This is a genomic window from Microvirga sp. (assembly GCF_014699075.1).
Lineage (GTDB): Bacteria > Pseudomonadota > Alphaproteobacteria > Rhizobiales > Beijerinckiaceae > Microvirga.
The window spans coordinates 399,715-456,236 of the sequence record NZ_JACXAB010000003.1; the positions used below are offsets into that span (position 1 = coordinate 399,715).

Genomic DNA, 56,522 nt, shown 5'->3' on the forward strand with positions numbered 1-56,522 from the left:
CACGAGGCATCAACACCGAAGCGGAAGAGAGCAACTCTCTTCCGCCGCCTCTTGGTGTCAACAGCGGCAATCCTCTACTGAAGGTTACGGGGCAACAATGACGGTCTCTGCCATCGCGGCACTCGCCGCCAGCGCAAGCTTCATCGTGGCTGTTTCGTGGGCGGGGGCGATGGATCTGGTCACCATGAAGATCCGCAACAGCCTCGTTCTTATCCTGTTTGGGCTTTATGCGCTCCTGGCTCCGCTCGCCGGCTGGTCGCTGACAGAGATCGGGCTGAGCGCTGCCGTTGCCGGCGCTGTGCTGGTCTGCACATTCACCTTCTTCGCGTTTGGGTGGATCGGAGGCGGCGATGCCAAACTGGCTCCCGTGGTCGCCTTATGGTTGGGTGCGGATTACGCCCCCGTCTATCTGATCTGCTCCGCGCTTTTCGGCGGCGTCCTGACACTCGCCATTCTTCAATTTCGCGCAATGCTGCTCCCTGCGTTCTGTCTCAACATAGATTGGGTGACGCGACTGCACGACAGGAAAACCGGTGTTCCGTACGGGGTGGCGATTGCCGCTGCGGCACTCTTCGTGTTTCCGAGCACGCCTTGGTCGAACCTCATCTTCTGAAAGGCGTAGCTGCCTTGACCCTATCAGCCCATGATCCGCGACAAGGCACAGTGGCATGCTCCGTATCGTCATACTCATGATTGCCGTCGGTTCCGGAGGACTTGCCGGGTGGCTCGCGCTCTCGATGCAAGCACCGGAAGTTGCCATGCCGGCGGCGGTGACGCTGCCCCCAACAATCCCCATGGAGGATGTCCTGGTCGCCTCGATCGACCTCCCGCAGGGCTATACGATCAACGACGGAAATCTTCGCTGGCAGAGTTGGCCACAGAACTCGGTTCCTCCAGGCTCCATCGACCGAAAGACCAAGCCAGAGGCATTGACAGAGTTCAAGGGAGCAGTCGTACGCAATTACCTCGGAGCAGGCGAACCCATCCGTGAGGAGAAGCTGGTCCGCGGATCATCCGGGCTGCTGGCTGCCCTCCTTCCAGCGGGCAAACGCGCTGTGGCGATCCGAGTGTCGGCGGAAAGCACAGCTGGCGGCTTCATCCTGCCCAACGATCGGGTTGATGTGCTCCAGACGCTCACACGACAGGCCGGCAACCAAAGCGAAAACCTTTCCCGCACACTCCTCACCAACATCCGCGTCCTGGCAGTGGACCAAAAAGCCGATGAAACAAAGAGCGACGCTGCCGTCGTCGGCAAGACCGTCACCCTCGAACTGAGCCCTGCTCAAGCCGAAACGGTCGCATCTGGGCAGGCGACCGGTGCCTTATCCCTTGCACTCCGCTCCGCGATCGACATTGGCGAAGCATCCGCGGCGAAGCATGAAGGCAGCGCCATCGTGAGAATACTGCGCGCAGGGCGCAGTGAACTTGTTCGGACACAGTAGGCTGCACCAACCTTTGGAAGAGCACCGTAAGAGTATGAGCTCGAAATGTCGGATATGACTTTGAACCCGTTGGCAGCGCTTCCCTCCGGCCCGCTGAACACATACTCGGACATCCACGCCCGTGCTGCCGTCCAACCCAATGAACCCCGGTCGCAGGCCACTCATCCCTTCCCTAAAATTGCAGACAACCTCTGCCGCATTCCTCGTGTCACAATCCATGCCTTTTGCGAAAGTCCCGATGTTGCCGCAGCTATGGAGCTCGCTGCAGCGGACCGCCGGATGTCGCGCGCCCACACATCTGTGCAGCTAGGAGGCATTGCTGCGGCTACTGCATTCTACCGGGAGGCTCCAACGCCTAACCTGATCCTCGTGGAGAGCCGATCGGCAGAGGCGGAATTTTGTTTTGAACTCGACAGACTTGCGGAAGTCTGTGACGCAGGTACCAGGGTGATGGCCGTTGGGTACACCAACGACATTGCGTTCTACCGAGAGATCATGACGCGCGGAGTCAGTGAGTACATCCTTGCTCCGGTTCAGCCCAATGCCGTGGTCGCGGCGGTCAGTGAGCTCTACGGCAAGACAACGTCAAGCAAGCTCGGACAAGTCTATGCCTTCATCGGCGCTAAAGGAGGAAGCGGATCATCCACGGTCGCTCACAATGTGGCCTGGTCCATGGCCCGGAGATCCAACCTGGATGTCATCATAGCCGACATGGATCTTCCATTTGGAACAGCTGCCCTCGACTTCGATGTCGATGGCGGGCCGGGCATCGCCGAGGCCCTTCAGGATCCACGGCGCATCGACGAGGTCCTGCTGGATCGGCTGCTGACGCAATGCGGTGATCATCTGAGCCTGCTCGCCGCGCCCGCGACGCTTGATCGCTCCTACGATCTGGACGAAGGTACCGTCGCAAGATTGATTGAGGTAGCCCAAGGCAGCGTGCCGTTCCTGGTTCTGGACATGCCACGGCAGTGGACAGCCTGGACGAAGAATACCCTCAACCTGGTCGATGAGGTCATCATCACGGCAACACCCGATCTCGCCAGTCTCAAAGTCACCAAGACCATCATCGACTCCCTGAAGCGGGCACGCCCGAGCGATCCGCCTCCCAAGATCGTTCTGAATCAGGTGGGAATGCCGAAACGACCTGAAATCAAGCCAAAAGCTTTTGCTGAGGCGGTGCAACTCGAACCGGATGCATGCATTCCATTCGACGCGCATTTGTTTGGAACGGCCGCCAATAACGGCCAGATGGTCGCTGAAGTGTCACCCAGAGCCGCAGCCGCAAAGTCATTCGCCGGGCTTGCGGAGATGCTAACGTCACGGCATCCCATAAAGGGCAGCAAGAGGACGCGCTTCAGCCTGGGGGCACTTTTCGAGAGGCTGAGGACCTGATGCGTCCTGAAACAATGCAGCGATCTCGCCGGTAACGCTATCGGGGGGCTGCCCCTAAGCCAAGGAGATCCTGCCGCTCCTTGATTTGCTCGCGCGCAGCATTGAAATGTGGGCCCTCATCTCCGACCGAAAGCACGGGCTTGCATGAGCCTGCGCACGAAAATGTCCTAACCGCCGCTCCGGAATAGAAGGTGGTGGTCTGGTAGCTGCTCGGGGTGACGCTGACAGTGGCGCTGAGAACCTCACGCCCACCCTCTCCCAAAACAATGAGATTGGTCACGCCCACAGCCTTCCCCGTCAGTACGATCGTGTGATCGTCATTCAACGTTCCATCGACAATACCTGGATTGCCGATGATGATCGTCCGTGCAGGCTCTGCGAATGCCAAGACTCTGGCAAAGTCGATCTTCACCCCGACTGTCGTGACGGTGCCATCCTTGACCCAGGCGACTTCCTCCGTCCCTCGCCCCTCTGCGCGCCGCATCTCATCCGCCATCACCTGCCCTGTGAAGCAGGTAAGCAGGAATGCAGCAATCGGAACAGGGATAATCTGGATAGTCGTCGGCATCCTGTACTCCCGGAGCGCTCACATCCTGCTTTGAATCCGTTAAATTTCCCCCTCAAGCAATTAGGCTGATTAGAGAAGACGGGAGCGGAGGCGTTCTAGGCCATCCGGCTGAATGGTTCGACGAGAGCCGCCCCCATACAATCGCAAGGCAAGGATCATCCAAACTCTGGTACTTGTCGCCGAAGCTGAAAGATTTGCAAGTGGCGCAAGTCGCGCATGGATGATCATACATCGAGGAACTGGGATGTTCGGCAAGAGGGGAGCAGACGAGCGGCTAAAGAGCCTGAAGGTCGCTCATGCTACGGCTTGGCCCGATAAACCAGAGAGCGCCTTGGCGGTCATGGCCGATCTGGCGATCGTTAACGTGGACACGAAGGGGCGCTTAACCAGCGCCCCCCCTGCTCAGTCTGCCCCCGCTGGTCAGCCGGCGGCGCGGAAGGACGAGCAGTATTACGCATTGAAAACTCAGGTCTTTGCCGCACTGATCGAAGCGATCGACGTGTCCCAGTTGGCCAAGATGGGTGCTCAGGAGTCTCGCGAGGCGATCGAAGACATCGTCAAGGATATCGTCACGGCCAAGAAGGTCGTGATGTCCATCGCCGAGCAGGACGCACTGCTCCAGGATATCTGCAACGACGTTCTCGGATATGGCCCTCTCGAACCTCTGCTGGCGCGCGACGACATTGCCGACATCATGGTGAATGGCGCCGACACCGTCTATATCGAGGTCGGGGGAAGGGTTCAGAAAACAGACATCCGCTTCCGCGACAACGCGCAGTTGCTCCATCTTTGTCAGAGGATCGTGAGTCAAGTTGGCCGCCGGGTCGATGAATCAAGTCCGATCTGCGACGCACGCTTGGCCGATGGATCCCGCGTCAACGTCATTGCCCCTCCGCTGGCCATCGATGGACCCACACTGACAATCAGAAAATTCAAGAAGGACAAGCTGACGCTCGACCAGCTGGTCAGGTTCGGCACCATTACGCAGGAAGGTGCGGAAGTTCTTCAGATTATCGGGCGTGTACGCTGCAATGTCATCGTATCGGGAGGCACCGGCTCAGGAAAGACGACATTGCTCAACTGCCTGACGCGCTACATCGAGGCGGGGGAAAGAATTGTCACCTGTGAGGACGCAGCCGAACTCCAGTTGCAGCAGCCGCACGTCGTACGACTTGAGACCCGTCCGCCCAACATCGAAGGCGAGGGCCAAGTCACTATGCGCGATCTTGTCAGGAATTGCCTTCGCATGCGGCCAGAACGCATCATTGTGGGCGAGGTCCGTGGCGCCGAAGCTTTCGATCTCCTGCAGGCCATGAACACGGGTCATGACGGCTCCATGGGAACCCTGCATGCGAACTCGCCACGGGAGGCTTTGAGCCGCATGGAATCGATGATCACCATGGGCGGATACTCGCTCCCTTCGAAGACAATTCGGGAAATGATCACCTCCTCCGTCGACGTGATCGTCCAGGCTGCCCGCCTGCGGGATGGCTCGCGCCGCATCACGCACATCACTGAAGTTCTCGGCTTGGAAGGCGACGTGATCATCACCCAGGATCTCTTCGTCTACGACATGATGGGCGAGGATGCACAAGGGAACATCCTGGGCAAGCATCGCTCCACGGGAGTGGGCCGTCCGCGGTTTTGGGATCGTGCCCGGTACTTCGGGGAGGAAAAGCGCCTCGCAGCCGCACTCGATGCAGCAGAGCAGTCTGTCCTTTAGGAGGAATGAGGGAGTGGAGCATGCTGGCACCTGAAACCCTTCCGATGGTCATAGCACTGCTGTCCGCACTCAGCGTCGGCGGGGCTGTTCTGTGCCTCGTGCCATCCCGGCTCATTGGGAAGCCGAACGCTTCGAGGCGCCTTCAGGCCATCACCGCACCCGATGGTTCTGCCGAACGGCGCGTCTATCCCGACGAGAGCAAGCGAAAGCGCATGATCGAGGCGACTCTGCGTGAGCTTGAGGACAAACAGAAGGTCAAGCAGGGAGCCAAACCGACTCTCACCGGGCGAATGCGCCAAGCCGGCTTGAAATGGAGCAGGAATGCCTATTACGGCATCTGTGCGGCCACGGGATTGACAACTCTCGTCGCTCTGCTCGGAGGACTGGGCATAAGCCTGTTTCCAGCCCTCGGGTTCGCAGCCGCGGGCGGCCTTCTGTTGCCGCACGTCTACGTCGATACTCAGCGTAAGTTCCGTCTCAAGAGATTTGCTGCAGAGTTCCCGAATGCGGTGGATGTCATCGTCCGCGGCGTGAAATCCGGCCTGCCTCTCGTCGACTGTCTCAAGATCATCTCTGTCGAGGCGCAGGAGCCTGTGCGCAGCGAGTTCAGGGTGATCCTAGAGGATCAGACTATGGGAATGCCGATGGATCAAGCAGTCCAGCGCCTCCCGGATCGGGTTCCTTTGCCGGAGACGGGTTTCTTCGCAATTGTCATCGCCCTGCAGAGTCGCACAGGCGGCAGCTTGTCGGAAACTCTGACGAACCTCTCGAAGGTTCTGCGGGAACGGAAGAAGATGCAGGCAAAGATCAGAGCGGTCAGCTCCGAGGCGAAATCCTCTGCCGCCATCATCGGCTCTCTCCCGATCGTTGTCGCCGTCCTGCTCTATCTCACGTCGCCGGATTATATCATCCTCTTGTTCACGACTTTCCTGGGAAAGATTGTCCTTGCCGCAAGCGCATTCTGGATGGGAATTGGAATGCTCGTGATGCGCAAGATGATCAACTTCGAGATCTAAGCTTCGCCATGGATATACGCACCTTGATCGGCAACACGGATGTGCTGATCGCCTGTTCCGCAGCCCTCTCGGTCTTTTCAGCTGCCTTGCTGGTGGCTTGGCCCTACATCGCGAAGGATCAGCTCAGCGCTCGGATGGCGCAGGTCAACAGCGAGCGTGAGGGGATCAGGGTGCGAGAGCGAAGCAGGCTCAACAGCCAACTCGGGACGCTCAGGCTCAAGCATGAGCCCAGGAAATTTTTTGCGAGCATTGTCGAGAAATTCAACCTTGCGAAGGAGGCCGAAAGCGGGGAGCTGGTGCGGGTGCTCCGCATGGCCGGTCACCGAGGCTATGGTGCTATCGTGACCTTCCTGGCAGCTCGGATGCTCGCGCCCGTCGCCATGCTCGTCCTAGCGGCCTTCTACATCTTCATTGTTCTTGATCTGCAGCACCCCCTGCTGGTCAAGATCATCCTGGTGCTGGCGGCAGCCTGGCTGGGATACTTTATGCCGCTCCTTTATCTCAAGAACAGGATCACGAAACGCCAGTCCGCGATCCGCAAGGCTTGGCCAGACACCCTCGACCTACTTCTGATCTGTATCGAGTGCGGGATGGGGATAGAAAGCGCCTTCAGAAAAGTCTCGGAAGAAATCGGATCCCAATGCCCGGAGCTTGCCGAGGAAATCAGTCTTACCACTGCCGAACTGTCGTATCTCCAGGATCGCCGCAAAGCCTATGAAAACCTCGGAGAACGCACTGGTCTCGACTGCGTTAAAAGTGTCGTCACGAGTCTGATCCAGTCAGAAAAGTACGGCACTCCCTTGAGCCAGTCGCTGCGTGTACTGGCGCAGGAAAACCGGGACATGCGCATGAGCGAAGCTGAGAAGAAGGCAGCATCGCTTCCGCCAAAGCTCACCGTGCCGATGATCGTATTCTTCCTGCCCGTGCTCTTTGGCGTCATCCTTACGCCTGCGTACATTCAGGTCACGAGCATCAACTAGGAGCGTGAGAGATGAGGTTCAGCCGAGCCGTCGCCGTTCTGCGCTTCAGCCTTCGCCGGGCGGCACTGACCATTGCTGGCACATTCAGAGCCTTCGCTCTCGACATGCGAGGCAATGTGGCGATCGTCACCGCTTTGGCATTCCCGACCTTGCTCGGCGCCGCGGGTCTGGGAATTGAGGTTTCCCATTGGTACCGCGTCCAGCGCGCCTTGCAGAACGCGGCCGATTCCGCGGCCATTGCCGCCGCAACCAATGGGAGCGCCACCTACGCGGCCGAAGGGCTCGCTGTGGCAGCCACATACGGCTTCGTCAATGGCGTGAACGGTACATCCGTCACACTCACGGACAAGGCGCCCTGCCCGGCTGGCGGATCGAACTGCTACGGCGTGACGATCACCCGCTCAGTCCCGCTTATTCTCTCACACCTTGTCGGCTACAGGGGCAACGTGACGGTCGAAATCGTCAAGGATGGCAAGTCCAGCAGCGCACGCCAGACCTCGCTGCAGGCACAATCCCTCGCCCTGAGGATACCCACCCCGCGAGCCTACTGCGTCCTCGCTCTGGGAAACGATGGAGCGAAATTCGACGACATCGTCGTCAACGGTGGATCGAAGTCCAATCTGACCAATTGCGGGATCATGTCCAACAACGATCTGACGTGCAATGGCAGCCATCAGATCGCTGATTATGCTGACTCCAGTTCGGGGGATCCATCGGGCTGCGGCCGGGCACCGAACAGGGGGCCGGTTCCGAGGCTCGGCGACCCATACTCTCACCTTGCCTCCAACATCCCTGCAAACCCATGCGGCAGTTATCCCGGAGAGCAATGGGGCTCAGTCCCGGCGATACCACCCGACGGCGTTTATACTGTCTGCGGAAACCTCAAACTTCTGGCGGATGTTGCCATAGGGTCCCGCCCCGGCGGCACTGTCATCGTCATATACAATGGTCAACTCGACACGGTCGGCCATACGTTTCGGGGAACCGACCTCACCGTCGTCTTTGCCGGGACCAATGGTCCTGGCTATAGCCATATCGTCACCGGCACCAACAAAGGGGGCATCGACATTACTGCGCCAAAGAGCGGCCCCTGGAAAGGGGTGGCGATCTACCAGGCTCCCAATCTCACGACCGGGGTAGATATTACGTCTGCTGGCAATGGCCCGACTTGGAATATCACAGGACTGGTATACCTGCCTCACGCGAGCGTCACTTTCAGCGGTGCGGTCAACAAGTCCAGCAGTGGCAATGCCTGCTTCAGTCTTGTCGTCGACAATCTGACTGTCAACGGGACCGGGATGATCCTGTCCAACGGGTCCGACTGTATCGACGCGGGCCTGGATCTGCCATCGTATCGACGCGGCCGCCTGGTCGGGTAAGGTATTTGCATGCCAAAGCGCAGATTTTCAAATTTCCGGACAATCTGCGCTGCCGAGCAGAACATCTGCGGAATGGGATCCCGTCGCGCTTCTCTCCGGGACTTCGTAGAATGTCACAGGGGTGCGGCTGGGATCGAGTTTGCTCTTGTGGCGAGCACCCTGTGCCTCCTGGTGCTGAACATATTTGATGTTGCAAACTACATCTATACGCGCATGCAAGTGGAAAATGCCGCCCAGATGGGCGCTCAGGCCGCTTGGAAAACGTGCGATCCGACGACGCTTCCAGCAACAAAGCTTTGTGCAGGACTAGGGACTGCCGTTACAGCGGCCGTGCAAAGCACCTCTCTCGGCAACACCGTCTCACTCCAATCCGGTGCTCTTTCCGAGGGTTACTACTGTCTCAATCCCTCCGGCGACCTGCAGCCTGTTGGAACGCTTGATGCCCGCCCTGTCGACTGCTCGGCAACATCCATGCCCAATCTACAGCCGGGAAATTATATCAAGGTCAGCGTCACCTATTCCTACAGGCCGCTGTTTTCGGGCCTCACCGTGGCGCGCTTCCTCGAGACCCCCGTCCAGAGCACCTCTTACATGAGACTGCTCTGATGAAGGCTCCCCTCTTGAAGCGTGTGACGGAGGATGAGAAGGGAGCGACAGCAATCGAATTCGCTCTCGTTGCGCCAGCGCTGCTGAGCTTGATAGTCGCTGTCATCAACGTGTCGCTGCTGGGACTGACATCGGCCAGTCTGCATTACGCAGTTGAAGAAGGGGCGCGGTGCGCTGCGGTCAGGCTGGTTTGCCCTGAGCCGAGAAGTCGCTATTTCGCTCCAGGTCCCGCTCCAGTCTTCACACTAACAAGTACAGTCTGCGGATCCTTGCTGAGCGCCACGGTCACGTTCAATCTCAATGCCGTGCTTATCCAGAAATCCATTCAGCTGTCTGCCAAGGCCTGCTATCCCTGAAGGTACAAAAATGAGGGGTGTCGGACATCGGGTGACCGCCGGAACTCCAGCCTTTGCGTGACGAAGTCCTCATTGGAGGTTAGACAGCGGCATGCCTCGCTTCAATTTCTCCCGTTCGGTGAAACCCGGCGACAGCGGGTCTCACAGCATCCCTGTGCCCCTTGCCTGGCCCCTCGTTAAGAACGCCCCGTGGGCGGTTTGGATAAGGGCGCGCCCCTGCAACGGCTGCCGCAGCCCGGTTGCTGACGCCAAAGTAGCGAAAGATCGCCGCCATGTGAATCTTCACAGTTCCTTCGCCGAGCTTGAGGGCAAGCGCTATTTCTTTGTTAGACTTACCCTGTACGAGAAGGTCGAGTACGTCTCTCTGTCTTGAGGTCAAAAGGTGCATTGAGGCGGTTTGGGGAGCACTTGGCTGAACATGAGCCGGTTCGTCGGCTTGCTCTTTCAATCCGGTCGGCCCAGGGGCGATCTCCGCGAGACATGATGGCACGTAGACCCCGCCTTCAAAAATGGTGCTCAGAGCCTTCACGAGGTCAGCAACGGGGAGGCTTCTCACGATATACCCATGGACGCCCGCCTCCAGGGCGAGGAGAATATCGCGCCGTAACGTCGACGCCGAGATGGCAGCAACACGTGTGTTAGGAAAACACTCTCGTATGGAGCGCAGATTGGTCGGCGTTTGCGCTCCCGGCATCGAGAGGTCCAACAGGGCGATCTCTACTGGTGCATTGTCAGTGAGACGCTCCAGCGCCTCGTCAAGCGACGATGCCTCCAGGACCTCCGAGAAGCCGAAGTGCCGGGTGAGAATTGCAGCTGCAGCAAGACGGAAATATGCGTCCTTGTCAGCAATGAGCCCTACGCGCTTGCCAGTACTCATTGAAATCTGCCCCAAAGGTATGTTGCTAGAGGTACTATGGTGTTCTGCGGTTAATTTCTTGTAAGCACTAAAGGCGAGAAATAGAACTGCACCTGGCTGTGGCTTTTGGGTCCGCGAGGTGCACCAGTCTTCGTGAACTCCTCGGGTGACGCCCGAGGATCCGCGAAGTAGGTAGGTGGCCAATTGACACGCCACAACTGTCTGCGCCGGCACTCACTGTGGGATCGCCTCCGTCACGCCATTAGCTTTGAGCTCGGCGGCCTTGCTCTGGTGTCGCCGCTCGGCGCGTGGGCCTTTGACCTGCTGGTGGCTGACATCACTGTGGTCAGGATTGCTTGTGCGATTATCGCAACGGTGTGGACGTACGCCTATAATTTAGCTTTCGACACTATCCTGCAGCGTCTGAGCGGCGGAACTCAAAAGAGCATCTCCGTTCGCGTCCTGCAGGCTGTCCTGTTTGAAGCCGGACTTCTGGCCATGCTGACGCCCCTCATGGCATGGTATCTGGGTATAAGCCTTCGCCATGCCTTCCTCATGGATGTCGTGTTTGCCCTTTTCTATGTTGTCTATGCGTTCCTGTTCAATTGGGCGTACGACCTGATTTTCAGCGCGTCTGCGTGGCATGAGTCGGTGAACTCAAAAGGCGCTTTCCCAAAGGAATATGCCACATCGGCTCGCAGTCTGGTTGAAAGGAAAGCCGGCCTGAGAAGGCATGATGTCGAGCACCAATCGGCGTGACGGCCCAGACTTGGGGCATTGAAAACTTGCTGGTGCCCTCACCCGATGACACCGCGTAGGACACCCTCCAATCCCCGCCAACATACCGCCTGATGCCAGCAGTCCACCCACGGCAGGATCCGGAGTCCCTCCCGTCTTACTTGCGTGGCACGATCTTGCCGGACAGCGTTCGCTTCCACAGGCTTGCCTTTCCAAACGGCAAGGGTCGCTTGGGCGCGTCCGCCCCAATGTGTCGGATCTTCTGGCGCTTGGCCCGTGCGGCGCGCCGGTGATCCTCTCGGGTCTTTTGAACAGCACAGGCCTGATGGGCCGGTCCTAGATTGGCGAAGTCGTCCGAACCCCCGAGTTCAAGCGCCCGGATATGCTCGACAATCCATCGCTCGCGCACCCCGTCGATCCTTCCGGAACATAGCACACATCGCCCCCCTGTCTTCTCCCACACCTTGAGCCTCCGATGCGGTGTCAACTTCTGCCGCACAGTGGTGCCCACATCGGTGCTGTCGACGAACGGCATCTGCCTGTCACTCGGCACGGTCGCAGGGAGAAGTCGGCTCCCCAAGTTGGTCCGGGCTGACCTCGGAGCCGAGCAGCGCTCTGGCTTGTTGTACGAGACGATCCCATTCACGACACACGCGCTGATAACGAGTGATGAGAAGGACCATCTCGTGCTCGCGTTGCAGATCCGTCGGCACCAGTCGCGCCTGCATACCAAGCGAAGCCACCGTTGGGATCTGGGTACGAACCGATTGGTGTTGAGGAACGACAGGCGCCTTGTGCCGCTGCTTCCGTGATGATCTCGTCATGGCAATCTCCTGCTCATGCATCTTAAACGTTATATCGTTTATAAAGTTCCCTTGGGTAAACCACCTGGGGATCAGGAGAGCGCCTATTAGAGCGTGGACGTGACCGACTAGCACCCGGGAAGGCCCACCAACTATGCATATTGCAGCACCGTATCAAACGACGATGGTGGCAGGCTCTTTCCCGGATTTGGCAGAACGAAGCCAATACTGAGCAGGTGCACACGCGTAGAAAAAGCTCGCTTCTAAGGTCCCTAAGGCTGAACACGTCAGCCATGTCGCTCCACATTTGCTTGATGTTGCGGGAGGACGCCTTGCGGAATAGAGATTGGTGGGCCCGGCAGGACTCGAACCTGCAACCAGACCGTTATGAGCGGCCGGCTCTAACCATTGAGCTACAGGCCCTTCCAAGGAAGGGATGCACCTTCTGGCCAAGAGAAAGCCCCTTGGCCATTCTGGAGCACGATGGGTGCCCTTTCACTGTTCCTGTAATACATCGCATCCCCCGTCAAGCCGGTTCTGCCATGACGGCCCTGTCCTGGCTGTCGCATGGACTGTTGCCAGACCGGCCCTTGATCCGCGCGAAATTCGACCATCTGTTCGGTATCCTGACCGGTGGAGGAAGAGATGGGGCTGCTTGTCGACGGGGTCTGGCAGGACCGGTGGTACGACACCACGAGTACGGGCGGCCGCTTCGTGCGGACGAACGCTGTCTTCCGTCACTGGATCACGGCAGATGGCTCCCCCGGCCCGACCGGCGAAGGTGGGTTCAAGGCCGAGAGCGGGCGCTATCACCTCTATGTGTCGCTAGCCTGCCCCTGGGCGCATCGCACCCTGATTATGCGCCGGCTCAAAGGGCTGGAGGCGATGATCGGCGTCTCCGTCGTGCACTGGCGCATGCTGGACCATGGCTGGACCTTCGAGGACGGTCCCGGCGTCGTCCCGGATCCCATCCATGGCTCCCGCTACCTGCATCAGGTCTACACCGCCGCCAAGCCCGACTATTCGGGGCGCGTGACGGTGCCGGTGCTCTGGGACAAGACGAACGGGACCATCGTCAGCAACGAATCCGCCGAGATCATCCGCATGATGAACGTGGCTTTCGACGGCATCGGGGCAAAGCCCGGCGACTACTATCCCGAGGATTTGCGCCCTGAGATCGACAGCCTCAATGCGCGCATCTACGATCATATCAACAATGGCGTTTACAAAGCCGGTTTCGCGACAACGCAGCCAGCTTATGAGGAGGCCGTGCGCCCGCTCTTCGAGGCGCTCGATGCACTCGACGAGCGCCTGTCCTCACGCCGCTATCTCTGCGGCAGCAGGCTCACCGAGGCCGACATCCGCCTCTTCACCACGCTGGTGCGTTTCGATCCGGTCTATGTCGGCCACTTCAAGTGCAACTTGCGCCGCATCGCAGACTATCCGCATCTCTCCGGCTACCTGCGTGACCTCTACCAGACGGACAGAATCGCCGAGACGGTGAACATGGCTCACATCAAGGGGCACTATTACGAGAGCCACGAAACCATCAACCCCACCGGCATCGTGCCGGCCGGGCCTGTCCTGGATCTCGATGCGCCGCACGGCCGCGAGCGGCTTCAGGGCCGGTAGACCTCAATGGCTTCGGCAAAGCCTTGCACTGCATGGGCGCCAAGCGGTGAAGGATCTCCCCACAGGTGCTCCACGAACGGCTTCGACATGAGCAGCGGCTCACCCAGCCGCTTGTTCAGTTCGGCGATGCGGCTTGCGAGATTCACGTCACGTCCGATCACGGTGAAGTCGAGTCGCTGGCCGGAACCGACATTGCCATAGGCAGCATCGCCATGATGCAGGGCAAAGCCCACGCTGATCGGCACGGGGAAGCGCCCCTCGCTGTTCGCCGCCTCGATACGGCGAAGCGCATTGACGGCGGCTGTGAGCGCCGATTGCGCCGCACCGCCCGTGTCGTCGCCCTTGTCTCGCACGATCGCCAGCACACCATCGCCCAGATATTTCAGCACCTCGCCGCCTTCGTCCTCAATGGGCGGCACGAGGCAGTCGAAATAGGTGTTCAGCAACTCGACGGCGCTCTCGGGACTGAGCGTCGAGGAGATATGCGTGTAGTCGCGCATGTCGGCGAACAGAATGGCCGAGCGGATGCGCGTGACCTGCCCGCGCTGGATCGTCCCGGAGAGGATCGCCTTGTGGGGGTCGTCGCCCACATAGATGCGCAACACCTGGTCGAGGCGATTGCTGGTTGCTCGCAACTCGGTGACGAGCGCGAAGGAGGGCATCACCATGCGCAGGATCGTGAGCGCGCGCTGGCCGAACCCGCCGGGTGTCCGGGTTGCGAATGAGATCGCGTTCTGGGCTCCATTCGTGAACAGGATCGGAACCGTGACGTATTGCCGGTAGCCCGCCTCCTTCAGCTCCGGGATGACCGCAAAGAGATCGTCGGCGGTCTCGTCCAAGTCCAGGATGAGCCATTCGCCCGTGCGGTTCACATAGGCGAAGGGACTTGCCTGGTAGACGGCTTCACGGCGGTCCCCGTGCGGCAGATAGCGCACGACCGTGCCCTCCTCCCGGGTCCAGAACCGGCCAATGCCCGCATATTCCGTATGGAGCGCCTCGATGGCCGAGACGGCCCGGTCGATGGGCAACCCCAGGTCGATCAGGCGGGTGAGGAAACCGGCCAGGACTTCGTTCGCATCCTCCATGCGGGCCGCGATGGTGACGAGCCAGTCCCGCAGGGCGACGACGCGCGACAGGCTCTCCGTGTCGAGGCTCTTGGCCATGGTCAGGAGATCGTCCGAGAGGTCTGTCGAGGGAGGCAGCGTCATAAGGCCAAGGTGTGTTGCCCCCGCCGAACCTTCAAGGCACAGGGAGGTATTCGCTGGAAAAAGCTGATATGCGCCTCGATCGGGCGATCATTTTGCGGGCAATCGTTTTGACACACGGCAGCCCTCGTACTAGAGCCGAACCATGGCAAGTATCGATACGCTTTTCGTCACTAAAGTCTACCGCGCCGAGCTGGCCGGCTCTAAAGCCGAACAGCGTAATGCCGAGCTTGAGGCCGCCTCCCTGTCGATCGCCGAGGACGACGAGGCCGGGCAGCGCTGGTGCGCCAAGCACGGCTATCCGGGCTATACGTCCTATGCGTCCCTCAACGACCTGCCTTGGCGAGTTCCGGTCTTCGGCGATCTCCTGAAGGAGATCGACAAGCATGTGGCGGCCTTTGCCAAGGAGCTGGAATACGACCTCCAGGGCCGCAAGCTCGTCATGGACAGCCTCTGGATCAACATCCTGCCGCCCGGCGGCATCCACACCTCGCACATCCACCCGCATTCGGTGATCAGCGGCACCTATTACGTCACGATCCCGGAGGGAGCGAGCGCCCTCAAGCTCGAGGATCCACGCCTCGGCTTTATGATGGCGGCCCCGCCCCGCAAGGCCAAGGCCAAGCCGGAGAATCGGCAGTTCGCCTACATGAAGCCCGCTCCCGGCACGGTGCTGCTGTGGGAAAGCTGGCTGCGCCATGAGGTGCCGTTGAACGAGGCGGAATCCGAGCGCATCAGCATCAGCTTCAACTATGCCTGGCAATAAGGGCAGCAGTCGAGAAATAGACGCCTCGTTTCCGGCGACACAGGCCCGGCTCCTGCGCTAGAACATCGTCATGCAACTGCTTCGTGACGACGACACTCTCTTTGCCGCCCTGATCGCCCGCGATCCTTCCTATGAAGGCTTCGCCTATGTGGGCGTGAAGACGACCGGCATCTTCTGCCGCCTGACCTGCCCGGCCCGCAAGCCGAAGCGCACGAATGTAATGTTCTTCGCCTGCAGAGACTCGGCCCAGGAGGCGGGCTTTCGTCCGTGCCTGCGCTGCAAGCCGCTCGACATCAAGCCGCCTGCGAGCGAGGCGCTCCAGACGCTCAGAGAGCGGATCAAGGCGGAGCCCGACAGACGGTGGAGCGCGGAAGACCTGAAGGCGCTGGGCTATGATCCCTCGACGGTGCGCCGCGCCTTCCAGCGCGAATACGGCGTCACCTTCGCGCAATATGCCCGGTCGCAGCGGCTGGGGCTTGCGGTCGGCACCTTGCAGCAGGGAGGCTCGGTGATGGATGCGCAGCTCGATGCCGGCTACGAATCCGGCAGCGGCTTTCGCGAGGCCATCAGCCGGCTCATCGGCGATGCGCCGGCACGCATGACGGCGCACCAGATCCTCACGGCGCAATGGCTCGATACCCCCATCGGCGCGATGCTGGCCGTGGTGGACGATGCGGGCGTTCACCTGCTCGAATTCGCCGAGCGCAAAGCGCTTCCCAATGAGATCAAGCGACTGCGCGAGCGTGTCGGGCCGATCCGCTTCGGCCATCACCCGATGCTCGACAGGCTTGCCGGTGAGATAGAGCAATACTTTTCAGGACAGCTGACGGCATTCACCGTGCCTGTCGTCCAGAAGGGCACGGCTTTCGAGGCCAATGTCTGGAATGCTCTGCAGCAAATTCCGGTTGGTCAGACCCGCAGCTACGGCGCACTCGCGCACGCGATGGAGCGCCCCAATGCAGTGCGTGCGGTGGCACGGGCGAACGGCGCCAATCAGGTGGCGATTATCGTCCCGTGTCATCGGGTGATCGGCGCCGACGGATCCATGACCGGCTACGGTGGAAAGATCTGGCGCAAGCAATGGCTGCTGAATCACGAGCAGCGCATGGCAACAGTACAACCATAGACCTGAGGTTAGAGATGCCTGATCAAGTCACGAAGGCGCAGGCGTTCAAGGCGCTGCACGTTCCGGGCGACCCGATCATCCTGTTCAATGTCTGGGATGCAGGCACGGCGAAAGCCGTTGCAGCCAGCGGTGCCAAGGCGCTCGCGACCGGCAGTTGGTCCGTTGCAGCGGCGTATGGCTTCGAGGACGGCGAGCATATGCCCTTCGACCTCGCGATCGCCAATCTGGAGCGCATCATAGCGGCCACCGATCTTCCCGTGACCATCGACCTGGAGAGCGGTTACGGTGCCAATCCCGACGAAGTCGGTGCAAGCGTTGCCCGCGCGGTGCAGTCCGGCGCCATCGGCTGCAATATCGAGGACAGCTCGCGTGAGACCAAGCCTTTGCGCGCCGTCTCCGAACAGGCGGCGCGGCTCAAGGGAGCGCGGCACGCAGCTGACAAATTGGGCATTCCGGCCTTCCTCAATGCGCGTACCGACGTATTTCTCATCGCCCCGGCAGATACGCATGAAGGTCTTGTCACGGAGGCACTCGAACGGGGACGTGCCTATGCCGATGCCGGCGCGGATGGCTTCTTCGTGCCGGGCCTCGTCAATGAGACATTGATCGCGCGCGTGGTTGAAGGATCTCCCCTGCCGGTGAATGTCATGTTCAACGCAGCCATGCCGCCGGCTGCGCGTCTTGCCGAACTCGGCGTCGCCCGCATCAGCCACGGGCCGGGACCATATCGGATGATGATGAAGGCGCTTGAGAACGCTGCGAGGGAAGCCCTGCTCTAGCAGGGCCCACCTCACCTCAACCGCGCGCCTTCTCGATCTTCGGCAGGAAATAAGCGAGCAGCCCGATGGCCGGAAGGAACGAGCACAGCTTGTACACGGTCTCGATGCTCGTCGCGTCCGCGAGATATCCCAGGGCCGCAGCGCCCAAGCCCCCCATGCCGAAGGACAGGCCGAAGAACAGGCCGGCGATCATGCCGACACGGCCGGGCACAAGCTCGGTCGCGTAGACAAGGATCGCCGAAAAGGCGGAAGCGAGCACGACACCGATGATGACGCTCAGCACCGCCGTCCAGAACAGGCCGGCATAGGGCAGCAGGAGCGTGAACGGCAGCACGCCGAGGATCGAGATCCAGATCACGTAGCGCCGGCCGATCCTGTCGCCGACCGGGCCGCCAAGCAGCGTGCCGGCCGCCACCGCACCAAGAAAGATGAACAGGTAGACCTGCGCATCCTGCACCGACAGCTGGAACTTCTCGATCAGGTAGAAGGTGTAGTAGCTGGTGAGGCCGGCCATGTAGAAGTTCTTCGAGAAGACCAGCAGCATCAGGATCGTGATCGACACGGCGATGCGCCCACGCGACACGGGCGAGGTCTTCTGCGCCGCTTTCGGCTTCGCTTTCAGCTCAACCAGCTTGTCCCGATACCAGCGCCCGACCGCAGACAGGATCAGCATCGCGAGCAGCGCCACGGCGGAGAACCACGCAATGCTGCCTTGGCCGAACGGCACCACGATGAAAGCCGCAAGCAGCGGCCCCAGCGCCGTGCCGGCATTGCCGCCGACCTGGAACACCGATTGCGCCAGCCCGTGCCGTCCACCCGAGGCCATGCGGGCAACGCGGGAGGATTCAGGGTGGAAAACCGACGAGCCCATGCCGACGAGCGCAGCCCCCAGAAGCAGCATCGGATAAGAATGGGCCTGCGAGAGCGTCAGCAGGCCGACCAGGGTGAAGCCCATGCCGACCACGAGGGAGAAGGGCTGCGGCCTGCGGTCCGTGAACGTGCCGACCAACGGCTGCAGCAGCGATGCGCTCATCTGGAACGTCAGCGTCAGCAGGCCGATCTGGCCGAAATCGAGGCGGTAATTGTCCTTCAGGATCGGGTAGATCGCCGGAAGCAAGGACTGGATGAGGTCGTTCAGCAGGTGGGACACGCTGATGGCAGCTAGGATGGGCACTGCGACCCTTTCCGCCGAGGTCTGGACGGGTGCGGCGGGCATGACGGGTGATTTGGTGTCCATCGAGGGTTCTTTTGTTATGGCAGCGGGCCCGGAGCTTGCCTCCGGAGGCGTTTCCAATCCTCCTATAGCCCAGAACACGATGTCGATCCCCTGCCCATCCTGCAATCCTGGGCTACGGTCCAGGCGGGGCAAGGACCCTGTTCCTGGGGGACAGACACTCAAATGCAACAAAATATCGCATAGGTCACAACTTTTTCCCATTTAGACTCTAGCGATAGGAAATCAAGCAATAAGCCCGGCAACCGGGACAGTGATTAGAACAAGGGGTATTTCATGTCTCAGGCTACGTCCTACGAGCAATTGATGCTCGAACTGGTGAACCGGGAGCGCGCCAAGGCCGGCGCCCAGCCGCTCGCCTTCAATGGGAACCTGAACGAATCAGCCGATGCACACAGCAACTGGATGATCTCGGCCGACGTGTTCAATCACACGGGATTGGGTGGCTCGTCCCCGCACCAGCGGATGATGAATGCCGGCTACAGCTTCACCGGCTTCTATGCCTCGGGCGAGAACATTGCCTGGGCGAGCCTCCGGGACCCGGCAGGGCTGCAGGACGAGGTGGAATACCTGCACACGAACCTGATGAACAGCCCGGACCACAAGGCGAACATTCTCAACGGCAACTTCCAGGAAGCCGGCATCGGATTCCAGACCGGCGGTTATCTGACCTGGGACGCGGCCTTCGTCACACAGAACTTCGCCCGCTCTGGCACCCAGGCCTTCCTGACCGGCGTCACGATGGACGATAGGGACGGCGACCGGTTCTACGACATCGGCGAAGGGCTCGGCGGCATTACAGTAACGGCCGTGAGCTCGACCGGGGTCAAGTACACGACCACAACGGGGGCCGCAGGGGGCTATAACCTGGCCTTGGCGGCGGGCGCATATACGGTCACGTTCTCGGGCAGCGGCTATACTCCTGTCACCAAGCAGGTGACCATCGGGAGCGCGAACGTGAAGCTCGATCTCATCGATCCGGTTGGCGGCACGACCACCAGCAGCACCCCGATCATCGGCACGGCGACGGTCAACAGCCTCTCGGGCACTTCGGCCGCCAACACGATCAAGGGCATGGGCGGCAACGACAAGCTCTACGGCAAGGCCGGCAATGATAAGCTTTACGGCGGCACCGGCAGCGATGGGCTCGTGGGCGACAGTGGCAGTGACCGGCTCTATGGCGAGAGCGGCAACGACAGGCTCAACGGGAGCAGCGGCAACGACTTTCTCTCCGGCGGCACAGGGGCCGATACATTCCGCTTCACGGGCAAGTGGGGTGCCGACAAGATCACTGATTTCAGGAACGGGATCGACCGCATCGACCTGCGCGGCAACGGCCTGAGCTTCGGTGAGCTCAGCATCGCGCGCGGCAATGGCGACGGTGACGGCGTGGCCGATGACGTGATCATCAAGGCCGACGGACAATCGATTGCGCTTCTCAACGTGAAGGCATCGCTGATCGGCGCCTAGGACTTCCTGTTCTGAGTTCACATCCCTCGACAAAGAAAAAGGCGGGCCAAGAGCCCGCCTTTTTGCTGATCGGCTGTCGGATCCCTTATTCGGCCGCGACGAGCACCGTCTCTCTTGCAGGAGCACGCGTCTCGACGGCGCCGTCATAGACGGCCTGATCGAGAACGCCCTCCTCCTTCGCCACGAGCACGGGGACGAGAACCTGGCCGGTGACGTTGGTCATGGTGCGCATCATGTCGACCACGCGGTCGATGGCGATGATGTAGCCGATGCCCTCCAACGGGAGGCCAGCCGTGCTCAGGGTGAGCGTCAGCATCACGATGGAGGTGCCGGGCACGCCCGCCGTGCCGAGCGAACCGAGCACAGCCGTGAGGCCGATGAGCACATACTGCGTCACCGTGAGATCGAGCCCGAAATACTGCGCGATGAAGATCGACGCGATGGCGGGATAGATCGCCCCGCAGCCATCCATCTTCACGTTGGCGCCAAGCGGAACCGCGAAGCTCGCATAGCTCTGCGGCACGCCGAGCTTCTCCACTGCAACACGCAAGCTCATCGGCAGGGTGGCGAGGCTCGACGAGGTGGCGAAAGCCATCTGCATGGCCGGTGCCGCACCACGGAAGAAGCGGCCCACCTTCAAGCCATGCAGCTTCAGGAGACCGCCATAGACCACGACGATATGGAACAGGCAGGCGAGATACATGGCGGCGATGAACTTGCCGAGCGGCAGCAGCGAAGCAAGGCCGTAGCGCCCGACCACCCAGGCGATCAACCCAAAGGTGCCGATGGGCGTGAGCTGCAGCACCCAGCGGGTGATGCGGAACACGAGCGTGGCACCCTGATCGACAAGGCTGCGGATGCCGGCGGTCTTCTCGCCGAGAGACACGAGGGCAGCGCCGACGATTCCGGAGAAGAACAGCACCTGCAGCACGTTGGTGTCGGCCATAGCCTTGATCGGGTTTGTCGGCACGATGCCGATCAGCACCTCGAGCGGGGTCGGGATCGTGCGCGGCTTCACCTCGCCCAGCGGCAGGTTCGACAGGCCGAGGCCCGGGTCGATCAGGTGGCCGAAGGCGATGCCGACCAGCACGGCAATCGCCGAGGTGGCGACGAACCAGAACAGGGTGCGCAAGCCCAGACGCGCCACGTTGCCGGCTTCCGCGAGCTTCGCCACGCTGGACGTAATGGTGAAGAACACGAGCGGGATGACGATCATCCGCACGAGGTTCAGGTAGATGTCGCCGAGCGGCTTGAACCAGACGGCCGCCTGCTCGCCGGCAAGGACGCCCGCGAGGATGCCGAGGGCGAAGCCCACCGCAACCCGCTGCCAGAGCGGACGGGTAAACCACGTTTGCAACATGTTAATTGCCTTATATTTACGAAGATATATGCAAATAGCCTTTGTGCGGGCGAAGCACAAATGTCGCGGGCGCAGGGCTGAGGCCGCCGAAGTGCATGGATGGGTGCGGCTCACAATGGTGTGTGGCGGCTTGCGGTCGAGGAACGCGGGTCCATCTCGGATCTTGTCGGACGGTAACAGGATATCCGAAGTACCCATGCCCGCTTGTCTTCATCTCGGCTTCCGAAAGGTTGGATTGGCGCTCCTGCTCATGGTCGGCGGCAGCGTCATTGCGGTGGCCCAACCTGCCTCTCCTCCACCGGCCGTTCCCGACACCCGGCTGATCGAAGAAGCAGTCGAACGGGCCAAGCACCTGCCCAACCTCCGCTCCCTTATCGTCACCCATAACGGCACCATCCTGACGGAGCAGGCGCTCGGTGGCGCCCGGCTGGATCGTCCGACGAACATCAAGTCGGCGTCGAAGACCATCATGTCGGCGCTCGTCGGCATCGCCATCGAGCGCGGAGTGCTGCAGGGCGTCGACCAGCCGGTGGCGTCGATCCTCGAACAGAGCATCCCTTCGGACGCCGATCCGCGCGTGAGGCAGATCACCATCGGGCATCTGCTCTCCATGCGGGCTGGGCTGGAGCGCACCTCCGGCCGCAATTACGGCGCCTGGATCAGCAGCGGCAACTGGGTGCGGGACGCCCTCTCGCGGCCGTTCGTGGATGAGCCCGGCGGACGCATGCTCTATTCCACCGGCAGCACGCATCTTCTCTCGGCCGCCCTCACACGCGCCTCGAAGCGCAGCACCCTGGAGCTTGCCCGCGACTGGCTCGGCGAGCCGCTGGAGATCACGGTCGCCCCATGGACCCGCGATCCGCAGGGCATTTATCTCGGCGGCAACGAAATGGCGCTCTCGCCCCGCGCCCTTCACCGCTTCGGCGAGATGTATCGCCAGAGCGGCATGATCGACGGCAAGCGCGTGGTGTCGGAGAACTGGATCAGGGAATCGTGGACGCCGCGCACGTCCTCGCCCTTCACCGGCGACTCTTACGGCTATGGCTGGTTCATGCGCGACATGCGCGGGCACAAAGCCCACTACGCCTGGGGCTTCGGTGGGCAGATGCTCTACGTGATCCCCAGCCTCGGACTGACGATCACCATGACCTCCGACCCGACGGAGCCGTCACGGGAGGACAACTATATCGGCCAGCTCCACGCGCTCGTCGCGGATGGCATCGTACCTGCTCTTTTGCCAAAGACGGAAGACACAACCGGCAGCATCGGATTAGACGATGCGCCGGCGCCGATTCCCTAATCCAGCAGCAGCTTCAGCACCAAGGGCAGAAGCAGCGCCGTCACCAGGGCGTTCAACCCCATGGCGATGCCTGCGAATGTGCCGGCGAGGGAATTGACCTGAAAGGCTCGCGCCGTTCCGATGCCATGCGACGCGAGCCCCACGGCAAACCCGCGAGCGCGCCAGTCCTTCATGCGCAGGGCATTCATCAACGGCGTGACCATGATCGAGCCGGCAACGCCAGTGAGCATGATCAGGATGGCTGTGAGTGCCGGATCACCGCCTAGGGTCTCCGTGATGCCCATGCCCACAGGAGCGGTGACGGATTTGGGCGCGAGCGCGATGAGGATGGGATCAGGAATGCCGAAGAGCTGTCCGATGGCAACAGCCGACACGATGGCCGTGACCGAGCCCACGACAAGCGCCACCACCATCGGCACGATGGAGCGCAGAACGATGTGCCGGTTCTCGTAGAGCGGGATGGCGAGCGCGACGGTTGCAGGCCCCAGCAGGAAGTGCACGAACTTCGCGCCTTCGAAATAGACCGGGTAGGACGTGCCCGTGCCCCACAGCACGAGCGCAACGGCCGCGACAGAAATCAGCACCGGATTGCATAGGGGATGCCGCTTGAAAGCGAGCGAGATGCGGTCCGCGATCACGTAGGCGCCGAGCGTCACCACGAGCCAGAACAGAGGCGTCTGCGAAAGGTAGACCCAGAGGGAGAAGGCAGGATCAGTCACGGCGTTCGCCCTCCTCTGTCCCCATGGAGGAACCGCTGAGGCGCGACACCACCACGAAGGTGACAACTGTCACGATCAGGGTCACAAAGGTCGAGGCCACAAGTGCGATCCCGAGCCTCATGCCATACTCCGCCACCACATCGAACCGCTGCACCACGCCGACGCTCGCCGGAATGAACAGCAGGGAGAGATGGGCGAGCAGCCCCTTCCCCGTCTGGTCGAGCGCCCTGCCGAACTCGGGAATCCTCGCTCTGACCCGGTCGCGCAGGATCAAGCCCATGAGGAGAAACAGCATGCCGAGCACGGGTCCCGGCAGTGGCCAACCGAGCCCGCGGGCGACGACCTCGCCGAGAAGCTGGAACAGAAGAATGAGGGTGAGGCTGACGATCATGGACGGTGCATAAATGGAAAAAGGCGGGTTTGAAGCCCGCCTTTTCAAGTCGCTTAGTTGTCCAGGAAGCTCCGCAGCTTCCGGCTCCGCGAAGGATGCTTCAGCTTGCGGAGGGCCTTCGCCTCGATCTGACGGATGCGCTCGCGGGTCACCGAGAACTGCTGACCAACCTCCTCGAGGGTGTGGTCGGTGTTCATGCCGATGCCGAAGCGCATGCGCAGCACGCGTTCCTCGCGCGGGGTCAACGATGCGAGAACTCGTGTCGTTGTCTCACGAAGATTGCTCTGGATCGCCGCGTCGATGGGCAAGATCGCGTTCTTGTCCTCGATGAAGTCGCCGAGGTGTGAATCCTCCTCGTCGCCGATGGGCGTCTCGAGGGAGATCGGTTCCTTGGCGATCTTGAGGACCTTGCGCACCTTCTCCAGCGGCATGGCGAGCTTTTCCGCCAGCTCCTCCGGGGTCGGCTCGCGGCCGATCTCGTGCAGCATCTGGCGCGAGGTGCGGACGATCTTGTTGATCGTCTCGATCATGTGCACCGGAATGCGGATCGTGCGGGCCTGGTCGGCGATCGAGCGGGTGATCGCCTGCCGAATCCACCAGGTGGCATAGGTGGAGAACTTGTAGCCGCGCCGGTACTCGAACTTGTCGACCGCCTTCATGAGGCCGATGTTGCCTTCCTGGATCAGGTCCAGGAACTGCAGGCCACGGTTCGTGTACTTCTTGGCAATCGAGATCACGAGGCGGAGATTCGCCTCGATCATTTCCTTCTTGGCCTGACGGGCCTCGCGCTCGCCCTTCTGCACCATCATAACGATGCGACGGAACTCCTGGATCTCCAGGCCGGTCTCGCTCGCCAGATTGTGGATGTTCTCGCGCAGGTCGTGGATGCCGTCCTTCGCCTTGGCGACGAAATCCTTCCAGCCCTTGCCGCCGAGCTTGGAGACGCGCAGCACCCATTTCGGGTCGAGCTCCCAACCCTGGTAGTGCTTGAGGAACTCCTCGCGGGCGACGCCGTGGCTTTCGGCCAGGCGCATCAGGCGGCCCTCATGAGAAATGAGGCGCTTGTTGATGTCGTAGAGCTGCTCGACGAGGGCCTCAATGCGGTTGTTGTTCAGCGACAGCGACTTCACCGACGCGACGATATCCGCCTTGAGCTCCTTGTACTTGCGCTCCTGGGCCGGGGTCAGCTGCTTGTTCTGCATGCGCTGCTCCACATGCTCGACCTGCAGGCGGCGCAGCTTCTTGTAGTTGTCGGCAATCGAGTCGAAGGTCTCGAGAACGCGCGGCTTCAGCTCGGCCTCCATGGCCGAGAGCGACACGTTGTTCTCCATGTCGTCATCGTCGAGATCGCCCTCGGGCGGGGTCATCCCCTCCTCGGTCTCGGGCGTCTCTTCCTCCGCCTCGCCCCCTTCGCCCAGGGCGTCCACCTTGGGCGCGCCCTTGCCGTCGGGGCCAGCGTAGGTGGCTTCGAGGTCGATGATGTCGCGCAGGAGCACCCGGCCTTCGACGAGCTCGTCGCGCCAGATGATGATGGCCTGGAAGGTCAGCGGGCTCTCGCAGAGGCCTGCGATCATGGCCTCGCGGCCGGCCTCGATGCGCTTGGCGATCGCGATTTCGCCCTCGCGGGAGAGAAGCTCCACCGAGCCCATCTCGCGCAGGTACATGCGCACAGGATCGTCCGTGCGGTCGGTCGGCTCCTTGGCCGTGGTCTCGCGGACGGCGACGGCACGGGTCTGCGAGGCCTCGACGAGGTCGCCGCTTTCGGCCTCCTCCTCCTCGGCTTCGGGCTTTTCGCCCTCTTCCGCTTCCTCCGACTCGACGACGTTGATGCCCATCTCGGAGAGCTGGCCAAGCACGTCCTCGATCTGCTCCGAGTTGAACTCCTCGGGAGGCAGGACCTCGTTCAGCTCGTCATAGGTGACATAGCCGCGCTTCTTCGCGAGCTTGATCATCCGCTTGACGGCGGCATCGCTCAGGTCGAGCAGAGGCCCGTCGCTCTGCTGCTCGGTGGTCGTGGTATCGCCTTCGTCGCCGCCGGTTGTCTTCGTTGCCATGCTTTGCTCAACTCCAGCGCCCCGCCTGTCCCCCCTACAGGACCTGCGCTGCGCGAAAGGGCGGCCAGCCTTGAAGGCTCCGCCACCCGAAATTCATTCCCGATTATAAACAGTGAGTCGCTGACTAACCGTTAACCATCTCCTGCTCAAACTGCGGCAGCCGCCCGACTTGCCCCATTCTGAAATCCAGACCCGTCAGTGACCCCCGGGGATCGCTGCGTCGTCCATGTCGGCCTCGGCACCCTCGACGGAAGACAGCTGGTTCTGGACCTCCCGCAGCCAGGCGAGATTGGCCTCATTGTCATCTTCGGCGAGTGCGCGCTCGGCTGCTCGAAGTTCGCTATGTAACGTGCGGGCGCGGCGATGCAAGGTGATGGCTTGCCTCAATGCGTCCTCAAGACGCAAGGGGTCCGCGTGTGGATCAAGCATCCATCGGTCGCCGGGACGGACCAGAGCCGTCAGCCTGTCGGCCTCGGCCGTCAGACCGGCCCGCTCAAGGCGGGCCCTCATGACCGTCAGGTCGGCAGGTTCGCCGCTCGCCGCTCCATCGAGCAGGAGACTGCGCACCATTTGGGTAGAGCGGCGTTCAAGTTCAAGATCTGCAAGGGTTTCTGCATGATTTTGAAGGAGTTCCGGGTGAACCAGGAAGGTGCAGAGGATCATCGCCTCCCGGGGAGACTCGGCCGTTCCGCCGGCAAACAGCGCACTCCGGGCAAGCATCGGCGAGACGCTCAAGGGGGAGCTTGGCGTCATCGGCTGAGGCTTCTGGAAATCCCGCCGCGGGCCGCCCCCCTGGCGGTTGAAACGGCTCGAGCGGGTGTCGGGGCTTAAAGCCGCTAAGCGGCTTTCCACCTCCTCCCGATAGTATTTCTTCAGGGTTTCGTCGCGAATCAGGGCAAGTGATTCGCGAAGCCGCCGCTCCAGGGCGGCCCGCCGCTCCGGGGTATCGAGGGGGCCGGCCTCAAGCTCCCGGGTCCAGAGCACGTCCACCAGGGGCCGGGCCGCGCCGAGCACCCGCTCCACGGCCGCAGGCCCGCCGCCCCGGGCGAGATCGTCCGGGTCCTGGCCCTCGGGCAGCATGGCAAAGCGCAGGGACTTCCCCGGCATCAGGTTCGGCAGGGCCACGTCGAGGGCCCGGTAGGCCGCACGCTGGCCGGCCTTGTCGCCGTCGAAGCAGAGGATCGGTTCCTCGGCGAGGCGCCAGAGCAGGGTGAGCTGGTCTTCCGTGAGCGCCGTACCCAGGGGCGCCACCGCATGGGGAAAGCCCGCGACGTTGAGCGAGATCACGTCCACATAGCCTTCCACCGCGACTACGGTGCCCCGGTCATGGGCCGGCTGGCGGGCGAGATGGTAGTTGTAGAGGAGCCGCCCCTTGTTGAAGAGCGGCGTGTCGGGGGAGTTCAGGTACTTGGCCGGCACGTCGGCGCTCATGGCGCGCCCGCCGAAGGCGATCACCCGGCCGCGCAGGTCGCAGATCGGGAACATCACCCGGTCGCGGAAGCGGTCATAGGGAACCTTCACGTCCTCGCCGGCGATCAGGAGTCCGGCCTCCACCATCATGTCGATGGGCACGCCCTTGCCGGCGAGATGGTCCCGCAGGGCAAACCGTTCCGGCGGCGCATAGCCGATCCGGAAGCGCGCCTGGGTGTCCCGGCTCAAGGTACGGCCGGCCAGGTAATCCCGCGCCTTGATCCCGACCCTGTCCTGCAGCGAGGCCTCGAAGAACACGGCTGCCAGTTCCATGACGTCGTAGAGGCTCTTGCGCTTGACCTCTTCCTGCCGATCCTCCTGGGACAGCTTGGGCAGGGGCACCCCGGCCTCTCCGGCCAGCCGCTCGACGGCCTCGGGAAAGGACAGCCCTTCCGTCTCCATCAGGAAGGTGAAGATGTCCCCGTGCTTGCCGGATGAGAAGCAGTGATAGAACTGCTTCTGGTCGTTCACGTAGAAGCTCGGCGTCTTCTCCGCATTGAAGGGCGACAGCCCCCTCCACTCCCGCCCGGCCTTCTTGAGACGCACGCGCTTGCCCACGACCGCCGAGGTCGGCAGCCGGGCGCGGATCTCTTCCAGAATTTGGGGCGGGTATCGCACGAGGCGTGAGTCTCCAAACCTGTTTCATAACCTAGAGCGGCGATAGAGGAGACAGAAAGCGAACGGCCAAGCTTTCCTGTGCCCATAATCCACAGGCGGCACCCTCTTCCGTAACAAACCCAAGTCGACGACCCGATTGGTGCGGAAATTTTAACAGCCCTGTGCCAGCCTGAACGCATTGCGAGAAAAACAACAAAGTTATTTTGGAGCAAGGGGCAATGCCCGCTGTTACGACAATCGGTTCCACTGGCGACGCTTACATTGACGGCCTTCTTGGAAATCTGAAATGGGCTGCCACTGATTTCAGCTATAGCTTCCCAACGGATGCCTCTCTCTACGGCACATCCTACGGCGAGGGGGAAACCGCCAGCTTCGGGGCTCTCAACCCGCTCCAGCAGGCCGCCGCCCGCACGGCCCTGACGATGGTCGCATCGGTGGCGAACGTCACCTTCACGGAAATCGCCGAGACGGCAACCGACCACGCCGACCTGCGCTTCGGCCTCTCCGACCTGCCCAAAACCGCCTGGGCCTACTATCCCAGCGCCGCAACCGAGGGCGGCGATGCCTGGTTCAACAAGTCGAGCGGCGCCTACAGCAAGCCCGTGAAGGGCAACTACGCCTTCCTGACCTTCATCCACGAGATCGGCCATTCCCTCGGGCTGGAGCATCCTCATGAAGCCGGCCTGCCGGCGGACCGTGACTCCATGGAGTACACGGTCATGAGCTATCGCTCCCATATCGGGGCCTCGACCACGCGCGGCTATGTGAACGAGACCTGGGGCTATGCCCAGTCGCTCATGATGCTCGACATCGCGGCCCTGCAGCACCTCTACGGCGCCAACTACGCCACCAACGGCGCCGGCACGGTTTACACCTGGAGCGCGACGACCGGCGAGATGTTCATCGACGGCGTCGGCCAAGGAGCCCCCGGGGGCAACAGGATCTTGCTGACAATCTGGGACGGCGGCGGCAACGACACCTACGACTTCTCGAACTACGGCACCAACCTGAAGGTCGACCTGCGCCCCGGAGGCTGGACGACCACGGCCACGGGCCAGCTCGCCAAACTGCGCTATGACGGCTCGCGGTTGGCCGCGGGCAACATCGCCAACGCCCTGCTCCATCACGGCGACACGCGCTCGCTGATCGAGAATGCCATCGGCGGAACGGGCGCGGATATGATCGTCGGCAATCAGGCCGCGAACACGCTCAAGGGAAGCGCGGGCAACGACAGGCTCACCGGCGCCGAAGGCAACGACCTGCTCGACGGTGGAACCGGCAGCGACACGGCGGTCTTCGGAAGCCAGCGCTCCAATTACAGCATCACGCAGCTGGCCGATGGATCGCTGCAGGTTGCGGACCTGCGCCCAGGCGCACTGGACGGAACGGACATCCTCTCGAACATCGAGATGGTCCAGTTCAGCGACAGGGTCTACCTCTTCGCGGAACTGCTCCCGCCCGCTCAACCGGTGACGACTGAACCTCCTGTTTCGGAGGAGCCCCCTGTGACCGATGAACCGCCGGCCACGGAGGAGCCTCCGGCCAAGCAGGACCTCGTGCTCAGCGGGACCAGTGCTGCGGACAGGCTCGATGGCGCGGACGGGAACGATCAGATCAACGGCTGGGCCGGGAACGATGCCATCTATGGCCAGGATGGCGACGACATCCTGACCGGTGGATCGGGTCGCGACATCCTCGATGGCGGCATGGGGACGGACACCGCCAGCTATGCGACAGCCAGGGCGGGCGTTATCGCCGACCTGATGGCCGCATCGCGGAACACGCGGGATGCCTACGGGGACCGCTATATCAGCATCGAGAACCTGACCGGCAGCGCCTATGCCGATGTGCTGAAGGGCAATGATGGCGCGAACGCTCTCATCGGCGGCTCCGGGTCGGATGCGCTCTACGGCCGCGGCGATTCCGACCGCCTCGAAGGCGCCGACGGCAACGACTACCTGGACGGCGGCCTTGGAGCGGATGCTCTGTACGGCCACAGCGGCCGCGACACCCTGTATGGCGGCCAGGGGAGCGACGTGCTGGCCGGCGGATCGGGAAGCGATCTATTCGTGTTCAAGTCGCGGGTCGTGACCGCATCGGGCGCGCCGGATACCATCGAAGACTTCGTGTCCGGCACGGACAGGATCGATCTGCGCAGCATCGATGCCAACACGAAGCTCTCGGGCAACCAGGCGTTCTCGTTCATCGGCGGCAGCGCCTTCACCGGCAAGGCCGGGCAGCTGAACTTCCGCGACGGCGTGCTGTCCGGCGACGTCAATGGCGACGAAATGGCCGATTTCCAGATCAGCCTTCCCGCTGTCTTGTCACTGAAGTCGACGGATTTCTATCTTTGACGGGAGAGCGCGTTGAGCGAGTGGGTTGATTTCGACCGTTGGAAGGAATGCCCACAGATTGAGCGGCCCGGCTATGTCTTTGAAGTCAGGAATGCCGAGGGACAAAGCCTCTTCACGGCGTGCGATGTCTCTCTGAAGCTGCCGTCCAGCTGGACATCCGCACCCGTGCAGTTCCGGCTCGTGCAGGCCCCGAAGCCCCGGCATTCCACCCCGATCCCACGGCCGCGATCCTGAGCACGTGAAAGCCGGATCGGGATCTAAGCCATGCCGTCCGGCAACGGAGCCTTGACGGTGCAGACGACACCTGTGGGAACGTAGGCGAGGCTCACATCGCCTGCGAGTTCCAGCGCGAGGCTGCGTTCGATCAGCCGCGTGCCGAACCCCTTGCGCACGGGAGACGCGACGGGAGGGCCTCCCCGCTCCTGCCAGCACAAGGTCAGATGCCTCGGTACACCGGGCGTGACCGACCACGAGATTGCTACCTGGCCTTCCGCCACCGACAACGCGCCATACTTCGCCGCATTGGTCGCAAGCTCATGAACGGCCATGGACAGGGCGAGCGCCATGCTCGGGATCAGGCGGACACGAGGCCCATCGATGTGGCAGCGCCCGCTGGATTCGCGGCAGTAAGGTTCGATCACCTCACCGACAATGTCGCGAAGCTCGGCCCCCTCCCAGTTGTCGCGGGTGAGGATGTCATGCGCCCGTGCGAGGGCAAACAGGCGATCCTGAAAGGCCGTGACGTTCGAACCGGTTGCGGCATCCGTGTGACGAAAGCTCTGGAGAGCGATCGATTGAACCGTGGCGAGCGTGTTCTTCACACGATGATTGAGTTCGTTGATCAGCAGACGCTGACGCTCCTCCCACAGCTTGCGCTCGGTGATGTCGAAGGCAACGCCCGTGGCCTTGATGGAAACGGCACCGTCCTCTCCCGGCACGATTTCCAGGTCTGCCCTGAGAAGCAGCCAATGACGGGAGCCATCCGGCCAAATGATTTCGAGCTCTTCCTCGGCATTACGCTCACCCCGTTGCAGCGCAGCGGCGGCCGCTTCCCGGAGCCGGTCCTGCGCGCCGGGCGCGTAGCGAGCCCGGATCTCCTCGATGGTCGGGCGCTCATCCTCGGAGAAGCCGAGAAGACGGTTGAGTTCAGGTGAGGTCGTCACGGAGTTGGTGCGGCTGTCGCTTTCCCACACGGCCATCTGGCCGGCATCGAGCGCCAACCGAAGACGGTTCTCGCTCTGGCGCAGGGCGGCCTCGGCCTCGCGGCGGGCCGTGAGATCGATGCTCACCGATGCCATCGAGTGCGCCTCGCCCATCGCGTCGCGGATCAGGGTCACCGTATTGCTGACCCACACCCCCGAACCGTCAGGTCGAATGTAGCGCTTTTCAATCTCGAACGGCTCGCCGGTCTTGATTGCCTTCTGGAAGAGAACGAGGTTTCCGGGCAGGTCGTCGGGATGGGTGATGTCCTGCATGCGCCGGCCATTCAACAGTTCCTCACGGGTGTAGCCGGAGATTTCGCAGAACCGGTCATTCACCCGGAGAAAGCGCCCGGTCAGGTCAGCCTCCGCAAGTCCGGCAGCGGATTGGTCGAAGATGGCGGCAAAATGGGCCTCACTCTCCCGCAGCGCAGCCTCGCGACGCTTGCGCTCGGTCAGATCGCGCGCCAAGCCGATCCGCACCCTCTGGCCCTTCCATGTGGCCACGCGTCCTACGAACTCGGCCGGAAAGACGGAGCCGTCCTTGCGGATCGCCTCGATCTCGTAGGGCTCTTCGTCGCCGAGAGTCCCCTTCTCCTGAAGAAGGGCCGCGCTTCTGGGCGTCACGAAGGCTGTGCTCGGCAGTCCGATCACCTCGGCGACATCGCCGTATCCGAAGACTCGCGCGTAGGCGGGGTTGCAGTCGAGAATGACCTCGCCGTTATGGATGACCACGCCTTCCCGGGTCTCCTCCGAAAAGAGCCTATATCGGGCCTCGCTCTCGCTGAAGGCAGCTTCGGTCTCGACCTGCCGGGTGACATCGAAGCCTTGGGCGAAGATGCCCGTCACCCGAGCTTGATCGTCCACCACCGGCTGGTAGACGAAGTCCATGTAGCGGGTTTCCGCCGGGGCATTCGCCTGCCGCTGGAAGGCAACGGGCATCCGCCGCCCGATGAACGGCTCTCCGGTCGCATACACCTCATCGAGAAGCGCGACGGTGCCCTGCTCTTGCAGTTCGGGCAGCACATCGCGCACCCGCTGGCCCACGACCTCGCGCCGGCCGACGAGATCGAGATAAGCCGTGTTGGCAAACTCGAACACGTGATTGGGTCCGCTGAGGATCGCGATCATCCCTGGGGCCTGCTGAAAGAAGAGCCGCAGGCGGTCTGTCGAGGCATCTCCTGGAGCGTGCATGGAAGCGTCCGGCTTACCGTGCATTGCGCTCACCGGTGGCACAATCTTCCCGCTCGCCGCGCGCAATCATCGCGGCTTGCCCATGCCCGTCCCAGCCTCGCCCCGCCCGGGCGGCAGCGGACAAAATCGGCAGATGGATCAGCGACACGATGATGGTCTGCGAGGACATTGGGAAGCATTTTGGAACATGTCTAATCTGCCTAGCAGCAAAGCCGGACCTTGAACACTCAGACGATGGTGCCGGTCGCTGCGGCGGTTCGCCCTGATCCGGGATTGCTAAAGGTTGAGGATGGGCAGGACTTTTGCGCTGCCGTGTGCCTGGAGATCGAGATCGTAGGCCAGAACCTCCTCATCCGTGAGTTCGCGCAGGGTTTCGGCGGAAGAGTTCGGCCCTGCTGCCTGTACCGCAACCAGCTCGGCATCCTGCTCGTCGCGGGCGACCACCACCAAGGGAGCCGTCTTGGGTTCCTGGCCGTCCGGCTGCGGCACCGTCACGGTCACGCCAAATCCCTTGTTCATGTGCGCTCTCCTGCAGATCGGCTTTAACAACCTGTCATCCAAATTCTGACATCAACCTGCCCGATAGACGGCCGATCCCCAAGGCGGGTTCCAGCCGAGTGCCACTCGGCTCCCGGGAGAGCCGGCCGATAACAGTTCAGTTCAACGAGAGGAGAACTCCCGAAATGCCCACCCTTTCCCGCTTTTCCGGGGCCGTGATGGCCACCATGCTGGCGCTCAGCCCCCTGCCAGGCTTTGCACAGACCTCGGGACAGGCCCCGAAGCCGAAGCAGCCCGCGCCGAAGGAGCAGCCTGCTCCCAAAAACCAGCAGGCCCAGCCTCCCGCCGCCCCTGCTCCGGCACCCGTTTTGGTTGCGCTCAAAGCATCGCCGGCTCAGCCGGAATGGACCAAGGTCTGCGGCAAGGATGAGCGCACGAATAACGAGACTTGCTACACCACACGCGATTTCGTGACCGACAAGGGACAGCGCATCGTTGCGGTGGCCTTCTATGACATGAAGGCCAAGAATGCGCCCAAGCTCTTGCGGATCCTGATGCCGCTCGGCCTGCTGGTGCCGCCCGGCATCCGGGTCGCCGCGGAGAAGAGCCAGCCGGCGGCCGGCCGCTACTCCAGCTGCCTCCCGCACGGCTGCTTCGCCGAAGTGGCGGTGAAGGATGACCTTGTCGCCGCCCTCAAAAAGGGCACGACCCTGAATGTCAGCGCCCGAAACCAAGGCGGCAAGGAGATCACCTTCAGCGTGCCGACGGACGGATTCGGCAAGGCCTTCGATGGCCCGCCGGTCGATCCGCAGGTTCTGGCTGAGCAGCAGAAGAAGATCCAGGAGGAGCTGCAGAAGCAGGCGGAAGAGCGACGCGGCGGCCGGACAAGCAATTTCGGCGTTCCCGGCCAAGCGCCCGAGGCGAATGCCGGAGCGCCCGCGGCCAAGCCGTAAGAGCCCAAGCAGACTTCCGTCTCCCGTCATGGCCGGCCTTGTGCCGGCCATCTCGATGCAGAGAAGCGACGTACCTTTCAGATCGGGATCACCGGCACAAGGCCGGTGATGACGGCAAACGACCTTATAGGGCTCAGCCCTTCGGCAGCATGTCTTTCACCAGCCCGCTCGCCTTGGCGAAATCCATGCGGCCGGCAAATTTGCCGCGAAGGACGCCCACCACCTTGCCCATGTCCTTCATGGAGGCAGCGCCGGTCTCGGCGATGGCGGCCTGGATGGCCGCCTTCGTCTCGGCCTCGTCCATCTGCTGCGGCAGGTAGGAGGTGATGACCGTGACCTCGTCCTTCTCCTGCTGGGCGAGTTCCGTGCGGCCGCCCTGCTCGTACATGGTGATCGACTCCTGGCGCTGCTTCACCATTTTCTGCAGCATGGCCAGGATCTCCTCGTCTGAGAGCGGCTCCTTGCCGTTGCCGCGCGCCTCGATGTCCTTATCCTTGAGGGCAGCCTGAATCAGGCGAATGGCACCCAGGCGCCCCTTTTCTCCAGCCTTCATGGCCTCTTTCATGTCGGCGGTGAAACGTTCGCGCAGCATGGATATCTCCTTGGTTTTCGGTCGCTTGAGCGTTGACTGACGGCAGCCGGCCCCTTAAGTCACGCAGGACAGTTCAAGGGCGGCCCGGATGCGGCCTGCTCAAGCACGGCCCATTGGCCCCGGACTTAAAGAGATCATGACGATGCTGCAAGACAAAGACACCGCCGGGTCCCTCTCGGGTGGCTGGGCAGAGCCGCGCGCAACAGCCGTTCTCGTGCTCCAGGACGGCACGGTTCTCGAGGGCTTCGGCATCGGCGCCGTGGGCGAGGCGACCGGCGAGGTCTGCTTCAACACCGCCATGACCGGCTACCAAGAGATCCTGACGGACCCCTCCTACGCCGGCCAGATCATCACCTTCACCTTCCCGCATATCGGCAATGTGGGCACCAACGAGGAAGACATCGAGAGCGTGAACGCCGCCTCGTCCTCGGGCGTGCGCGGCGTCGTGCTGGCGGCCTCGATCACAGAGCCGTCCAACTGGCGCGCCTCCCGCGACCTCGACGCCTGGCTGAAGGCCCGCAGCATCGTCGGCCTCACCGGGATCGACACCCGGGCTCTCACGGCCCTTATCCGCGACCGGGGCATGCCCAATGCGGTCATCGCCCACGACCCGGAAGGCCGCTTCGACATCGGCGCCTTAAAGGCCAAGGCTGCCGCCCTCCCGTCCATGGATGGCCAGGACCTCGTCCCGCTGGTCACCAGCGGACAGCGCTTCGACTGGGACGAGACCACCTGGAACCGGGGCGAAGGCTACGGCCACCAGGACGGCTCGCATAAGCACCACGTGGTCGCCATCGATTACGGCGTGAAACGCAACATCCTGCGGCTGCTGGCCCAGGCCGGCTGCAAGGTCACGGTGGTGCCCGCCACCGCCACGGCCGAGGACGTGCTGGCCCTCAAGCCCGATGGCGTGTTCCTGTCCAACGGCCCCGGCGACCCGGCCGCCACCGGCGAATATGCAGTCCCAGTCATCCGCAAGGTGCTGGACGAGAAGATCCCGACCTTCGGCATCTGCCTCGGCCACCAGATGCTGAGCCTGGCCGTGGGTGCCAAGACCAAGAAGATGCACCAGGGCCATCACGGGGCGAACCACCCGGTGAAGGATCGGACCACGGGCAAGGTGGAGATCACCTCCATGAACCACGGCTTCGCGGTGGATCCGGAGACCCTGCCGAAGAACGCGGTGGAGACCCACGTCTCCCTGTTCGACGGATCCAATTGCGGCATCTCGCTCACCGACCGCCCGGCGTTCTCGGTGCAGTACCACCCGGAGGCCTCGCCCGGCCCGCAGGACAGCCATTACCTGTTCGACCGCTTCGTCCAGCTGATGGACGAGAAGAAGACCCAGGGCTGAAAGCTCAAGCATTTCAAGGCTGGCGCCGCGACAAACGAGTGGGTTGCGCCAGCCACCCAAATCACGGTAACCGGTCATTAACCATAAAACGAAAATAATTCCGGTTCTTGATTTGGGGGTATTTCAACCATGAATTTCGATGACGATTCCGGCGAATTCAGCCGGCTGCACAACCTGTTCACGTTTCACCTCGGCATCGCTGTCACGCTCTCCTGGCTGACCTCGCTCTATGCAGCCTTCTATGCTCCGTGGGTGCGCAATATCCGCCCGCTGATCGACCCGGCCAATGTGGGTCCAGTCGAGAGCACATGGTCCTATCTCTTCATCTTCCCGGTGGTGCTCACCACAGCCTGGCTGATCTCGATCTTCGGCCAGAACCTCTTCGCGCAATTCCGCATCTTCAAGAACCAGATCATCGAGTTCGCCTTCGCGGCGATGGTGGCCTTCGGCATGTTCTACCTGTCCATCGACCGCGCCGTCGCGGCGATGCTCATCGGCATGTAAAAAACCTAACAGCCTTCAAAAGGCCCCGCTCGATCTTTCGCCTGCCCAAAGCGTTCCCTCCCCGACCTGAAGGGAGAGACCTATGGCGCAGGCGAAAGGATATGGCGATCCGCGGGGCTACAACGCACCGCTCGGAACGGACACTTACGTCTTCCGCAGCAACGGCATCGTGCCGAACTCATCGCTGCCGCTGATCGTCCGCCGCGGGGCGATCCCGCCCTCCCAGGACGATCCGACCAAGGCCTTCAAGGCAACCTTCGCCAAGAACGGCTGGACGAATGCCTGGCTCGACAGCATCCACGACTATCACCACTACCATCCCAACACCCATGAGGTGCTCGGCATCGTGTCGGGCTCGGGCCAGATCCGCTTCGGGGGGGAGGACGGCGATCTCGTTTCCGTCACCTTAGGCGATGTGGTGGTTGTTCCGGCGGGTGTGGCTCATGCCTTGATCAATGCCAGCGATGACTTCGCCGTGGTCGGTGCCTATCCGAACGGATCCGATTACGACACCGTCCGCGATGATCCCAAGGCGCTCGCCTCCTCGCAGCAGCGCATCGCCCAGGTTCCCTTGCCGGCCTCGGATCCCGTTGACGGGTCCGACGGTCCGCTCACGAAGCTGTGGACCTGAGCACAAAAAAGGCCCCCTGCCCGGTGAGCAGGAGGCCTTCGCCCCTACGGCGTCGATGGATTTTTGTTAGACCGTCAGCGTGACCTGCACGTTGCCGCGGATGGCGTGCGAGTACGGGCACACCACGTCGGCCTTGTGCAGCAGGTCGGTGGCCTGCTCGTGAGACAAGCCCGGCAGGCTGGCCTTCAGTTCGACCACCAGTCCAAAGCCCTGGCCGTCGTCACGCTTGCCGATACCCACTGAGGCTTCGACCGAGGTATCGGCTGGAAGCGCGATCTTGTTCTGCGAGGCCACGAACTTCAGGGCTCCGAGGAAGCAGGCCGAATAGCCGGCTGCGAAGAGCTCCTCCGGATTGGTCCCCTCGCCACCCGCGCCGCCGAGCTCCTTCGGTGTGGAGAGGCGAACCTCCAGCTTTCCGTCATTGGAAGCGGCCACGCCTTCGCGTCCGCCTTGGGCTGAGGCATGGGCTGTATAGAGAGGGGTCATCGGAAAGCTCCTTGGATTCACGTGTCTGATCGTCAGGCTACCAAACTGCACGCTTACAATTTGATTGCGTACAATCTAAATAGGCTTCTAGCCGCGATTTCGATTGCGCGCAACCTAAATTTTCTGAGTTGTCGCTGTTTTAGATCACGATCACGACAAACCCTGGCTTCCCTCATCCTGTTGGACCTGCCTTTGGATGAACTCGGCACTCTGACCGAGCAGGTTGCGAAACTGCACGGCAAGCGTCATGACTCGGCTTCGTTGTCGGCGGAATCCTGAAACCGAGCGGGGAAAGCTTCTTTGATGAACTGGCGCGACTACTGGAACCAGGACACACCGATCTATACGGGCGAGCGGCACAAGCTCCTCCATTATCGGCTGATCGCCAACGACATCATCGGCCTCATCCCCTCCCCGGATGCGGCGGTGCTCGACTATGGCTGCGGCGAGGCGCTGTTTGCCGACAAGATCGCGGCGAAATGCGCCCGCTTGACGTTGAGCGATGCCGCGCCGCTGGTGCGCGAACGCCTGAACGAGCGGTTCAAGGGCAACGGGCGGATTACGGTGCTGTCGACGGACGATGTCGCCGATCTGCCGGACGCCTCGTTCGATCTCATCGTGGTGAACTCCCTCGCCCAGTACCTTTCCCTGGACGAGTTCCGCGCCCTTCTGAAGCTCGCCCATGACAAGCTGAAGGATGACGGCCGGCTGATCCTCGGCGACATCATCCCGCCCGACATCAGCCCGGTCACCGATGCCAGGGCGCTGCTCTCCTTCGCCTGGCAGGGCGGTTTCCTGCGCTCGGCACTGACGGGCCTCGCCCGCACGGCCTTTTCCGAGTATCGCAAGATCCGCGACGAGGTAGGCCTCGCGCAGTACAGCGAGGAGGAGATCGTCGATCTCCTGGAGGATGCCGGGTTCGCGCCGGAGCGCTCGCTACGCAATCTCGGGCACAATCAGGCGCGGATGACCTTCGTGGGACGCCCCGCTCAGGCTCGCGAGGCCGACGAGGATCTGACGGAGCGCTGATCGCTTGCCAGCGACAGGCCGAACACAACGAGGCCCGCGGCTGCCAGAACCGCGCCCACCCATCCGGTCGATTCAAACCCGTAACCGGCCGCAATCGCGAGGCCGCCGAGCCAGGCGCCGAGCGCATTGGCGATGTTGAAGGCGGAATGGTTGAGGGCTGCTGCAAGCGTCTGTGCGTCCGCCGCCACATCCATGAGCCGGGTCTGCAGGGCTGGACCGATGGCGACGCTACAGCCGACGAGGAACACGCAGGCCGAGAGGAGGATGGGGTTTTCGGCGGTGAGCCAGAGCGCCGTCATCACCACCATGCTGCCGGCGAGCGTGCCGCCGATGGTCGCCATCAGGTTCTTGTCGGCGAGCCACCCGCCCACGAGATTGCCCACGATCATGCCTGAGCCGAACAGGGCCATCATGATCGGAACGGCGTTCTCGGGCATTCCGGCCACCTGGGTGGCTGTGGACGCGATATAGGAGAAGACGGAGAACAGGCCGCCGAAGCCCACGGCCCCGATGCCGAGGGTGAACCAGACCTGCTTGCGCCTGAAGGCGCCGAGCTCTCGCATAGGGCTTGCCCCCTCCTGCACCTTGTCCTTCGGCAGGAACAGCCAGATCAGCAGCACCGTCAGCGCGCCCATGACGCCGACAGCCCCGAAGGCGATGCGCCAGCTGACGGTCTGCCCGAAGAACGTCGCCACCGGGGTGCCGAGCAGGGTCGCCACCGTGAGGCCCAGCATGACGCGGGCGACAGCCTGGGTGCGCTTATTGGGCGGCACCAGGGATGCAGCCACCAGTGCCGCCACGCCGAAATAAGCTCCGTGCGGCAGACCCGTGAGGAAGCGCAGAAGCACGAAGGATTCGAAGCTCGGCGCGATGGCGCTCACCCCATTGCCGACGGCGAAGACCGCCATGAGGAGAAGCAGCAGTGTCTGGCGCGCCAGCTTAGCCGCGAGCACGGCGATGATGGGCGCGCCCACCACGACGCCGAGCGCATAGGCGCTGATCGCGTATCCGGCCTCGGGGGTGGTGACGTTGAACTCATGCGCCACGTTCGGCAGCAGCCCCATGATGGCGAACTCGCCAGTCCCGATGCCGAAGCTGCCGACGGCGAGCGCCAGCTCGATCAGGGCCACCGCGAGGCGGGAGCGGGGAACGGCGGGAGCCTTGTCCTTCGCATCAAGACAGGCTTCCCCGGCAATGGCCATGTCGGACATGAGGCTTCCAGGATTTAAGGCGATGGGGTGATCGGACACGACGCGAGACGGATCCCGCATTCTTGTGACCCTCTATTGCACTGCAAAAAGATTCGCGGGACCCGACTGAATGCAGCCCTGGACTGCGTTGAAGGCCTGGAACCACGCCACAGCTCACCGAAAGCGCCAAAGCTCTAGGCAAATGTCCAAATCTTGTGCGCCATGAAGCTCCACAGCATCACCACGCCCGTGGTGATGATCTGCGAGGGCAGATATGGCCCCGCGAGCCACACCGTGAAGGCGTGCATCAGGAACCACGTCACGAGGAAGCCCACGAAGGCTACGACGGCAAAGCGCCAGGTCGCCTCCCGGTGCGGCCGCTCGCTGCCATAGGTGTGCCGGCGGTTGAGGACGTAGGACACGAGCCCTCCTGCTACGTAACCGGCCAGCGTCGCCGAAACCGGATGAAGGCTTGCGCCCTCCACAAGACCGATCAGCAGCCCGTAATGGACGACGGCCGCCACAAGGCCCACGCCGAAGAAGGCGGTGAACTGGCGAGCCAAGTGATGGAAGGGGCGAGAGGCGGTCACGAGGCTTCGATAGCGGCTTCTGCCCTGGCCGTCACTTCATTCCCTGCAGAAGCCCGGCGATCCGGCGCGACATGAAGCGCGGCATGAACTTGGCCCCGAGGGCGCCGGCCCGGTTCTTGGCTCCCGGAATGACGATGGCCCGGCCCGCCTCGTAACCCTCGAGTCCGAGGCGGGCGACCTCCGCCGAGGTGATGACGCCGGCGTTGAAGAGCCGGGAATCCTTCAGGCCAGCCGTGTCCGAGAACTCGCTCTCCGTGGGGCCTGGGCACAGGGCCGTCACGGTCACGCCGTGGGGCTTCGCCTCATCGTGCAGCGCCTCGGACAGGGAGAGGACGAATGCTTTCGTGGCGTAATAGACCGCCATGTAGGGTCCGGCCTGGAAGGCCGCTATGGAGGCCACATTCAGGATCCCGCCCCGCCGGCGCTCGATCATGCCCGGCAGCATCAGGCGGGACAGGGAGGTCAGGGCCGTGACGTTGAGATCGATCATGGCGAGCTGCTGCTCGTGAGGAAGCGACGCGAAATACCCTCGCAGCCCGAAACCTGCATTGTTGACCAGGGTATGGACGGCGATGCCCCGCTCCCGGAGCATCTCAGCCAAATCCTGGGGCGCCTCCCGGTCGCCGAGATCGAGGGCCATGACCTCGACAGGTACGCTATGAGCCCGGCGTATCTCCTCGGCCAGCGCCTCAAGCCGCTCGTGCCGGCGAGCCGTCAAGACCAGCGGATAGCCTCTGGCCCCGAACGCGCGGGCCAGCTCCGCGCCGATCCCGCTGGAGGCTCCTGTGACGACGGTCCAGCGGGGTTCTTCTGTCGTGGCCATGTTTTCCCAACTCCGTTGCCGACTCGGTCGTGGCGGATCGTACCGCATGGCCATTGGCTGTCTAAATCATGGCCAGCGCATCATGCGAAAAAGTGGATCCGGTTTTGCGCACTCAATGATGCGCCAGCCGAAAGTTGGAGCATCGGATTGGATCCCAAAAGTGGACCCACTTTTGGGTCCGATGCTCTAAGGCCTTTGAATTTGCCCAAGGTCCGTGTAAGAGCCTCCCTCAACCTATAATCCGATCACATCCCGGCTGCGCTTGAAGCGCCGTAGCTCTACGGCCGCGCGGCTGGACACGCCTGGGTGGCCCAATGCCGAAGCGGACAGACATTTCCTCCATTCTCATCGTCGGCGCCGGGCCGATCATCATCGGCCAGGCCGTGGAGTTCGATTATTCGGGCACCCAGGCTGTGAAGGCCCTGAAGGAGGAAGGCTACCGCATCATCCTGGTGAACTCGAACCCCGCCACGATCATGACGGACCCGGATCTCGCGCACGCCACCTACGTGGAGCCGATCACGCCCGAGATCGTCGCCAAGATCATCGAAAAGGAGCGCCCCGACGCGATCCTGCCCACCATGGGCGGCCAGACGGCGCTCAACTGCGCCCTGTCGCTGAAGAAGATGGGCGTTCTCGACAAGTTCAACGTGGAGATGATCGGCGCCACGGCCGAGGCCATCGACAAGGCCGAGGACCGCCAGCTCTTCCGCGAGGCCATGACCAAGATCGGCCTCGATACGCCGAAATCCCGCCTCGCCAATGCTTCCGCCCTCAAGAAGGCCGACCGCGACGCCTATCTCGCCGAGCTCGCCCGCATGGAGGCGCTCGACATCCACCCGGGCGACAAGAAGCGGATGGTCGCCGCCTACAAGCTCAAGTGGGATGCGGGCGAGAACGAACGGCGCAAGCGCTACCAGGAGCACGCCCTGGGCGAGGCCCTGCTGGCCCTGGCCGAGGTGGGCCTGCCGGCCATCATCCGCCCGTCCTTCACCATGGGCGGCACCGGCGGCGGCATCGCCTATAACCGCGAGGAGTTCCTCAGCATCGTGGAAGGTGGCCTCGACGCTTCGCCCACCAATGAGGTGCTGATCGAGGAGAGCGTGCTCGGCTGGAAGGAGTACGAGATGGAGGTCGTCCGCGACAAGGCGGACAACTGCATCATCATCTGCTCGATCGAGAACTTCGACCCGATGGGCGTGCATACCGGCGACTCGATCACCGTCGCGCCGGCGCTCACGCTCACCGACAAGGAATACCAGATCATGCGCGACGCCTCGCTGGCGGTTCTGCGCGAGATCGGCGTCGAGACCGGCGGCTCCAACGTGCAGTTCGCGATCAACCCGGAGAACGGGCGCATGATCGTGATCGAGATGAACCCGCGCGTGTCGCGGTCCTCGGCGCTGGCCTCCAAGGCCACGGGCTTCCCGATCGCCAAGGTCGCGGCGAAGCTCGCCGTCGGCTACACCCTGGACGAGATCGCCAACGACATCACCGGGGGCGCGACACCGGCCTCCTTCGAGCCCACCATCGACTACGTGGTCACCAAGATCCCGCGCTTCGCGTTCGAGAAGTTCCCTGGCGCCTCGACGACCCTCACCACGGCCATGAAGTCCGTGGGCGAGGCCATGGCCATCGGCCGCTCCTTCCCGGAATCGCTGCAGAAGGCGCTCCGCTCGCTGGAGACCGGCCTCACCGGCCTCGACGAGATCGAGATCGAGGGCATGGGCAAGGGCGATGACCGCAACGCCATCAAGGCCGCCATCGGCACCCCGACCCCCGACCGGATCCTCAAAGTGGCCCAGGCCCTGCGCCTCGGCGTCAGCCATGAGGAGGTCCATGCCTCCTGCAAGATCGACCCCTGGTTCCTGGAGCAGCTCCAGGACATCATCGACATGGAAGCCAAGGTGAAGGCCCACGGCCTGCCGCAGACGCCCGGCGCCTTCCGCCAGATCAAGGCGCTCGGCTTCTCGGATGCCCGCCTCGCCGTGCTCACCGGCAAGACCGAGGCTGAGGTGCGCGAGCAGCGCCGCTCGCTTGCCGTGCGTCCGGTGTTCAAGCGGATCGATACCTGCGCGGCGGAATTCGCCTCGCCCACCGCCTACATGTACTCGACCTATACCGCCCCATTCGCAGGCACCCCTGCGGACGAGTCCAATCCTTCGGATGCCAAGAAGGTGATCATCCTCGGCGGCGGCCCGAACCGGATCGGCCAGGGCATCGAGTTCGATTACTGCTGCTGTCATGCCTGCTTCGCGCTGAAAGACGCGGGCTATGAAACCATCATGATCAACTGCAACCCGGAGACGGTCTCCACCGACTACGACACCTCCGACCGGCTCTATTTCGAGCCGCTGACGCAGGAAGACGTGCTGGAGATCATCGAGACCGAGCGCTCCAAGGGCACGCTCCATGGCGTGATCGTGCAGTTCGGCGGCCAGACTCCGCTCAAGCTCGCCCATGCCCTGGAAGAGGCAGGCGTGCCGATCCTCGGCACCTCGCCGGATGCCATCGACCTCGCCGAGGACCGCGACCGGTTCAAGCGCCTGCTCGACAAGCTGCACCTGAAGCAGCCCAAGAACGGCATCGCCTATTCCGTGGAGCAGGCTCGCCTGATTGCCGCCGAACTTGGCCTGCCCTTCGTGGTGCGCCCGTCCTATGTGCTCGGCGGCCGGGCCATGGCGATCATCCGCGACGAGGCGCAGTTTGAGGATTACCTGCTCGGCACCCTGCCGAGCCTGATCCCGTCCGACGTGAAGGCCCGCTACCCCAACGACAAGACCGGCCAGATCAACACGGTGCTCGGCAAGAACCCGCTGCTCTTCGACCGCTACCTCTCGGACGCCATCGAGGTTGACGTGGATTGCCTCTGCGATGGCAAGGACAGCTTTATCGCCGGCATCATGGAGCATATCGAGGAGGCGGGCATCCACTCGGGCGATTCCGCCTGCTCGCTGCCGCCCCGCTCCCTGTCGCCTGAGATCATCGCCGAGCTGGAGCGTCAGACGAAGGCCCTGGCGCTGGCGCTTGAGGTCGGCGGCCTGATGAACGTGCAATACGCCATCAAGGACGGCGTCATTTACGTGCTCGAGGTGAACCCCCGCGCCTCGCGCACGGTGCCCTTCGTGGCCAAGGTCATCGGTGAGCCCATCGCCAAGATCGCAGCCCGCATCATGGCCGGAGAAGGCCTGGCGACGTTCGGTCTCACGCCGAAGGAGCTGCCCCATATCGCCGTGAAGGAGGCCGTGTTCCCCTTCAACCGGTTCCCGGGCGTGGACGTGCTGCTCGGGCCGGAGATGCGCTCCACCGGCGAGGTCATCGGCCTCGACCGCGGCTTCGGGGTAGCCTTCGCCAAAAGCCAGCTCGGCGCCGGAAGCCAGCTGCCGAAGACCGGCACCCTGTTCGTCTCGATCCGCGATTCCGACAAGCCGCGGATCCTGCCGGCGGTGAAGATGCTGGAGGAGGCCGGGTTCCAGATCGTGGCGACCGCCGGCACCCAGCGCTATCTCGAGGAGCAGGGCGTCAAGGCGAAGCGCATCAACAAGGTGCTCGAAGGCCGTCCCCATGTGGTCGATGCCATGAAGAACGGGGACATCCAGCTGGTCTTCAATACCACCGAAGGGGCCGGCGCCCTCTCGGATTCCCGGTCCTTGAGACAAGCGGCCCTCTTGCATAAGATACCTTACTACACCACTCTTGCAGGAGCGGTCGCCGCAGCCGAGGGCATCACAGCATACCTCAGCGGCGATCTCGAAGTTCGGGCGCTTCAGGAATACTTTGCCTGAGGCATCCGGCCTCACATTGGAACTGCGAAGCTTCTTGTAAGTTTTCGTTGACATGCGAGGGCGCTGGAAACAGCGGCCTCGTACCTCTTTTTGGACGAGACAAACGATGGACAAGGTCCCTCTGACGATCAAGGGTTTTGCGGCGCTCGAGGAAGAGCTCAAGCACCGGCAGCAGGTGGAACGCCCCCGGATCATCCAGGCAATCGCGGAAGCCCGCGCGCTTGGCGACCTGTCGGAGAACGCCGAATATCACGCCGCCAAGGAAGCCCAGTCCCTCAACGAGGGCCGCGTCCTTGAGCTGGAGAGCCTGATCTCCCGGGCCGAGGTCATCGACATCACGAAGCTCTCGGGCGAGCGGATCATGTTCGGCGCCATCGTGAAGCTCGTCGATGAGGACACCGAGGAAGAGAAAACCTACCAGATCGTGGGCGAGCCCGAAGCCGACGTGCGCTCCGGCCGCGTGTCGGTCGCCTCCCCCATCGCCCGCGCCCTGATGGGCAAGACCATCGGCGACACGGTGGAGGTTTCGACCCCGGGCGGCGGCAAGTCCTACGAGGTTGTCGGCGTCCAGTTCGGCGCCTGATGTGAAGAAGGGGGCTTCAACAGTGAGAAATCCGATGATGTCCCCTGTGTCCCGCCGCTCGCTCTTGAAAACCCTCGCCTGCGCCGGTCTCGCCGGCGCAGGCTTTGCCTTGCCCGCTCAGGCGCAGAGCTTCCCGCAAGCCTTCTCGTCCTTTTCCGTGGATGTGAGCGTCTTGAAGGCCAAGGGCCTCGGACCCTACGCCGACTTCGTCGCCTCTGTCGCGCTCGATGAGCTGCGGCGCTCCTTTGCCGACCGCACCGATCCGCGCGGTCCCCGGCTCGTCGTGCGGCTGACCAGCGTCACCCTCACGGCTTTTCCGGGCGGAAGCGGCGGCCCCCGGTGGCGCGGTGGCGGAGGCGGCGGACACGATGCGGTCGAGGGCGAGGCTCTGGCAGTCGGCCGCCGGAGCGAGGTCTTCGCGCGGCACCCGATGCTGGCCGTGCTCGACGCCCACGCCCCCAGCGTCGCCCCCAATGAGCAGGGCCGCACCGTCGCCGTGACGCAGCATTGGGTCCGCTGGCTAAGGCGGCAGATTTAATCTTCAAAGCATGGTCATCCCGGACGAAGCGTCAGCGGAGATCCGGGATCGGGTGCAGGACGAGGCTCGGAGCTCCCTCTCCCTGAGGGAGAGGGCTGGGGTGAGGGGTTACAGCCTTATCCGGACAGGGCGTAACCCCTCACCCGGACCTGAGGTCCGACCTCTCCCACAAGGAGAGGTGAAGGGGCCACACTCGTCTTACGATCCCGGATCGCCTGTGGCGTCCGGGATGACGCATTAGCCTTCGACGGCCGCCACATCCTCGATCGGCACCAGCGGCTCGTCCTTGATGAGGTCGAGGGTGAGAGCGGTGCGGACGTTGCGCACGTTCGGCAGGGAGGTGAACTCGGAGACCAGCCCCTGGAACGAGGCCAAGTTCGGGGCCACGCATTTCATGATGAAGTCGATGTCGCCCGAGAGGGTCCAGCATTCGCGGACCATGGCCCAGTCCTTCACCCGCTGCTCGAACTCCCTGAGCTCTTTCTTGCCCTGCACGTCGAGCTGCACCATGGCAAAGCAGACGATCTCGAAGCCGAGGTTCTTCGGGTCGAGGATCGCCCGGTAGGCTTTGATGATGCCGGCGCTCTCCAGAGCCCGCACCCGGCGCAGGCACGGGGGCGCCGACAGGCCCACCCGGCGGGCGAGTTCCACATTGGTGATGCTGCCGTCGGCCTGAAGCTCTTTCAGAATGGCCCAGTCGATGGAATCGAGGCGTCCGCGCACGGTAACTCCGTAGGCATGATCGGGGCGGGCAAAAACCGGCCAAACGCTTGGATCATGCAGTATCAGGTCAAAAAATCTCGTCTTGGCTGACTAGACCGTATAAGGGATCGGCACAAGGAGGACGGGCGATTAAGTCGCAACGAACTTCATGAACTCCACAGGCTCATTGATCGAATGTTGCGCGACGAGACTGGCCTCAACACCTGGGTGCTGACGGACGGCAAGGCCGGGGACGAGCTGCAGGCCCTGAGCGTGGCCGAGGCGTTGGGCCTGGTCCCGGAGGTTCGCCGGGTCAGGCCGAGAGCGCCCTTCACATGGCTGATGCCCTGGGGCCCGGTCGACCCGCGCGAGCGGCCGGGCGCTCCCGGCAGTCCTCTCGCCCCACCCTTCCCGGACTTGCTCATCGCCTCGGGCCGCCGGGCCGTGGCCTATCTGCGCCACGTGAAACGGGCGTCCGGCGGGCGAACCTTCACGGTGTTCCTGAAAGATCCCCGCACCGGCCCGGAGACAGCCGATTTCATCTGGTCGCCGAGCTACGACCGCTTGAGGGGACCGAACGTCCTTACCACCCTGACGCCGCCTCACCGGGTCTCGGCGCAGCGGATCGAGGCTGCCCGTGCTGAACTCGATCCGCGCCTCGCTCATCTGTCCAGTCCTCGCGTTGCCGTCCTGGCCGGAGGGAACAGCCGGCATCATCGTTTCACCGAGGAGAACATCGCTCGCCTGGTGGAGCATCTGACGTCCATTGCCGAGGCCGGAGCCGGATTGATGGTCACGGCCTCGCGCCGCACCCCTGCCACCTTGCGAGGTGCCCTGGTAGCCCTCACATCCAAGCATGGCGGCTTCTTCTGGGACGGGACCGGCGAGAACCCTTACGTGGACCTTCTTGCGCTCGCCGATTTCATCGTCGCGACGGCGGATTCCTTCAACATGATCGGCGAGGCGGCCGCCACGGGGCGGCCGATCCTGGTTTTCGAACCCTCCGGCGGCCATCCGAAACTGGATGTTTACATGAACGGGCTTAAAAGCCATGGAGTTGTGCATCCCTTCGCGGGCCGTCTTGAAGGACAGCCCTACGAACCCTTAAATTCAACACCCAAGGTCGCGAAGGCGATCGCTGAAGGCTTCAGCCGCCATCGCCGCGCTCTCGGCCTGCCGGACGTCGCCTTTCCACTGGAGACCCCCTGATGGCCCATTCTCACGCCAAGCTCATCATCATCGGCTCGGGGCCGGCAGGCTATACGGCGGCGATCTATGCGGCGCGCGCGCTGCTCGAACCGGTGATGATCTCCGGCTTCCAGCCCGGCGGGCAGCTCATGATCACCACCGACGTGGAGAATTATCCGGGCTTCGCCGACGTGATCCAGGGCCCCTGGCTCATGGAGCAGATGCGCCTGCAGGCCGAGCATGTGGGCACCAAGATGGTCTCAGACCACATCACCAAGGTGGACCTGAAGCAGCGCCCCTTCCGCCTCGAAGGCGATTCCGGCGACACCTACACCTGCGACTCGCTCATCATAGCGACCGGCGCCCAGGCCAAGTGGCTGGGCCTGCCGTCCGAGGGCCAGTTCCAGGGCTTCGGCGTCTCGGCCTGCGCGACCTGCGACGGCTTCTTCTACCGGGGCAAGGAGGTCGTGGTGGTGGGCGGCGGCAACACCGCCGTCGAGGAGGCGCTGTATCTGGCCAATCTTGCGTCCAAGGTTACTCTGGTTCATCGCCGGGACAGCTTGCGCGCCGAGCGCATCCTGCAGGACCGCCTGTTCAAGCACCCCAAGATCGAGGTGGTCTGGAACTCCGCCGTCGAGGAGATCTGCGGCTCGGAGAACCCCTCCTCCGTCACCCATGTGCGGCTCAAGAACCTCGTCTCGGGCGAGGCCTCGGACTTCAAGACCGACGGCGTGTTCATCGCCATCGGCCACAAGCCCTCGACGGAGCTGTTCGTCGGGCAGCTCGACATGAAGTCGGGCAGCTATCTGGTGACGAAGCCGGGCTCCACCGAGACCAACATCCCGGGCGTCTTCGCCGCCGGCGACGTGACGGACGACATCTACCGTCAGGCCGTCACGTCGGCAGGAATGGGCTGCATGGCTGCTCTGGACTCGGAACGCTATCTGGCGGCCCTGGAGGCTACCCAGGAAGCGGCCGAATAGGATTTGTTAACAACTGGTTAGTCTTCAGGCCGATTTCCTGTTGCGTCGGGCTCGCGGCTCATAAGAGATAAAGGCTGCCTTGCGTCTGGAGCATGTGAGGCCTAGAGCATCGTACGGAAAAGTGGATCCGGTTTTCCGCATCAACGATGCTCTGGTCCAAAAAGGAAGCATCGGATCCGATCCCAAAAGTGCAAATCCACTTTTGGGTCCGATGCTTGAGGGGAATGCCGTGGACTGGGACAAGATCCGGATTTTCTACACCGTCGCGGAAGCGGGCAGCTTCACGCGCGCCGGTGACGATCTGGGCCTGAGCCAATCCGCCGTCAGCCGCCAGATCAGCGCGCTCGAGCGCGAACTGAAGGCCCCGCTGTTCCACCGCCATGCCCGTGGCCTGATCCTCACCGAGCAGGGCGACCTGCTGTTCCGGGCCGCCCGCGACATGCGCATGCGGCTCGAGACCACCAAGGCCCGCCTTGTCGAGACCAGCGAACGCCCCTCGGGCGAGCTGAAGGTGACGACCACGGTCGGCCTCGGGTCGATCTGGCTCGCGCAGCGCATCGCGGAGTTTCTCGATCTCTACCCGGATGTCCGGGTCGAGCTGATCCTGTCCAACGAGGAGCTGGATCTCGCCATGCGCGAAGCGGATGTCGCCATCCGGCTGCGCCGCCCGGCCCAGCCCGACCTGATCCAGCGCCGCCTCTTCACCATCCACTTCCACGTCTATGCCTCGGCCGACTACATCAAGCGGTTCGGCGAGCCCAAGACCCTGGAGGATTTGGACGAGCACCGGATCGTATCGTTCGGCGGTCACCAGCCGTCCTATCTCATGGCCGTGCACTGGCTTGCCACGGCCGGGCGCGAAGGGCGCGAGCCGCGCCAGTACCATTATGTGGTCAACAACATCACGGCCCTGAAGCTGGCCGTCGAGACCGGCGCCGGCATCGCCGTGCTGCCGGATTATGCCGTGGTGGGCAACCCGGACCTCGTCCAGATCCTGCGCGACGTGGAGATGCCCTCCCTCGACAGCTATCTGGTTTATGCCGAGGAGATGCGCTCCGTGGCCCGCGTCCAGGCCTTCCGCGATTTCCTGATCTCCAAGGCTCAGCGCTGGACGTTCTAAAGCATCGGACCCAAAAGTGGATTTGCACTTTTGGGTCCGATGCTTCTTCTCCCAGTGAGAGCATCGGGCGAGCCCAGCGGGCTGCACGATGCTCTACGCCCCGAGTCCAAAGCCAAGCTCGATGGCTGCCCGGAGTTTGTCACCGGTGTGACGCAAGCTATGCGTTATATGCAGCCCTTTCATGAGGCATGCTGCATTGCAAAGAGGCAGGATGCAGTCGATATGAGCGGTGGCTGATTTCAACGCGGCAGTGCTTTCTTCCTCCCGGCGCTGCCGTGTCGGCCGTTCCCTCTGGAAGGTTTTGACTTATTTGTCGGACCTCTACTTTTGCCGGGCCTTTGGCCCGGCTTTTTTCTTTTCAGGGACCCCTCAGGATCAATTCCAGCGGACGTGGGACTGCTCCGCCTCCTCCTTGAGCGCACGGCGCAGGACCTTCCCCACATTGGTCTTCGGCAGGGTCTCGCGGAATTCGATCCGGCGGGGCACCTTGTAGCCGGTCATGTTCTCGCGGCAGAACTGGCGCAGCTCGTCTGACGTGAGGTTCGGGTCCTTGCGGACCACATAGGCTACGACCGCCTCGCCCGAATGCTCGTCCGGAAGCCCGATCACGGCCGATTCCATCACGCCCGGATGATTGGCGAGCACATCCTCGACCTCGTTGGGATAGACGTTGAAGCCGGAGACGAGAACCATGTCCTTCATGCGGTCCACGATCTTGATCTGGCCGTCGGGCAGGATGACCGCCACGTCTCCGGTGCGGAACCAGCCGTCCGCAGTCATGACCTTGGCGGTCTCGTCGGGCCGCTGCCAGTAGCCCGCCATCACCTGCGGACCCTTCACGCAGAGCTCGCCGCGCTCCCCATCCGGAAGGATGCTGCCGTCGCCGGCGCGGATGGTCACATCCGTCGACGGCAGGGGATAGCCGATCGTGCCGGTGAAGTCCTCGATGTCGAGCCGGTTGGCGCACACGACGGGCGAGGTCTCGGAGAGACCATAGCCTTCGACGATGGGCTGCCCGGTGATGTCCTTCCACTTCTTGGCCACGGCCTCCTGGGTGGCCATGCCGCCCGAGACGGCAAAGACCATCTGGGAGAAGTCCACCTTTTCGATTCCCGGCGCATGCGCCAGGGCGTTGTAGAGCGTGTTGAGGCCGGACATGAGCGTGATGCGGCTCTTCTGCAGCGTCTTGACGAAGCCCGGGATGTCGCGCGGATTGGCGATCAGCAGCTGGCATCCGCCGATCTTCGCCATCAGGAGCCCGCAGACCGTGAGAGCGAAGATGTGATAGAGCGGCAGCGCGGTGACCATGAGATGATCCTCGCGGTCCCCAAAGAAGGGAAGCATCCAGGCCTCGCATTGCATCACGTTGGCCACCACGTTGCGGTGAAGGAGCGTCGCCCCCTTGGCGACGCCGGTCGTGCCGCCCGTGTACTGCAGGAAGGCGACGTCGTCCGGCGAAACGGTGACCGGCTGCGGCTTGTTGCGTGCCCCCTCGGCCATGACGGCCTTGAAGGTCACCGCCTGCAGCAGGCTGAACGGCTTGACCGCCTTCTTCACACGGCGGGACACGAGATTGATGATTGCGCCTTTCAAGCCGAGCAGATCGCCCGGCGTCACGACCACGACCCGATCCAGCTTCAGCTCCGGCAGCGATTCCTGGACCGTCGCGCCGAAGTTTTCGAGCACGAACAGGAAGCGGGCGCCGGAGTCGTTGAGCTGGTAGGTCAGCTCGCGCGGGGTGTAGAGCGGGTTGACGTTCACCACCGTGCCGCCGGCCAGCAACACCCCGAACAGGATGGCCGGGAAGGCCATCACGTTCGGCAGCATGATGGCGACCCGGTCACCCTTCTTCAGCCCCTGAGCCTGAAGCCAGGAGGCCACCGCATCCGCGTCGCGCCCAAGCGCGGCATAGGTCACGCGTTTGCCGAAGCTCTCGGCCGCCGGTCGGTTCGGGTACTTGGCGAGGGCGTCGCGGAAGATGTCGTTGACCGTGCCGACCCTAGCCTCGTCGATCACAGGCGGAACGCTTGCCGGATAGGATTTGAGCCAGGGGCGGGCAGAAAGATCCTGAGCGCCTGTGGTGGCAGGCGCCGGGTTCGTGGCGTTCATTGTCGTCCTCCGCTTCTAGGCGAGGTTTGCTTCATGGGAGATGGCGTCTCCATCAAGCTTAACTTGGCGCGGAAGAGTCCTTTTGTCGATGGGATTAGTTTAGACCTGAACGATCTGCGGGGATCGTCCAGGTCCAAAAAGTCTCAATGAGCCTTCTGCAGCACCATGTCGGCCGGACGCCCGCTAAGTTCGGCCATGTGATCGAACCGGGTCGAGAAGGTTCCGACACCTGCCGTCGCGGAACGCAGTTCCACGATGAGGTCGCCGATCTCGGATTCCGGGATCGTCGCGCTCAACACCTGCCACCCTGACCAGCCGGGCCGCTCGTCATAGCCGAGGATCTGCCCGCGCCGGCCGGTCACCAGGGCGGTAGCTTTGGACAGCGCCTCGGACGGGATCGTGATCTCCACCGACAGAATCGGCTCCAGCAGCACGGGCTTGGCCTTCGGCAGCGCCTCCGCCAGTGCCAGCCTGGCGGCAGCCTGGAAGGCGGCATCGGAGGAATCCACCGTGTGGTAGGAGCCGTCCGTCAGGCTCACGGCGAGATCGACCACGGGAAAGCCCAGAGGGCCGCATTTCAGGGCATCGCGGACGCCCGTCTCGACGGAGGGGATGTACTGGCGCGGCACCACGCCGCCGGTGATCCGATCCTGGAAGGCAAAGCCCTCCCCGCGCGGCAGCGGCTTGATCTCGATCATCACGTCGCCGAACTGGCCATGGCCGCCGGTCTGCTTGCGGTGGCGGCCGCGGGCCGCTGCGGGCAGCTTGATCGTCTCGCAATAGGCCACCCTGGGCTTGGCGGTCTCGATCCCGACCTGGAAGCGCGAGGCGAGCTTCTCCACCGCCACCCGCAGGTGCATCTCGCCCTGCCCGTGCAGCCGGATCTCGCCCATCTCGGGCCGGGTCTCGACCGCGAGCGACGGGTCCTCCTCGGTGATCTTGGAAAGGGCGCTCGAGAGGCGCACGTCGTCCTTGCGGTCCTTCACCTTGAGGGCCATTGCATAGACCGGCTCCGGCGGCGCAACGGACAGGATGGCCTCGGGCCTCGTCTTGCCGGCCGCAAAGCTGTCGCCCGTTGCGATGTTTTCCAACCGGCCAAACCCGACCGTGTCGCCGGCGACTGCCTCCGGCTTTCGGGCCGTCGTATTGCCCACCATCGTCAGCAGGCTGCCGATCCGCGCCTCGCCGCCGCGGGAGCCCACAACGGTATCGCCTTCGTGGAAGGTGCCGCGCATGACGCGGGCGATGGAAAGCTTGCCGCCCTGCCCCTGGTGCAGGGTCTTCATGGTCTGGGCCAAGGGCGCTCCCTCTTCGGGGATGCCGAGACGCGCGCGAGTTTCAGTCAGGGTCGGCGCTTCGTGGCGCAAGGCCTTGAGCAGCCGCGTGATGCCGTTGCCGCGCTCGGCCGAGCCGATGAGCGCCGGCACCACATGCCTCTCCCGCAGCTCCTTGGAGAGATCATCGAAGATCTGGTCGCGGGGCGGCTCGATCTCGGAGATCAGCTCCTCCATGAGCGCGTCGTCGTAATCGGCCAGGCGCTCGAGCATGGCAAAGCGCGCTTCCTTCTCCCGCGGCAGTTCGCCCTCGGGCAGATCCACGACCTCGCTCGGCGCATGCTCGCGGTAGATGAAGGCGCGCTCAAGCGCGAGGTCGATGAAGCCCACCGCGATGCCGTCCTTCCAGAGCGGGATCTGGCGCAGGAGCAGCGGCGTGCGGGAGGCCTGCTGCAGCAGCGCAAGCGTCTCGCGGATGCGCTGGGTTGCCGTGTCGATCTTGTTGATGAAGAGGAAGCGCGGAATGTCGGCCTCCTCAAGCTCGCGCAGGATGATCTCAAGGGCCGGGATCTTGCGCTCGTCCGCCTCGCACACGACGATTGCCGCGTCGCAGACCGGCGTGATGTTGCGCATTTCGTGTAGGAATTCCGTGGAGCCGGGGCAGTCGACGAAGGTCAGGTTCTCGCCGAGAAAATTGACCGTGGCCACATTGGGCTCGATGCTCATGGCATGGGCGCGGGCCTCGGCGCTCGCATCGCCCACGCTGTCTCCGTTTGCCACGCGCCCGGCCCGCGAGATGGCTCCGGTCCGCTCCAGGATGGCCTCAAGAAGCGTGGTCTTGCCGCTCTGAAACGGGCCGACGATCGCGATGCATCGCGGGCCCGCACCTAGTCTGCCGTTGGGTGCCATAGGATTTCATCCTCCCTGCCCCCGTTGCTGGCGCGCTCTTGTCCAGGACGCGTTGAGGATGATGCTCTGCCTGTGATGGTGAGTTGGCAAGAGGTTTTGTGGAGGTGGCCTTGAAGCAGGAAAAGATGGTGCCTCTTGGCTCTTCTGAGTCAGAGAACCTTGACGGCATCCTGATGCTCGCCCCGCTGAACCACGCGCATGGCCGTGATCGTTACAGGACCAGCGCGTAAAAGATTCATCGCCGAGACGATCATTTCGGCGAGGCGTTCCGGCGCGATGCTGTCGCCCTCGATGTCGAGGAGGAAATCCTTCGCCTCCACGTAGCCGCCGTTGGTGAAGTCGACGCGGGCGTCGAACTTCACGCGGTGCGTGGAGGCGGGATCGGCCTGGTAGGGCTGTGCCGCGGGATCCGGGTTGAAGGTCCGCGGCAGGATCATCAGCGGAGCGATCCGCAGAAGCGCTGGATGCGGTTGCAGGCATCCTCGAGCGCGGCGTTGGACGTGGCGTAGGAGATGCGGAAGTTGGGGCCGAGCCCGAAGGACGAGCCGTGCACGGCGGCGACGCCCTCGGCTTCCAGCAACTCGGACACGAAGTCCTCGTCGGTCTCCAGCACCTTGCCCGACGGCGCGGTTTTGCCGATGGCCTCGGCGCAGGACGGATAGACGTAGAACGCGCCTTCCGGCATCGGGCACTTCAAGCCCTTCGCCTGGTTGAGCATGGAGACCACGAGGTCGCGACGCTCCTCGAACGCTTTCCTGAATCGCGGCAGGTGATCCTGCGGCCCGTCGAGCGCCTCGACCGCCGCCCATTGCGAGATCGCGCTCGTGCCGGAGGTCTGCTGCCCCTGCACGAAATCCATCGCCTTGATGAGATGCTCAGGCCCGCCGGCATAACCGATGCGCCAGCCGGTCATGGCATAGGCCTTCGATACGCCGTTCATGGTGAGCGTGCGCTCGTAGAGGTTCGGCTCGACCTGCGCCGGCGTGACGAACTCGAAATCGCCGTAGGTGAGGTGCTCGTACATGTCGTCGGTGAGCACCCACACATGCGGATGGCGCATCAGCACGTCGGTGATGGCCTTCATCTCAGGCCGTGAATACGCAGCACCCGTCGGGTTCGATGGCGAGTTGAGGATGATCCACTTAGTTCTAGGCGTGATGGCGCGCTCGAGCGGCTCGGGCTGGAGCTTGAAGCTGTGCTCCATGGTGCAATCCACGAACACGGGCTTGCCGCCGCACAGCACCACCATCTCCGGATACGAGACCCAGTAAGGTGCGGAAATGATGACCTCGTCGCCCGGGTTCAGGGTGGCGAGCAGCGCGTTGTAGATCACGTGCTTGCCGCCCGTCGACACAATGGTCTGCGAAGGCTTGTAGTCGAGGCCGTTCTCACGCTTGAACTTGCGGGAGATCGCCTCGCGCAGCGGCACGATGCCGGAGACCGGCGTGTACTTGGTCTCGCCCCGGCGAATGGCCGCGATGGCCGCTTCCTTGATGTTGTCAGGCGTGTCGAAATCCGGCTCGCCCACGGAGAGGCTGATCACGTCCCGCCCCTGGGCTTTCAGATCCCGCGCTTTCTGCGTGATGACGATCGTGGCAGACGGCTTGATGCGGGAAAGGGCGTCAGACAAAAAGCCCATGGGAATCCTCCGAGCGGGGGGTTAGAAAGGGACCGTGACGGCGGCGGACCCTAAAGCGGCGAAGCCGTCCAAGCAAGCAAAACAGCCAGGAAAAACAACCCTTCCCAGACGGGATTTTGAGGAGACGCCTTTTCCGATGACCCAATCCGTCACTCGCCGCCTCGCCCTTGGCCTGTTCGCCGGCGCGGCCCTGTTCGCCTCCGCAGCCTCCGCCCAGGACTTCCCGAACCGGGTCATCAAGATGGTGGTCCCCTATCCGGCCGGCGGCCCCACCGACGTGATCGCCCGCATCGTCGCCGAGGAGATGGG

General features: G+C 63.0%; 52 protein-coding genes, 1 tRNA gene and 1 pseudogene (1 of these 54 running past the window's edge). 29 read left to right on the top strand and 25 right to left on the bottom strand.

The window, feature by feature from the left end:
• Positions 1-97: 97 nt before the first annotated feature.
• From IC232_RS07365 to IC232_RS07375, 3 genes are all read left to right on the top strand, one after another.
• The gene (locus IC232_RS07365) at positions 98-613 is read left to right on the top strand and encodes a prepilin peptidase (RefSeq protein ID WP_190844272.1); all 516 of its coding nucleotides are present in this window, start codon (positions 98-100) and stop codon (positions 611-613) included.
• A gap of 55 nt (positions 614-668) precedes the next feature.
• The gene (gene cpaB / locus IC232_RS07370) at positions 669-1,442 is read left to right on the top strand and encodes a Flp pilus assembly protein CpaB (protein WP_190844273.1); all 774 of its coding nucleotides are present in this window, start codon (positions 669-671) and stop codon (positions 1,440-1,442) included.
• 450 nt (positions 1,443-1,892) lie between these two features.
• Entirely contained in the window at positions 1,893-2,837 is a 945-nt protein-coding gene (locus tag IC232_RS07375) for a CpaE family protein (protein ID WP_190844274.1), read from the top strand.
• A 37-nt stretch (positions 2,838-2,874) separates the two neighbouring features.
• Here the strand turns inward: IC232_RS07375 and IC232_RS07380 are convergent, their stop codons facing one another.
• A complete protein-coding gene (locus IC232_RS07380) occupies positions 2,875-3,405 on the bottom strand; it encodes a pilus assembly protein N-terminal domain-containing protein (RefSeq protein ID WP_190844275.1) in 531 nt (176 codons plus the stop codon).
• A gap of 244 nt (positions 3,406-3,649) precedes the next feature.
• Between IC232_RS07380 and IC232_RS07385 the strand changes: the two genes are divergently transcribed.
• From IC232_RS07385 to IC232_RS07410, 6 genes are all read left to right on the top strand, one after another.
• A complete protein-coding gene (locus IC232_RS07385; RefSeq protein ID WP_190844276.1) occupies positions 3,650-5,128 on the top strand; it encodes a CpaF family protein in 1,479 nt (492 codons plus the stop codon).
• Positions 5,129-5,148: 20 nt separating this feature from the next.
• The gene (locus IC232_RS07390) at positions 5,149-6,144 is read left to right on the top strand and encodes a type II secretion system F family protein (RefSeq protein WP_190844277.1); all 996 of its coding nucleotides are present in this window, start codon (positions 5,149-5,151) and stop codon (positions 6,142-6,144) included.
• 8 nt (positions 6,145-6,152) lie between these two features.
• Positions 6,153-7,124 (top strand): type II secretion system F family protein, encoded by a 972-nt coding sequence (locus tag IC232_RS07395; RefSeq protein WP_190844278.1) that lies wholly within the window; start codon positions 6,153-6,155, stop codon positions 7,122-7,124.
• 11 nt (positions 7,125-7,135) lie between these two features.
• Positions 7,136-8,503, top strand: a complete 1,368-nt coding sequence (locus tag IC232_RS07400) for a TadE/TadG family type IV pilus assembly protein (protein ID WP_190844279.1) — start codon at positions 7,136-7,138, stop codon at positions 8,501-8,503.
• A gap of 72 nt (positions 8,504-8,575) precedes the next feature.
• A complete protein-coding gene (locus IC232_RS07405; RefSeq protein WP_246812096.1) occupies positions 8,576-9,109 on the top strand; it encodes a TadE/TadG family type IV pilus assembly protein in 534 nt (177 codons plus the stop codon).
• A complete protein-coding gene (locus IC232_RS07410) occupies positions 9,109-9,465 on the top strand; it encodes a TadE/TadG family type IV pilus assembly protein (protein WP_190844281.1) in 357 nt (118 codons plus the stop codon). The genes IC232_RS07405 and IC232_RS07410 overlap by 1 nt, the downstream gene beginning before the upstream one ends.
• A 79-nt stretch (positions 9,466-9,544) precedes the next feature.
• Here IC232_RS07410 and IC232_RS07415 read toward each other — a convergent pair whose 3' ends face one another.
• Positions 9,545-10,342 (bottom strand): LuxR C-terminal-related transcriptional regulator, encoded by a 798-nt coding sequence (locus IC232_RS07415; protein ID WP_190844282.1) that lies wholly within the window; start codon positions 10,340-10,342, stop codon positions 9,545-9,547.
• A 201-nt stretch (positions 10,343-10,543) separates the two neighbouring features.
• Here IC232_RS07415 and IC232_RS07420 point away from each other — a divergent pair.
• Positions 10,544-10,963 (top strand): annotated as a pseudogene (locus IC232_RS07420) (PACE efflux transporter); the annotation flags it as partial.
• A gap of 253 nt (positions 10,964-11,216) precedes the next feature.
• Here IC232_RS07420 and IC232_RS07425 read toward each other — a convergent pair.
• From IC232_RS07425 to IC232_RS07435, 3 genes are all read right to left on the bottom strand, one after another.
• Entirely contained in the window at positions 11,217-11,594 is a 378-nt protein-coding gene (locus IC232_RS07425) for an HNH endonuclease (protein ID WP_190844283.1), read from the bottom strand.
• 7 nt (positions 11,595-11,601) lie between these two features.
• On the bottom strand, positions 11,602-11,883 hold the full coding sequence (locus IC232_RS07430; RefSeq protein ID WP_190844284.1) for a hypothetical protein: 282 nt from the start codon (positions 11,881-11,883) through the stop codon (positions 11,602-11,604).
• Between the two features lie 326 nt (positions 11,884-12,209).
• Positions 12,210-12,285: transfer RNA gene (locus IC232_RS07435), tRNA-Ile, on the bottom strand.
• A 222-nt stretch (positions 12,286-12,507) separates the two neighbouring features.
• On the opposite strand from IC232_RS07435, the gene IC232_RS07440 reads away from it, so the two are divergent.
• Positions 12,508-13,494: a glutathione S-transferase family protein gene (locus IC232_RS07440; protein ID WP_190844285.1), complete on the top strand. Its 987-nt coding sequence runs from the start codon at positions 12,508-12,510 to the stop codon at positions 13,492-13,494.
• Here IC232_RS07440 and IC232_RS07445 read toward each other — a convergent pair.
• Complete coding sequence (locus IC232_RS07445; RefSeq protein ID WP_190844286.1) at positions 13,482-14,702, bottom strand: adenylate/guanylate cyclase domain-containing protein; 1,221 nt, start codon at positions 14,700-14,702, stop codon at positions 13,482-13,484. The two genes, IC232_RS07440 and IC232_RS07445, sit on opposite strands and share 13 nt — an antisense overlap.
• Positions 14,703-14,844: 142 nt before the next feature.
• On the opposite strand from IC232_RS07445, the gene IC232_RS07450 reads away from it, so the two are divergent.
• The 3 genes from IC232_RS07450 (at position 14,845) to IC232_RS07460 (ending at position 17,370) form a co-directional block, all read left to right on the top strand.
• A complete protein-coding gene (locus tag IC232_RS07450; RefSeq protein ID WP_190844287.1) occupies positions 14,845-15,465 on the top strand; it encodes a TIGR02466 family protein in 621 nt (206 codons plus the stop codon).
• A gap of 70 nt (positions 15,466-15,535) precedes the next feature.
• Positions 15,536-16,591, top strand: a complete 1,056-nt coding sequence (locus IC232_RS07455; RefSeq protein ID WP_190844288.1) for a bifunctional transcriptional activator/DNA repair enzyme AdaA — start codon at positions 15,536-15,538, stop codon at positions 16,589-16,591.
• 14 nt (positions 16,592-16,605) lie between these two features.
• Positions 16,606-17,370, top strand: a complete 765-nt coding sequence (locus tag IC232_RS07460) for an isocitrate lyase/phosphoenolpyruvate mutase family protein (protein WP_190844289.1) — start codon at positions 16,606-16,608, stop codon at positions 17,368-17,370.
• 16 nt (positions 17,371-17,386) lie between these two features.
• Here IC232_RS07460 and IC232_RS07465 read toward each other — a convergent pair whose 3' ends face one another.
• Positions 17,387-18,607, bottom strand: a complete 1,221-nt coding sequence (locus tag IC232_RS07465) for an MFS transporter (protein WP_190844290.1) — start codon at positions 18,605-18,607, stop codon at positions 17,387-17,389.
• 273 nt (positions 18,608-18,880) lie between these two features.
• Here IC232_RS07465 and IC232_RS07470 point away from each other — a divergent pair, with 273 nt between their 5' ends.
• Positions 18,881-20,074 (top strand): CAP domain-containing protein, encoded by a 1,194-nt coding sequence (locus tag IC232_RS07470; protein WP_190844291.1) that lies wholly within the window; start codon positions 18,881-18,883, stop codon positions 20,072-20,074.
• An 85-nt stretch (positions 20,075-20,159) separates the two neighbouring features.
• Here the strand turns inward: IC232_RS07470 and IC232_RS07475 are convergent, their stop codons facing one another.
• On the bottom strand, positions 20,160-21,434 hold the full coding sequence (locus IC232_RS07475; RefSeq protein ID WP_190844292.1) for a dicarboxylate/amino acid:cation symporter: 1,275 nt from the start codon (positions 21,432-21,434) through the stop codon (positions 20,160-20,162).
• A gap of 196 nt (positions 21,435-21,630) precedes the next feature.
• Between IC232_RS07475 and IC232_RS07480 the strand changes: the two genes are divergently transcribed.
• A complete protein-coding gene (locus IC232_RS07480; RefSeq protein WP_246812073.1) occupies positions 21,631-22,734 on the top strand; it encodes a serine hydrolase domain-containing protein in 1,104 nt (367 codons plus the stop codon).
• On the opposite strand, the gene IC232_RS07485 is transcribed toward IC232_RS07480, so the two are convergent.
• From IC232_RS07485 to dnaG, 4 genes are all read right to left on the bottom strand, one after another.
• Entirely contained in the window at positions 22,731-23,453 is a 723-nt protein-coding gene (locus IC232_RS07485) for an LrgB family protein (RefSeq protein ID WP_190844293.1), read from the bottom strand. The two genes, IC232_RS07480 and IC232_RS07485, sit on opposite strands and share 4 nt — an antisense overlap.
• Positions 23,446-23,844 (bottom strand): CidA/LrgA family protein, encoded by a 399-nt coding sequence (locus IC232_RS07490; protein ID WP_190844294.1) that lies wholly within the window; start codon positions 23,842-23,844, stop codon positions 23,446-23,448. The genes IC232_RS07485 and IC232_RS07490 overlap by 8 nt, the downstream gene beginning before the upstream one ends.
• A 53-nt stretch (positions 23,845-23,897) precedes the next feature.
• On the bottom strand, positions 23,898-25,898 hold the full coding sequence (gene rpoD, locus IC232_RS07495; RefSeq protein WP_190844295.1) for an RNA polymerase sigma factor RpoD: 2,001 nt from the start codon (positions 25,896-25,898) through the stop codon (positions 23,898-23,900).
• Between the two features lie 195 nt (positions 25,899-26,093).
• A complete protein-coding gene (gene dnaG, locus IC232_RS07500; protein ID WP_190844296.1) occupies positions 26,094-27,986 on the bottom strand; it encodes a DNA primase in 1,893 nt (630 codons plus the stop codon).
• Positions 27,987-28,204: 218 nt separating this feature from the next.
• Between dnaG and IC232_RS07505 the strand changes: the two genes are divergently transcribed.
• On the top strand, positions 28,205-30,340 hold the full coding sequence (locus IC232_RS07505; protein WP_190844297.1) for a M10 family metallopeptidase C-terminal domain-containing protein: 2,136 nt from the start codon (positions 28,205-28,207) through the stop codon (positions 30,338-30,340).
• 257 nt (positions 30,341-30,597) lie between these two features.
• Here IC232_RS07505 and IC232_RS07510 read toward each other — a convergent pair whose 3' ends face one another.
• The 3 genes from IC232_RS07510 to IC232_RS07520 form a co-directional block, all read right to left on the bottom strand.
• Positions 30,598-32,733 (bottom strand): PAS domain S-box protein, encoded by a 2,136-nt coding sequence (locus IC232_RS07510; protein WP_190844298.1) that lies wholly within the window; start codon positions 32,731-32,733, stop codon positions 30,598-30,600.
• Between the two features lie 13 nt (positions 32,734-32,746).
• On the bottom strand, positions 32,747-32,902 hold the full coding sequence (locus tag IC232_RS07515) for a hypothetical protein (RefSeq protein WP_190844299.1): 156 nt from the start codon (positions 32,900-32,902) through the stop codon (positions 32,747-32,749).
• A 107-nt stretch (positions 32,903-33,009) separates the two neighbouring features.
• Positions 33,010-33,252, bottom strand: coding sequence for a hypothetical protein (locus IC232_RS07520; RefSeq protein WP_190844300.1), 243 nt, complete (start codon positions 33,250-33,252; stop codon positions 33,010-33,012).
• Positions 33,253-33,416: 164 nt separating this feature from the next.
• On the opposite strand from IC232_RS07520, the gene IC232_RS07525 reads away from it, so the two are divergent.
• Positions 33,417-34,184, top strand: a complete 768-nt coding sequence (locus IC232_RS07525; RefSeq protein WP_190844301.1) for an invasion associated locus B family protein — start codon at positions 33,417-33,419, stop codon at positions 34,182-34,184.
• A gap of 133 nt (positions 34,185-34,317) precedes the next feature.
• Here IC232_RS07525 and IC232_RS07530 read toward each other — a convergent pair whose 3' ends face one another.
• On the bottom strand, positions 34,318-34,776 hold the full coding sequence (locus tag IC232_RS07530) for a GatB/YqeY domain-containing protein (protein ID WP_190844302.1): 459 nt from the start codon (positions 34,774-34,776) through the stop codon (positions 34,318-34,320).
• 142 nt (positions 34,777-34,918) lie between these two features.
• On the opposite strand from IC232_RS07530, the gene carA reads away from it, so the two are divergent.
• From carA to IC232_RS07545, 3 genes are all read left to right on the top strand, one after another.
• Positions 34,919-36,130: a glutamine-hydrolyzing carbamoyl-phosphate synthase small subunit gene (carA, locus tag IC232_RS07535; RefSeq protein WP_190844303.1), complete on the top strand. Its 1,212-nt coding sequence runs from the start codon at positions 34,919-34,921 to the stop codon at positions 36,128-36,130.
• A 129-nt stretch (positions 36,131-36,259) separates the two neighbouring features.
• A complete protein-coding gene (locus tag IC232_RS07540; protein ID WP_190844304.1) occupies positions 36,260-36,634 on the top strand; it encodes a hypothetical protein in 375 nt (124 codons plus the stop codon).
• Positions 36,635-36,716: 82 nt separating this feature from the next.
• Complete coding sequence (locus IC232_RS07545; RefSeq protein ID WP_190844305.1) at positions 36,717-37,265, top strand: cupin domain-containing protein; 549 nt, start codon at positions 36,717-36,719, stop codon at positions 37,263-37,265.
• Between the two features lie 66 nt (positions 37,266-37,331).
• Here IC232_RS07545 and IC232_RS07550 read toward each other — a convergent pair whose 3' ends face one another.
• Positions 37,332-37,751, bottom strand: a complete 420-nt coding sequence (locus IC232_RS07550; protein ID WP_190844306.1) for an organic hydroperoxide resistance protein — start codon at positions 37,749-37,751, stop codon at positions 37,332-37,334.
• A gap of 303 nt (positions 37,752-38,054) precedes the next feature.
• Here IC232_RS07550 and IC232_RS07555 point away from each other — a divergent pair, with 303 nt between their 5' ends.
• Positions 38,055-38,780 (top strand): class I SAM-dependent methyltransferase, encoded by a 726-nt coding sequence (locus tag IC232_RS07555; RefSeq protein WP_190844307.1) that lies wholly within the window; start codon positions 38,055-38,057, stop codon positions 38,778-38,780.
• Here IC232_RS07555 and IC232_RS07560 read toward each other — a convergent pair.
• The 3 genes from IC232_RS07560 to IC232_RS07570 form a co-directional block, all read right to left on the bottom strand.
• Entirely contained in the window at positions 38,741-39,991 is a 1,251-nt protein-coding gene (locus tag IC232_RS07560; protein ID WP_190844354.1) for an MFS transporter, read from the bottom strand. The genes IC232_RS07555 and IC232_RS07560 overlap by 40 nt on opposite strands.
• A 173-nt stretch (positions 39,992-40,164) precedes the next feature.
• The gene (locus tag IC232_RS07565; RefSeq protein WP_190844308.1) at positions 40,165-40,560 is read right to left on the bottom strand and encodes a GtrA family protein; all 396 of its coding nucleotides are present in this window, start codon (positions 40,558-40,560) and stop codon (positions 40,165-40,167) included.
• A gap of 31 nt (positions 40,561-40,591) precedes the next feature.
• Complete coding sequence (locus IC232_RS07570) at positions 40,592-41,383, bottom strand: SDR family NAD(P)-dependent oxidoreductase (protein WP_190844309.1); 792 nt, start codon at positions 41,381-41,383, stop codon at positions 40,592-40,594.
• Positions 41,384-41,697: 314 nt separating this feature from the next.
• On the opposite strand from IC232_RS07570, the gene carB reads away from it, so the two are divergent.
• The 3 genes from carB to IC232_RS07585 all read left to right on the top strand — a co-directional run bounded on the left by carB (position 41,698) and on the right by IC232_RS07585 (position 46,289).
• Positions 41,698-45,168 (top strand): carbamoyl-phosphate synthase large subunit, encoded by a 3,471-nt coding sequence (gene carB / locus IC232_RS07575; RefSeq protein ID WP_190844310.1) that lies wholly within the window; start codon positions 41,698-41,700, stop codon positions 45,166-45,168.
• Between the two features lie 106 nt (positions 45,169-45,274).
• A complete protein-coding gene (gene greA / locus IC232_RS07580; protein ID WP_190844311.1) occupies positions 45,275-45,751 on the top strand; it encodes a transcription elongation factor GreA in 477 nt (158 codons plus the stop codon).
• A 34-nt stretch (positions 45,752-45,785) separates the two neighbouring features.
• Entirely contained in the window at positions 45,786-46,289 is a 504-nt protein-coding gene (locus IC232_RS07585) for a twin-arginine translocation signal domain-containing protein (RefSeq protein ID WP_190844312.1), read from the top strand.
• A gap of 237 nt (positions 46,290-46,526) precedes the next feature.
• Here IC232_RS07585 and IC232_RS07590 read toward each other — a convergent pair whose 3' ends face one another.
• Complete coding sequence (locus IC232_RS07590) at positions 46,527-47,012, bottom strand: Lrp/AsnC family transcriptional regulator (protein WP_190844313.1); 486 nt, start codon at positions 47,010-47,012, stop codon at positions 46,527-46,529.
• A 174-nt stretch (positions 47,013-47,186) separates the two neighbouring features.
• Here IC232_RS07590 and IC232_RS07595 point away from each other — a divergent pair, with 174 nt between their 5' ends.
• From IC232_RS07595 to IC232_RS07605, 3 genes are all read left to right on the top strand, one after another.
• Entirely contained in the window at positions 47,187-48,200 is a 1,014-nt protein-coding gene (locus tag IC232_RS07595; protein ID WP_190844314.1) for a mitochondrial fission ELM1 family protein, read from the top strand.
• Entirely contained in the window at positions 48,200-49,162 is a 963-nt protein-coding gene (gene trxB, locus IC232_RS07600; RefSeq protein WP_190844315.1) for a thioredoxin-disulfide reductase, read from the top strand. The genes IC232_RS07595 and trxB overlap by 1 nt, the downstream gene beginning before the upstream one ends.
• A gap of 229 nt (positions 49,163-49,391) precedes the next feature.
• Positions 49,392-50,282 carry a LysR family transcriptional regulator gene (locus tag IC232_RS07605; protein ID WP_036351388.1) on the top strand — a complete coding sequence of 297 codons (891 nt, stop codon included), beginning with the start codon at positions 49,392-49,394 and terminating at the stop codon, positions 50,280-50,282.
• Between the two features lie 375 nt (positions 50,283-50,657).
• Here the strand turns inward: IC232_RS07605 and IC232_RS07610 are convergent, their stop codons facing one another.
• From IC232_RS07610 to IC232_RS07625, 4 genes are all read right to left on the bottom strand, one after another.
• Entirely contained in the window at positions 50,658-52,391 is a 1,734-nt protein-coding gene (locus IC232_RS07610; protein WP_190844316.1) for an AMP-binding protein, read from the bottom strand.
• A 143-nt stretch (positions 52,392-52,534) separates the two neighbouring features.
• Positions 52,535-54,574 (bottom strand): elongation factor G, encoded by a 2,040-nt coding sequence (locus IC232_RS07615; protein ID WP_190844317.1) that lies wholly within the window; start codon positions 54,572-54,574, stop codon positions 52,535-52,537.
• A gap of 149 nt (positions 54,575-54,723) precedes the next feature.
• Positions 54,724-55,011, bottom strand: a complete 288-nt coding sequence (locus IC232_RS07620; RefSeq protein ID WP_190844318.1) for a hypothetical protein — start codon at positions 55,009-55,011, stop codon at positions 54,724-54,726.
• On the bottom strand, positions 55,011-56,213 hold the full coding sequence (locus tag IC232_RS07625; protein ID WP_190844319.1) for a pyridoxal phosphate-dependent aminotransferase: 1,203 nt from the start codon (positions 56,211-56,213) through the stop codon (positions 55,011-55,013). The genes IC232_RS07620 and IC232_RS07625 overlap by 1 nt, the downstream gene beginning before the upstream one ends.
• 136 nt (positions 56,214-56,349) lie before the next feature.
• On the opposite strand from IC232_RS07625, the gene IC232_RS07630 reads away from it, so the two are divergent.
• A protein-coding gene (locus IC232_RS07630; RefSeq protein ID WP_190844320.1) for a Bug family tripartite tricarboxylate transporter substrate binding protein crosses the window boundary here: on the top strand, positions 56,350-56,522 show its start. It continues 808 nt past the right edge of the window; only the first 173 of its 981 coding nucleotides appear in the window; the start codon lies at positions 56,350-56,352; the stop codon falls past the right edge of the window.

Excerpts from the sequence above, each read along its gene's own strand:
- IC232_RS07380 (WP_190844275.1), bottom strand. The coding sequence starts at position 3,405 with ATGCCGACGACTATCCAGATTATCCCTGTTCCGATTGCTGCATTCCTG.
- carB (WP_190844310.1), top strand. The coding sequence starts at position 41,698 with ATGCCGAAGCGGACAGACATTTCCTCCATTCTCATCGTCGGCGCCGGG.
- IC232_RS07365 (WP_190844272.1), top strand. The coding sequence starts at position 98 with ATGACGGTCTCTGCCATCGCGGCACTCGCCGCCAGCGCAAGCTTCATC.
- IC232_RS07455 (WP_190844288.1), top strand. The coding sequence starts at position 15,536 with ATGCAACTGCTTCGTGACGACGACACTCTCTTTGCCGCCCTGATCGCC.
- greA (WP_190844311.1), top strand. The coding sequence starts at position 45,275 with ATGGACAAGGTCCCTCTGACGATCAAGGGTTTTGCGGCGCTCGAGGAA.
- IC232_RS07385 (WP_190844276.1), top strand. The coding sequence starts at position 3,650 with ATGTTCGGCAAGAGGGGAGCAGACGAGCGGCTAAAGAGCCTGAAGGTC.
- IC232_RS07505 (WP_190844297.1), top strand. The coding sequence starts at position 28,205 with ATGCCCGCTGTTACGACAATCGGTTCCACTGGCGACGCTTACATTGAC.
- IC232_RS07625 (WP_190844319.1), bottom strand. The coding sequence starts at position 56,213 with ATGGGCTTTTTGTCTGACGCCCTTTCCCGCATCAAGCCGTCTGCCACG.
- IC232_RS07395 (WP_190844278.1), top strand. The coding sequence starts at position 6,153 with ATGGATATACGCACCTTGATCGGCAACACGGATGTGCTGATCGCCTGT.
- IC232_RS07440 (WP_190844285.1), top strand. The coding sequence starts at position 12,508 with ATGGGGCTGCTTGTCGACGGGGTCTGGCAGGACCGGTGGTACGACACC.
- IC232_RS07515 (WP_190844299.1), bottom strand. The coding sequence starts at position 32,902 with ATGTCCTCGCAGACCATCATCGTGTCGCTGATCCATCTGCCGATTTTG.
- IC232_RS07525 (WP_190844301.1), top strand. The coding sequence starts at position 33,417 with ATGCCCACCCTTTCCCGCTTTTCCGGGGCCGTGATGGCCACCATGCTG.
- IC232_RS07610 (WP_190844316.1), bottom strand. The coding sequence starts at position 52,391 with ATGAACGCCACGAACCCGGCGCCTGCCACCACAGGCGCTCAGGATCTT.
- IC232_RS07560 (WP_190844354.1), bottom strand. The coding sequence starts at position 39,991 with ATGTCCGACATGGCCATTGCCGGGGAAGCCTGTCTTGATGCGAAGGAC.
- IC232_RS07375 (WP_190844274.1), top strand. The coding sequence starts at position 1,893 with ATGGCCGTTGGGTACACCAACGACATTGCGTTCTACCGAGAGATCATG.
- IC232_RS07470 (WP_190844291.1), top strand. The coding sequence starts at position 18,881 with ATGTCTCAGGCTACGTCCTACGAGCAATTGATGCTCGAACTGGTGAAC.
- IC232_RS07430 (WP_190844284.1), bottom strand. The coding sequence starts at position 11,883 with ATGACGAGATCATCACGGAAGCAGCGGCACAAGGCGCCTGTCGTTCCT.
- rpoD (WP_190844295.1), bottom strand. The coding sequence starts at position 25,898 with ATGGCAACGAAGACAACCGGCGGCGACGAAGGCGATACCACGACCACC.
- IC232_RS07555 (WP_190844307.1), top strand. The coding sequence starts at position 38,055 with ATGAACTGGCGCGACTACTGGAACCAGGACACACCGATCTATACGGGC.
- IC232_RS07540 (WP_190844304.1), top strand. The coding sequence starts at position 36,260 with ATGAATTTCGATGACGATTCCGGCGAATTCAGCCGGCTGCACAACCTG.
- IC232_RS07570 (WP_190844309.1), bottom strand. The coding sequence starts at position 41,383 with ATGGCCACGACAGAAGAACCCCGCTGGACCGTCGTCACAGGAGCCTCC.
- IC232_RS07520 (WP_190844300.1), bottom strand. The coding sequence starts at position 33,252 with ATGAACAAGGGATTTGGCGTGACCGTGACGGTGCCGCAGCCGGACGGC.
- IC232_RS07510 (WP_190844298.1), bottom strand. The coding sequence starts at position 32,733 with ATGCACGCTCCAGGAGATGCCTCGACAGACCGCCTGCGGCTCTTCTTT.
- IC232_RS07585 (WP_190844312.1), top strand. The coding sequence starts at position 45,786 with ATGATGTCCCCTGTGTCCCGCCGCTCGCTCTTGAAAACCCTCGCCTGC.
- IC232_RS07405 (WP_246812096.1), top strand. The coding sequence starts at position 8,576 with ATGGGATCCCGTCGCGCTTCTCTCCGGGACTTCGTAGAATGTCACAGG.
- trxB (WP_190844315.1), top strand. The coding sequence starts at position 48,200 with ATGGCCCATTCTCACGCCAAGCTCATCATCATCGGCTCGGGGCCGGCA.
- carA (WP_190844303.1), top strand. The coding sequence starts at position 34,919 with ATGCTGCAAGACAAAGACACCGCCGGGTCCCTCTCGGGTGGCTGGGCA.
- IC232_RS07415 (WP_190844282.1), bottom strand. The coding sequence starts at position 10,342 with ATGAGTACTGGCAAGCGCGTAGGGCTCATTGCTGACAAGGACGCATAT.
- IC232_RS07545 (WP_190844305.1), top strand. The coding sequence starts at position 36,717 with ATGGCGCAGGCGAAAGGATATGGCGATCCGCGGGGCTACAACGCACCG.
- IC232_RS07530 (WP_190844302.1), bottom strand. The coding sequence starts at position 34,776 with ATGCTGCGCGAACGTTTCACCGCCGACATGAAAGAGGCCATGAAGGCT.
- IC232_RS07450 (WP_190844287.1), top strand. The coding sequence starts at position 14,845 with ATGGCAAGTATCGATACGCTTTTCGTCACTAAAGTCTACCGCGCCGAG.
- IC232_RS07480 (WP_246812073.1), top strand. The coding sequence starts at position 21,631 with ATGCCCGCTTGTCTTCATCTCGGCTTCCGAAAGGTTGGATTGGCGCTC.
- IC232_RS07475 (WP_190844292.1), bottom strand. The coding sequence starts at position 21,434 with ATGTTGCAAACGTGGTTTACCCGTCCGCTCTGGCAGCGGGTTGCGGTG.
- IC232_RS07615 (WP_190844317.1), bottom strand. The coding sequence starts at position 54,574 with ATGGCACCCAACGGCAGACTAGGTGCGGGCCCGCGATGCATCGCGATC.
- IC232_RS07550 (WP_190844306.1), bottom strand. The coding sequence starts at position 37,751 with ATGACCCCTCTCTATACAGCCCATGCCTCAGCCCAAGGCGGACGCGAA.
- IC232_RS07490 (WP_190844294.1), bottom strand. The coding sequence starts at position 23,844 with ATGATCGTCAGCCTCACCCTCATTCTTCTGTTCCAGCTTCTCGGCGAG.
- IC232_RS07410 (WP_190844281.1), top strand. The coding sequence starts at position 9,109 with ATGAAGGCTCCCCTCTTGAAGCGTGTGACGGAGGATGAGAAGGGAGCG.
- IC232_RS07425 (WP_190844283.1), bottom strand. The coding sequence starts at position 11,594 with ATGCCGTTCGTCGACAGCACCGATGTGGGCACCACTGTGCGGCAGAAG.
- IC232_RS07390 (WP_190844277.1), top strand. The coding sequence starts at position 5,149 with ATGCTGGCACCTGAAACCCTTCCGATGGTCATAGCACTGCTGTCCGCA.
- IC232_RS07445 (WP_190844286.1), bottom strand. The coding sequence starts at position 14,702 with ATGACGCTGCCTCCCTCGACAGACCTCTCGGACGATCTCCTGACCATG.
- IC232_RS07465 (WP_190844290.1), bottom strand. The coding sequence starts at position 18,607 with ATGGACACCAAATCACCCGTCATGCCCGCCGCACCCGTCCAGACCTCG.
- cpaB (WP_190844273.1), top strand. The coding sequence starts at position 669 with ATGCTCCGTATCGTCATACTCATGATTGCCGTCGGTTCCGGAGGACTT.
- IC232_RS07460 (WP_190844289.1), top strand. The coding sequence starts at position 16,606 with ATGCCTGATCAAGTCACGAAGGCGCAGGCGTTCAAGGCGCTGCACGTT.
- IC232_RS07595 (WP_190844314.1), top strand. The coding sequence starts at position 47,187 with ATGTTGCGCGACGAGACTGGCCTCAACACCTGGGTGCTGACGGACGGC.
- IC232_RS07400 (WP_190844279.1), top strand. The coding sequence starts at position 7,136 with ATGAGGTTCAGCCGAGCCGTCGCCGTTCTGCGCTTCAGCCTTCGCCGG.
- IC232_RS07620 (WP_190844318.1), bottom strand. The coding sequence starts at position 55,011 with ATGATCCTGCCGCGGACCTTCAACCCGGATCCCGCGGCACAGCCCTAC.